Source organism: Aliiruegeria haliotis, from assembly GCF_003003255.1.
Classification (GTDB): domain Bacteria; phylum Pseudomonadota; class Alphaproteobacteria; order Rhodobacterales; family Rhodobacteraceae; genus Tropicimonas; species Tropicimonas haliotis.
In genome coordinates this window covers 226,224-281,935 of record NZ_PVTD01000003.1, presented here as the reverse complement: position 1 = coordinate 281,935, position 55,712 = coordinate 226,224, and the positions used below count along the sequence as shown (strand labels likewise).

Here is a 55,712-nt window from a genome sequence, read left to right as displayed (position 1 = left end):
TCCTTCAGATGTAAGAGTTTCAGGGGTCGCCAGCACTGGCGACCCTTTTCCTTTTGGGCGAATGACGCGGCGGTGCACGACCGGTGTCATTTGGGGATTGAAAGACCGGGCAGTTGACACGAGGGTTCGCCGGAACCGTGGTGCCACATCGCCTGCGTGTGAAATCTCCTGCCCGGAGCAGGTGAATCCGGGATCAGACTATGGATGTTCGTGCGATATTGATGGGGTTGGCCTTCGCGCTGATGTGGTCCTCGGCGTTTTCGTCCGCGCGGATCATTGTCAGTCACGCACCGCCGCTCGGTGTTTCCGCGGTCCGGTTCCTTCTGGCCGGTCTGATTGCCGTGGGGATCGCCCGCGCCCTCGGCCAGAACTGGCGACTTACCACGTCGCAGGCGCGAATGACGGTGATCTTCGGGATCTGCCAGAACGCCCTCTATCTCGGGTTGTTTTTTGTCGCGATGCAGACGGTCGAAGCGTCGCTCGCCGCGATCATAGCCTCCACCATGCCACTGATCGTTGCATTGGCAGGCGCTCTGTTTCTGGGCGAGCGGATCCCGGCAACAGGTATCGTGGGGTTGCTTGCCGGATTTCTGGGCGTGGCCATTGTCATGGGAAGCCGGGTGCAGGCGGGTGGCCTGGACCCATTCGGCATCGCTTACTGCGTCATTGGCGTTCTGGCGCTCGCCTTTGCGACGCTGGCTGTGAGGGGGGCGTCTTCGGGCGGGAACGTCCTGATGATTGTCGGGTTGCAGATGCTGGTCGGATCGGCTGTGCTGTTCCCGGCGTCTCTGCTGACCGAGGTTTGGGTGGTCGACTGGACCTGGCAACTCGTTGCGGCGTTCAGCTACACGGTGATCGTGCCCGGGCTGGTGGCCACGCTTGTTTGGTTTCTGCTGGTGCGCCGGATCGGCGCGGTCAAGGCCGCGACCTTTCACTTTCTGAACCCGTTCTTCGGCGTCGCAATTGCCGCGCTCCTGCTGGGCGAAACCCTCGGCCCCTGGGATGTCGTCGGCGTCGTGGTCATCATGTTCGGCATCCTGGCGGTGCAACTCTCCCGGCAGCCTGTCACAAATCCCACGCGGAAGTGAGACATCGGCGGGGTTTCGTGTGATGACACCTCCCCGATTTTGCGCAACTTCTGCGGTATGGATCTGATACTTGGATATGGCGCGGGGCTGCTGACCCTGATCAACCCATGTGTGTTGCCGGTCTTGCCGATCGTTCTGGCGACGGCACTGCAGGCGAGCAGATGGGGGCCGGTGGCGCTCGCGGCGGGCATGAGCCTGTCGTTCGTCGTACTTGGGCTGGGGCTCGCCACAATCGGTCAAAGCCTTGGGCTGGATGAGCAGATGGTCGGCAAGGTCGCCGCCGTGATGATGGTTGCCTTTGGTCTCGTGCTGCTCGTTCCGCGGTTTTCCGAGAGCTTCGCAACCGCCACGGCCGGGTTCGCGGGTACAGCCGACGCTCAGTTCGACGAAATCGACCGATCCTCGTTGTCCGGTCAGTTCTTCGGTGGCTTGCTGCTGGGCGCGGTCTGGAGCCCCTGCGTGGGGCCGACGCTCGGTGCGGCGATCTCGCTTGCCTTTTCCGGGGAGAGCCTCGTCTGGGCTGGCGCGATCATGGTGGCTTTCGCTGCCGGGGTCTCTACCATCATCCTTGCGCTGGGCTATGGCGCCCGGTCGGTGATCCAGAAACGCCAGGCCTGGATGCGGGCGGTCGCCACGCGTGGCCGCCCGATACTTGGCGGCGTGTTCGTGGCCGTGGGCCTCGCGCTGCTCTTCAATGTTCACCACATGGTCGAAGCCTGGGCGCTGGATGTCATGCCGATCTGGCTTCAGGACCTATCCGTTTCCCTCTAGTTCAAGGAGATTCCCATGGACCGTCGTTCCTTTCTGACCCTCGCGGTCGCGTCGGCTGTCGTGCCGCTTGCCTCCGGTGCTCAGGCTGCCTCGGTGGCTTACAAACCCGGTCTCGTGACCGAAAAGCTGAAGGCCGGCGAGACGGTGTTCCTCGATTTCAAGGCAAGCTGGTGTACGACCTGCAAGGCGCAGGAACGTGCCATACAGGCGTTGAAGGCGGAAAACCCGGCCTATGATCAGGCAATTACCTTCATCGATGTGGACTGGGACACCTATGGCAAATCCGACCTTGCCAAATCGCTCAAGATCCCGCGTCGGTCCACGCTGGTGGTCCTAAAGGGCGACAAGGAGCTCGGCCGGATCGTGGCAGACACGTCGAAGGGGTCCATCAAGGCACTTATGGACAAGGCGCTGACGGCAGCTTCGGCCTGATCCGTGGTGGCCGGGACGCCCCGGCCATTGCCTCAAATGGTCGGTCCGATCTTGCCGGGCAGACCCTCGCCAACCTGACCCCGGTGCATCAGGATGTGGTCGAGCAACACGCAGGCCATCATCGCCTCGCCAACGGGAACGGCGCGAATGCCGACGCAAGGGTCGTGCCTTCCCTTCGTGACGATCTCCGTGTTTTCGCCGGACTTGGATATGGTCTTGCGGGGTGTCAGGATCGATGACGTCGGTTTGACCGCGAAGCGCACCACCACATCCTGCCCGGTCGAAATCCCGCCGAGGATTCCACCGGAGTGGTTGGAGCTGTAGCAAGGTCCATCATCCCCCATGGAAATCTCGTCGGCATTCGCTTCCCCGGTCAGCATCGCGGCGGCCATGCCTTCACCGATCTCCACGCCCTTGACCGCGTTGATCGACATCATTGCGGCGGCAAGCTCGGTATCGAGTTTGCCATAGATCGGCGCACCGAGACCTGCTGGCACACCGGAGGCACGCAGTTCGATCATTCCGCCGACGGAGGAGCCGGATTTCCGGATGCTGTCCAGATAAGTGGACCAGTCATCGACCGCGCCGGCGTCCGGGATCCAGAACGCGTTGTTCTTGACCTCCGCCAGATCGAACCGGCTTCGGTCGATGGTCTGGGTTCCCATCTGGACCATGTAGCCAGTGATGGAAAGCTCGGGCGCGAGCTTGGCAAGTGCCTCCCGCGCAACGCCACCAGCGGCAACACGCGCGGCCGTTTCGCGTGCGGAGGAGCGCCCGCCGCCGCGATAGTCGCGAATCCCGTATTTTTGCCAATAAGTTATGTCGGCATGGCCGGGGCGGAACTTCTCCGCGATCTCGCCGTAGTCCTTCGACCGCTGGTCAGTATTGCGGATCATCAACTGGATCGGTGTGCCGGTCGAGACGCCCTCGAAGACGCCGGACAGGATTTCCACCTGGTCGGCTTCGCGACGTTGGGTCGTGAAGCGGCTGGTGCCCGGCTTGCGTTTGTCGAGCCAGATCTGTAGCGCCTCCGCCTCGATCGGAATGCCCGGCGGGCACCCATCGACAGTCGCGCCTAGTCCGGGACCGTGGCTTTCGCCCCAGGTGGTGACACGGAACAGGTGACCGAAGGTGTTCAGGCTCATGTGCGGGCACTCCTTTGAACCGGGTCTATCGGTTGCCCTGGCAAGGCTCAACATGGGAAAGCACGGATTGCGCCCGGTACACTTTCGGCCTGTGTCAGACGGGTGTTGCCTCGAAACCGACTTCGTCCAACGCTGTGCGGATTGCCTCTGGGGGCTGTGTGGTGGTGACGGACACGATGCGTGCCTCCAGGTCGCAGGTCACATCGGCGCTGGCGTCCAGCATCTTCAAGGCTGTCTCGATGGCGGCCGTGCAATGGCCGCAGCTCATCTCGGGTACGTTGAAACGCATCGGCTACTCCTGCTTTTCTTGACAGATGGGGGCTTCCTGCGCGGGAAGGTCAAGACAATTTCGCCGGTGTGCAAGCGGAGTTGTGCGTCATGCAACCGTGACAATCCGTGCGGCGGATCTCCTTGACCTTCCAGTTGGTGGAAGGTCTATATCTGCCGTCGAAAAGGCAGTTCCCGGAGAGCCCCATGGCGTCGCTTACCCTGTCCATCGATGGAATGTCCTGTGCATCCTGTGCCAGTCGCGTGGAGCGGACTTTGTCGCGCCTGCAAGGGGTGTCGGATGTCGCTGTCAATCTTGTTGGTGAAAGCGTTCGGTTGACCTACGAGGCTCCGGCCGGGATCGAGACGGTCATCAGGTCGCTGGAGCAAGCCGGGTATCCGGCTCGGAGTGCGGCGGTGACATTGCAGGTACAGGGCATGCACTGCGCTTCCTGTACCGGTCGGGTGGAGCGGGTCCTTGCCCGCGTTCCGGGCGTTCTGGACGCCTCGGCAAACCTGGCTGGAGAGACCGCACATGTCCGGTATCTGGAGGGGCAGGTGGGTGCTGAGCAACTGGCCGAGATCGTGTCCCGCGCGGGATTTCCTGCCGAACTGGACGCGGACGCGTATGGAGTGGCGGCAGCGGCGGATCGCAAGGACGCAGAGGCCGAGGACCTTCGGCGCCAGACCCTTGTCGCCGGTGCCCTGGCGCTGCCGGTATTCCTGCTCGAAATGGGTGGGCACATGGTGCCTGGGGTGCACAAGCTGATTGCAGAGACCATTGGCCACCAGTGGAGCTGGTATCTGCAGTTCGCGCTGACATCGCTTGTCCTTTTCGGACCCGGCCGCCGTTTCTACGCCAAGGGGTTCCCGGCGCTCCTGCGCGGCGCGCCTGACATGAACAGCCTCGTCGCGCTCGGCACAACAGCGGCGTATGGATTTTCCGTTGTGGCGACGTTCTTCCCCGAATGGCTGCCGGAGGGAACGCGTGCGGTCTACTTCGAGGCGGCGGCGGTCATCGTCGTTCTGATCCTTCTCGGCCGGTGGCTGGAGGCGCGGGCGAAGGGGCGCACGGGTCATGCGATTCGCAAGCTGATGGGGTTGCAGGCTCGTACCGCTCGGGTGCAACGCGACGATGGTTTTGAGTACATTCCGATCGAGCGAATTCTGGTCGGCGACACCATTCAGGTTCGCCCCGGAGAGCGGATCGCGGTGGATGGCGAGGTGCTTGAGGGCACCAGCCACGTTGATGAGAGCATGCTGACGGGCGAACCCATTCCGGTCGAAAAGGCGGAAGGCGACGCGATTGTGAGCGGTACGGTGAACGGCAGTGGTGCCCTGACATTCCGCGCCACGCGAGTCGGGCGTGACACCGTTCTCGCCCAGATCATCCGGATGGTCGAACAGGCTCAGGCGGCGAAGTTGCCGATCCAGGGATTGGTCGACCGGATCACGCTGTGGTTCGTTCCGGTGGTGCTGGGATTCGCGATGCTGACGGTCTTGGCCTGGCTTGTACTTGGTCCCACCCCGGCCCTGACGCACGCCCTGGTGGCTGGCGTCGCGGTTCTGATCATCGCCTGCCCCTGTGCCATGGGGCTTGCGACGCCGACCTCGATCATGGTCGGCACCGGCCGGGCGGCGGAGTTGGGGGTACTGTTTCGCAAGGGCGATGCCCTTCAGAGGTTGCAGGATGTGGGCGTGGTCGCGCTCGACAAAACAGGCACGATAACCGAGGGCAGACCAGTGCTCACGGACATGGTCGTTGCCGACGGGTGGAATCGTGCAGAGGTCCTGCGTCTGGTTGCAGCCGTTGAAGCGCGGTCCGAGCATCCGGTCGCCCGGGCGATCCTCGCCGCCCATGGCGGTGGCGATCTGCCGGCGGCGCAGGGGTTCGCGTCCGAAACGGGGTTCGGGGTCCGGGCTGATGTGGACAGTCATGCCGTTTCGGTTGGAGCAGAGCGGATGATGACGCAGGCCGGCATTTCATTTGATGCGCTTGCGGGCGTTGCCAAAGACTGGGCAGGCGACGGCAAGACAACGGTTTTCGTTGCCGTCGATGGACACCCGGTCGCCGTGGCAGCCGTGTCGGATCCCATCAAGAAGGGATCGCGCGATGCGGTCATTGCCTTGCATGACCTCGGCCTCAGCGTTGCGATGATCTCTGGTGACAGTCGCGCGGCGGCGAATGCGATCGCACGTGACCTCGGCATCGATCATGTCATTGCCGAGGTTCTTCCGGACGGAAAGGTCGCCGCAATCGATGCGCTGAGGCAAAACGGATCGGGCGTGGCGTTTGTCGGCGACGGTATCAACGATGCGCCGGCACTGGCCCGGTCGGATGTAGGCATCGCCATCGGAACCGGAACCGACGTGGCGATCGAGAGTGCGGACGTGGTGCTGATGACAGGCGATCTGCGCGGGGTCGTCAATGCCTTCGACATTTCCCAGCGGACGATGCGGAATATCCGTCAAAACCTGTTCTGGGCCTTTGGCTACAACACCGCTCTGATCCCTGTCGCGGCAGGCGTGCTCTACCCGGCTTTCGGCATGCAGTTGTCGCCAGCCCTAGCTGCCGGGGCGATGGCGCTCTCCTCGGTCTTCGTGCTCAGCAATGCGCTTCGGCTGCGCTATGTCAAACCGGCTGTCGCCACGGGGTCGCCAGCCGATGCCAAGATTCTCAAGAACGTGTCGCCCCAGGAGTTGGCCGCATGAACATCGGTGATGTTGCTCGCAGGACTGGATTGCCGGCCAAGACCATCCGCTACTACGAGGACATCGGCCTCGTTGCGCCGCGCCGGGGTGCGAATGGCTACCGGAGCTTCGGGGAGGCCGAGTTGCACAAGTTGGCGTTCCTGGGGCGTGCGCGGTCGCTTGGCTTCACGATCGAGGATTGCCGTGGCCTGCTTGAACTGTACGAGGACAAGTCCCGGGCGAGCGCGGATGTGAAATCGATTGCCCGTGAACACCTTGCCCGGATCGATGCGAAGATCTCGGAGTTGACGGAAATGCACCGCACCCTGTCGCACCTGGTACAGGAATGCGCTGGCGACGGACGTCCGGATTGCCCGATCTTGAACGACCTGGCCGCAGACGCTGGGTCACGCGACGAGCGCACAGACTGACTGCGGCAACCTGTTTACGGTAGACCTGACCCCCGGCGCTCCCTATCCTCACGGGACGGGTCCGCTGGCGAACGTTTCGTTTCACATCAAGGGCCTGCGCATGTGAACACGCGGGGCTGGCTGCCCCGGAGCGGAGGCCCATGGAAGCCCTTGGCCTGACCTTCGAGATGACCGTGGTTCTTGGGTTGCTTGGCCTGACCATGATCCTCTTCGTGACCGAAGTGGTGCGGGTAGATGTGGCTGCAATTCTCATTATGGTGCTGTTGGGCTGTCTGTCTGCCATTCCCGGCCTCGAAGGGCTCATCGATATTCACCAGCTTTTCAGCGGCTTCGCGTCCAATGCGGTGATCTCCATCATCGCGGTGATGATCATCGGTGCCGGGTTAGACCGGACAGGCGTCATGTCGACGGTTGCGGCCTGGATATCCCGCGTGGGCGGGGCGACCGAATCGCGGATCATTGCCCTGATTTCCGTGACGGTGGCGGTGATCTCCTCCTTCATGCAGAACGTCGGCGCGGCTGCCCTCTTTGTTCCGGTTGCATCCCGTGTGTCGGTGAGGACGGGTATTCCGATGTCACGCGTCCTGATGCCGATGGGCTTCTGCGCGATCCTCGGTGGCACCTTGACCCTCATCGGCTCCTCGCCACTTATTCTGCTCAATGACCTGATTGAAGGGATAAACCCCTCGCTTGCCCCCGAATCTCGTATGGAGCTTCTCTCTCTCTTTTCGGTGACTCCCATCGGGTTGGCTTTGGTGGCGACGGGCTTGCTGTATTTCGGGATACTGGGCCGCTTCATCCTTCCTTCCGGAACCTCGCGGCTGGACCGGTCAGGTGCTCAGGGCCAGTCGCTTCTGGAATACGTGAGCGCGACCTACGGGATCGACGGTGCCATTCACGAGATCATCGTGCCGGAGCACAGCCTGCTGGTCGGCGAAACGATAGACGATGTGCAGCGGGCGCTTCGGCTGCACATCATAGCCACGCAATTTCAGGGAAAAACATATCCCTCGCCGCCGCGCGATACAGCCATCGAAGCGCCTTCCCGTCTTGCCATCATCGCCGAGCCGGACGCGGTGGAGGAGTTCATCTATTGCTTCGGACTGGAGCAATCCCCCGTGCTCGCAGAATTCGCCGAGGACCTCGGTCCGGGGCGGGCCGGGATCGCAGAAGTGGTCATTCCGCCGGGATCGGACGTGATCGGGAAGTCCGTGAGAGACCTGTGGATGCGTAAGGTTTATGGGCTGTCACCGCTGGTGATGTACCGTGGCGGTGTCGCCTATACCCGCGAAACCGAGGATTTCGGCGAGCTTCCATTCGAGGCCGGCGACACCCTTGTTTGCCACACCTCATGGGACGCACTTATGCGGCTGGAGAACGACCGCGATTTCGTCGTTGTGACGCAGGACTACCCGCGGGAGGTTGAGCGCCCGCAAAAGGTCGGCTGGGCGGTGACCTTCTTCCTGCTCGCTCTGGGGTTGGTACTGTTCACGCATATGCAGCTGTCCCTCTGCCTGCTGGTCGGCGCGGTGGGGATGATTCTCAGCAAGGTCCTTTCCATAGACGAGGCCTACGACGCCGTCGGCTGGAGCACGGTGTTCCTTCTGGCCAGCCTCATCCCTCTCGGGCAGGCGGTGCAGACGACGGGAACCGCGGAATGGATCGCCCACCAGTTCCTTCTCGGCCTTGACGGGATGCCGACATGGGTCTTGCAAACATGCGTGGCTGTGCTCGCGACGGCCTTCACACTGGTGATGTCCAACGTTGGCGCGACCGTCTTGCTGGTGCCGCTGGCGGTGAATATCGCGCTGGGGGCAGGGGCGGATCCCGGGTTGTTCGCCCTGACGGTGGCAATCGCAACCTCGAACTCTTTCCTGATCCCGACCCACCAGGTCAACGCCCTGATCATGGGGCCCGGCGGCTATCGGGTGAAGGATTTCGTGCGCGCCGGTGGCATCATGACACTGCTGTTCATTCCGGTGTCGCTGACGGTGATGAACCTCACGTTCTAGGACCAGATCCCAAGAGCGTCATCATCCGGTCCAACTGTGCTGTCCGAGGATGCCCGCCAGCTTCCGAAATGCCTCTGCTGGCCCGTCGGGGGATGGCTCGGCAAGGAAGGCGTCCAGTGCCGGCCAGACCTGTATCGCCGCGTCCACCTCGGGGTCGCTGCCCGGAGAATAGAGCCCGGATTGGATCATGAGTTCTGCGCGGTCATATGCGCCAAGCCGTTGACGCGCCAGTTTGATCAGCATGTTCTCGGGGTCTGATGCTGCCCGCGGCAGGCTGCGGGAAACCGATCGCAGGAGGTCGATGGCCGGGTATCGGCCCCGTTCCGCGATCTGTCGGTCGAGCACGACATGGCCGTCAAGCACACCGCGCAGGATGTCGGCGATCGGTTCTTCCATGTCCGACCCGGCCACGAGGACGGTGAAAATCGCGGTGATGTCGCCACCGCTTTGCGCCGTGCCGGGACCGGCCCGTTCCGCCACTGTCATGATCTGGTGTGCCACCGAAGGGGGGAAGCCACGCAGCGATGAGGTCTCGCCTGCGGCAAGCGCGATTTCGCGATGGGCCTCCGCGAACCTAGTGACAGAGTCCGCCAGAAACAGGACATGCTGGCCCTGGTCTCGAAAGAACTCCGCAACGCTCATGGCGGACCAAAGCGCCCGCCGGCGGCTGAGCGGCGGTTGGTCCGACGTCGCGGCCACGACGACGGCCTTTTTGCGCCCTTCCTGCCCGAGGGTTTCCTCGACAAATTCGCGGACCTCACGTCCCCGCTCCCCGACGAGTGCGATGACGGTCACATCCGCATCGACCCCTTTTGTCAGGTTGGCAAGGAGCGTGGATTTACCGACGCCCGAGCCGGCAAAGACACCCAGTCGCTGCCCCCTGACCAGCGGCAACATCGTGTCGAAGACTGCAAGCCCCGTCGTCAGCCGTGCGCCGAGTGGGCCGCGTTCGGTGGCACGTGGTGGCGCGGCGCGGACCGGCCTCGGTGTAGCGCCCCGGGACAGGCCCATGCCATCGAGCGGCGCGCCGAACGGATCGATGATGCGGCCGACCCAGTGGCTGGCCGGCGCAATCGACGGTGCGCCCTGAAGCACGACGGGATCGCCGATCCGGATGCCGTCCCCGGAGCCGTCCGGCAGCACGATGGCGCCTTGGGCGGAAATGTCGATGACTTCACCCCGAAGGCGTCCGTCGCGCAGTTCCACCCGGACATGATCGCCAAGGGCCGCATCCCCGGCCAGTCCGCCGACGGTGAGCGTGCCGTGGCTTGCCTGCACGACCCGTCCAACGGGACGAACCGGTGACAGGTTTCGAATGTCGTTGGCGAGCGCGTCGATGCCTCTGTTCATGCTGACCTCCTGATCATCGCAAACAGTTTCTAAAGGAATCGGGGTTAAGCCGAGATTGAAGCCGGTGGGAGAAGCCCCGATGTTTGAAAAACTGGAGATATTCAGAATGGCCCAGGGCCTGTCGCAACATGCGGCAAGTCGGCAAGCCGTGGTTGCACGGAATATCGCTCACGCAGATACGCCCGGGTATCGGGCGCGCGACGTCGAGAGTTTTCAGGACGTCTGGGGAGCGCAGGGCGCCGCGTCTGACGGAATGCGCCGGAGCCGGGCCGGGCACGTACACGCCGCCGCCACAGATACGTCCATCCGGGAGATGGTTGTGCGATCGGATACGGCGGATCCCAACGGAAATACCGTCTCGCTAGAGACCGAGATCGTCAAATCCGCAGAGGTCCGTCAACAGCATGACATGGCACTTTCTGTCTATCGCAGCGGGATGAACGTGCTGCGGGCAAGTCTCGGTCGCGGGTAGGGCATCGGGATGAGTGATCTGATCAAGACCATGGCGGTTTCCGCGAGCGGAATGAAGGCCCAGGGCACCCGTCTTCGACATGTGTCGGAGAACATAGCGAACGCCGATACACCGGGGTACCGTCGCAAGCTGACTTCGTTCGAGACGGCAATGGCGGACCGGAACGGTGTCTCTCTGGTCAAACCGGGGCCGGTGCGCCTCGATCAGTCCGACCGTGAGAAGATCTTCGACCCAAGTCATCCGATGGCCGACGAAACAGGCCATTTCGACGGCTCCAACGTCGATCTCCTGATCGAGATCGCGGACGCTCGCCAGGCCCAGAGAAGCTACGAGGCGAACCTTAAAATGTTCGACCAGGCACGGCAGATGACCTCCAGCCTCTTCGAATTGCTTAGAAAATAACAGGAGACCAGAATGGATATCCGAGCAACGCAGGCCGAAGGTGCCTACCTTGCGGCCAAGCCGGCCCTTGCGCCCTCCGGGAGCGCATCCCGAACTGAAGATTCCGCTGCCGAGTTTGCAAAGGACTTCGCGGCAACGCTCCAGAAAGGGGAGGACACCGCGCGCGCCGCAATGGTGTCGCAGGCGGATCCTCATGCGCTGGTCATGGCGCTGAGCCAGACCGAACTGGCCGTGGAGGCGGCGGCAACTATCCGCGACAAGGTTGTTGAAGCCTACCAGGAAATCCTCCGGATGCCGGTGTAGCCATGGACGAGATCGTCTTCTTCGACACATTGAGGGAAGGGTTGTGGGTCGCCGTGACCGTTTCGCTGCCAATCCTGACCGCGGCCTTGCTGTCCGGTGTGACGGTGGGTCTGTTCCAGGCACTTACGTCGATTCAGGAGATGACCCTGACCTTCGTGCCGAAACTGCTGGCCATCGTCGTCGTGTTCTGGATGTCCATGGGGTTCATGCTCCAGACGCTCCTGTCCTTTTTCACCGGCCGAATCGTGCCGCTGGCGTCGGGGGGATAGGGCATGAGCAGCGGATACGTCACCCTGTCCCGGCAATCGGGTCTCATGCAGGAAATGCGCGCGATCGCCAACAACATCGCGAACCAGTCGACGAGCGGCTTCCGGCGCGAAGGCATAGTATTCTCGGAATACATCAGGCAGACGCCCGCCGCGTCCGGCAGTGTCTCGATGGCTGCCGCCAACACTCGGGTGATCGACCTCACGCAGGGCCAGCTTGAGCAAACCGGTGGAAGTCTCGATGTTGCCATCGAAGGTGAAGGCTTCTTCCTGTTGCAATCCGCCAATGGCGAGTTGCTGACCCGCTCCGGTGTGTTCCTTCCCGGGGACACTGGCGACCTCATGACGCCCGGCGGGAACATGGTGCTGGACGAAGGCGGCGCGCCGATCTTCATACCGCCCGACGCCCGTTCCATATCGATTGCCACCGACGGAACCATAAGTGCGGACGGTCGCCCCGTCGCCCGGCTCGGCGTGGTCCGGCCGACCGACCCGCTGCAACTACAGCGCGGAGAAGGCACGACATTTCACTCACCTTCCGGGGTTGAGCCGGTCGAAGATGCGGTGGTCATGCAGGGGTTTGTCGAAGCCTCCAACATCGACCCGGTGCTGGAGATCACACGCATGATCGAAGTTCAGCGCGCCTACGAACTGGGGCAAGCCTTCTCGGAGCGTGAGGGCAAGCGGCTATCGAACGTGATCGACACACTCACACGCTAATCTGGAGAATCCGATGCAAGCCTTGAAGATTGCAGCCACCGGCATGGCGGCCCAGCAGATGCGGGTTGATGTCATTTCCAACAACCTTGCCAACATGAGCACGACGGCCTTCAACGCCCGTCGCGCGGAGTTCGCCGATCTGCACTACCAGCAGGTATCCCGGCCTGGCACGATCAACGCCTCCGACGGAACGTTGCTGCCGACAGGTGTCCAGATCGGATTGGGCGTGCGCCCGCTTTCGGTGACGATCAACCCGCAGCAGGGAACCCTGTCGCAAACGGGTGGCGATCTGGACATTGCCATCGACGGTAGCGGCTATCTCGAAGTCACCCTTCCGTCCGGTGCATCCGCTTACACGCGGGACGGGGGGCTGAAACTGTCGCATGACGGTCTCATCGTGACGTCGGACGGTTTTGCCATCACCCCGGAAATCACCATCCCGGATGATGCAAGGGATTTGAGTATCAATGCGGATGGCGAAATCTACGCGTATTTCGACGGCGAGGTTGAGCCGGAGTTGCTTGGTCAGTTCACTCTTTCGGATTTTTCGAACGAAAAGGGGCTGGAGGCCATCGGGGGCAACCTTTTCCTGGAAACCGAAGCGTCCGGCCCGCCCGTGGTTGAAACGCCGGGTGTCGATGGGCTCGGTACCATTCGACAAGGCTACCTCGAAGACAGTTCGGTCGATGCCGTTCAGGAGATAACCCAACTGATCCAGGCGCAGCGAGGCTATGAGCTGAACTCGAAGGTGATTTCGGCCGCCGACCAGATGCTTGGCGCCACGACGCAGATTCGATGAACGCCTATGCATCACTTCTGATTGTGGCGGCCGGGCTGGCATCCGCGCCGTTGGCCGATGCCGAGACGCTGATTGCGAACAGAACGATCCGTAGTCGGACCGTGATCGATGCTGCTGACCTGATAGTGACGCAAACAGAGACACCGGGAGCGTTGGAACGTATCGAAGACGCCGCAGGTATGGAGGCGAAAGTCGTCCTCTACGCCGGACGTCCTGTCCGCGCGGATGATCTGCAGCGGCCGGCCGTCATCGAAAGAAACCAGATTGTCAGCCTCGTGTACCACGGGGCCGGCCTCTCCATTGCGACCGACGGGCGTTCTCTTGCCCGCGCCGCGATGGGTGACCTTGTGAGGGTCATGAATCTCTCGTCGCGCACAACCGTGACCGGAACTGTCGATGCCCCGGGCCGGGTCGTTGTCAAGAATACTCCTTGAAAAGAAACGGGACAGAACATGTGGAAAAACACCATTCTGCTGCTTGGTTTGCTGGCGATTGCGTCATGTGGTCGGGTCGCAGAGGTCGGGAAACGTCCTGAGTTCACGCCGAACTCGGGGAACTACGAACACCGTGCGATGTCCGTGATCCCGCTACCGGAGACTCTGGAAACGCCTCGTCCCACAGACACCGCATCGCTTTGGAGCAAGGATCGAAGCTCGCTGTTGGGGGATCGCCGTGCGGGTCAGCGAGGCGATATCCTGACAGTTGTCATCGAGATCGACGACAAGGCAGAGATCTCCAATTCGACCGAACGATCGCGCAGTTCCGACAACGAGATGGGTGTTTCGGCGTTCTTCGGGCTGCCGGAGAAGATCAACAAAAAGCTGCCCACCGGCGCCACCATGGATCCGGCAGTGTCCACGGAATCGTCCAGTTCGTCAGAAGGCGACGGGTCAGTTCAGCGCCGTGAGAAGCTCACCTTGCGGGTCGCCGCCACGATCGTCGAGGTCCTCCAGAACGGGATCCTGAAGATACAGGGCAGTCAGGAAGTTCGGGTGAACTTCGAGATTCGCGAGCTCCTCGTGACTGGCTATGTCCGGCCGGAAGACATTACCCGACAGAACGAGATCACCTACGACAAGATCGCTTCCGCCCGGATTTCATACGGTGGACGTGGGCAGATCACGGACGTCCAGCAGCCTCGCTATGGGCAGCAGGTTTCCGACATCATTCTTCCGTTCTGAGGTCCACGATGAAAAAGTTCCTGTTGCCGCTTCTCATCATTATTGCAGGTGGAGCATTGGGTGCTGGTGCTGGTGTCTTTTTGCGACCGGGCACAGCATCGGTGCAGCAAGGCCACACAGGGTCTGGCGGGGATCATATGTCGTCGGGTTCGATCAGCGCTGGCGGTGATGGAAGCCTTGGCCACGATGGAGGTTCGATGTCCCTGGCTTCGACCGACCCATTGGCAGGCGGCCATGGCGCGAAAGACGCGTTGGACACAGGAAACGGAAACACGGAGTTTGTGAAGCTCAACAACCAATTCATCGTTCCGGTCATCGAAGATGGCCGGGTGCGTTCCATGGTCGTCATGTCATTGGCGGTGGAGACCGCGACCGGTGCGAAGGAGCAAGTATACGAGCGGGAACCGGTGCTGAGGGACAAGTTTCTGCAGGTGCTGTTCGAGCATGCCAATGCAGGCAGGTTCGACGGGAATTTCACGTCGACACGGAACCTTGACCTGCTCCGCCGGTCGCTGCGCGAAGAGGCAAGGCTCCATTTTGGCAATCTTGTCGTTGGTGTTCTGGTGACGGATATCGCGCGCCAGGATGTTTGATCGGCTGCCTTCGGGCGAGGTCAGATCGCGTGGCTGTGGCCAGCCTTGTCCATTGCGTATACGTCGAACGCCTTCGCGATCATCCGGGCAAGCGGCCGACCCTCGATCGGGATGCTCAACCCAGCCTCGGACACCTCGACAAAGTCTTCGAAACGTTCCTTGACGCCGGCAAACGCCGCGTCGAGGAAACCGGGCTCTACACCAAAGGTATCGGTGATCTCCTGACGGTCGATCCGGAAGGAGCACATCAGGGTTTCGATCATTCGCGCACGCATCAGGTCCTGCCCCTGGAAGGTGTGGCCGCGACCGGTTGCCGGTCGGCCGTCGCGGATCGCCCTGGTGTAGTCTCCGGTTCCGGAGAGGTTCTGGGCATATCCCTGTGGGAAACGCGAAATCGCAGAGGCGCCCAATCCAACCAGAACTGGTGCCGGATCGACCGTGTAACCCTGAAAATTCCGGCGCAGAGACCCATCACGTGCGGCAACTGCCATCGAGTCGTCCTTGCGGGCGAAGTGATCGATGCCGATTTCGTCGTATCCATCCCAGAGGAAAAGACGGCGCGCCGTGTCGAAGAGTTTCAATCGCTCCTGCGGTGTCGGCAGGGCTTCGGAAGGTATGAGGGTCTGGCGCCGTGCCATCCAGGGAACATGGGCATACCCGTAGAGCGCCACGCGATCCGGCGACAGGGAAAGGAGCTTTTGCACGCTGTCGCTGATGCGTGCGCGGCTTTGATCAGGCAAGCCGTACAGAATATCGGTGTTGAGGCTGTCTACGCCGCGCGCCCGTATGCCATCCACTGCGGATTGCGTGACTTCGAAGCTCTGCTCTCGCCCAATGATCTTCTGGATCTCCGGGTCGAAATCCTGCACGCCGATAGACGCACGTGTCATTCCTGCTCGTGCCAGGGCATCCAGCCGGGGGTCGTCGATCTCGTTGGGGTCGATTTCCACCGAGAACTCGAACCCCTCGCCTGCCGGGATCGCGCGAAAGACCGAATCGGCCAGATCGGCGATCATGTCAGCGTCAAGGAGCGTGGGCGTGCCGCCGCCCCAGTGGAGCGCGGACAATTTGACGCCGCTGGGGAGCGATGCGGCGAAAAGGTCGATCTCTGCCTTCAGCGTTTCGAGGTAGGCGCCAACCGGCGAGAGGCTGGAGGTGCCCTGCGTGCGGCAGGCGCAGAACCAGCAGAGCCTTCTGCAGAAGGGAATATGAACATAGAGGGAGATTCGCGAGTCCGCGGGCAGGGCCCGTGTCCACTCGAGAAACTGCTCGTGACCGACGGCGTCGTTGAAGTGCGGCGCGGTCGGATAGCTGGTGTATCGAGGCACCCGGGCATCAAAAAGCCCCAGCCTCGCGAGTTGCGATACCGTTTCCATGCGCCTACGTTTAGGTGTAGGGCGCCGGGAGGACCTTGATTAAGATCAAGAAGCGCGCGCGGATGAAGATGCACGAAATAGAACTGAGCCATGTCGACTGTGCCGACTGCCCGATACGTCACCGGGCGGTCTGTTCCCGTTGTGAGACAGACGAGTTGGAGCAGCTCGAAGAGATCAAGTATTATCGGACGTTCGAGGCCGGGCAGACAATCGCCTGGACCGGGGACAAGCTTGATTTCGTGGCCACCATCGTGAGCGGAATCGCGACGTTGAGCCAGACCCTGGAAGATGGCCGGACGCAGATGGTTGGCCTTCTGCTCCCGTCGGACTTCATGGGTCGGCCGGGGCGTGAAATGGCGACATATGACGTGACCGCGACGACTGAAGTCGTCATGTGCTGCTTTCGCCGGCGTCCGTTCGAAGACCTCATGCGCAACACCCCCCATATCGCGCAGCGCCTTCTGGAGATGACGCTCGACGAGTTGGATGCAGCGCGCGAATGGATGCTGCTGCTCGGTCGGAAGACCGCGCGCGAGAAGATCGCCAGCCTTCTGGCGATTATCGCGCGGCGAGACGCCTCGCTGCGACACACCGGGAACAGTGACGTGTTGGAATTCGACCTTCCGCTCACGCGGGAGGCGATGGCCGACTACCTTGGCCTCACGCTTGAGACCGTCAGCCGGCAGGTTTCGGCCTTGAGGCGCGAAGGCGTGATCGAACTTGCGGGAAAACGCCACGTCAGCGTTCCCGATTTCGACAGGCTCATGCTGGAGACCGGTGACGACACCGATGGCGGCTTTCTGGTCTGAGACCTGCCGCAGCGCTGCCGTCTCACCGCGGTCCACCGGGCGCCGACCCCGACGGACACGCCGGGGTCTGGCAACCTGAGCTTCAGTGACTCATCAGGACCGGGACCTTTGCTGCTTCGAGCATGTCCCGAGTTGCGCCACCCATGATTGCCTCGCGGAAACGGGAGTGACCGTAGGCTCCCATGACGAGCAGGTCCGCCTGCTGGTCCGCGCAGTGACGGGCGAGGACATCTGCGGTGCGCGGCATCGTGGCCGCGATCACGGAGATCTCGGCCCGCACCCCATGCCGGGAGAGCATCTGCGAGAGCATTCCACCCGGATCCGACCGATCCGGGCCGTGCCGGGGCGGATCGATGATGACGATATTGGTCATCGCCGCTTGCTGCAGCATGGGCAGGGCCGCGCGCACCGCATCCAGCGCTTCGGCACTCTGATTCCACGCCACGACAACCTTGGACGGTTTGCGCGGCTCTACACCATGCGGCAGAACAAGCACGGGAACATTTCCGGCAAAAAGTGCCGCCTCCAGGACGGCTTCCTCCGCAACGCTTTTCTCCTCACCATACGGCTTGGGCAGGACGACGAGGTCGCTGAAGCGGGCCCGGTTCCCGACAAGGTTCTGGATGGTGCCGATCTGCGCAAGTGCGCTGTCGGTCGCCCAGCGGCAATCGCGGTTCGCCATGTGGGCGCGAACTGCGGTCTCGATTCTGTCCGCATCCTCGCGTGCGCGCTCCAGTGTAGCCTGTTCAATGAGGGCATTTGTGCCCGCATAGTAGTAGCCGGGCGTCGAGTGATCGACGCCGAGGGCGAGGATTTCCAGGTGAGCATCCTGGAGCTGGGCGATTCCAATCGCCCCCTCCAACGCGCTGTCCTCAAGCGCGCTATCGGTAATTACTGTGAGAATCGTCTTGTAAGCCACGGTTGTCACCTCCGTTAGACGCTATTGGCGACAGTGTATTTGCTGCTATGCAGCGACACCTTGACCTGTCTCAAGGGATGCCTGCGACGACATTGACCTAGATCAAAGCGGCATACCGCCGGTACCATCAGAAGCGGACAAAGTACACCAACGGGACAAGTCCGACTTGTTCCCAATTCATAACAAGGGACACACCATGTGGGATTACGCCAAGATCGTGGCGGCGGGACTCGTGGCGCTGTGCGCAGCAATTGCCGCGAACTACGCGCGCGACGCAGCCTATCTCGTACATGCGATCATCATCATGCTCGCGGCTGGCGTCGCGTTCGTCTGGAGCGTGCGACAGATCGATGAGGAAAAACCGGTCGCCGAGATCGCCACGGGCTATCTCGATGGCGTTGTGCGATACGGCGTCGTCGCGACGGCCTTCTGGGGCGTCATCGGCTTCATCGCGGGCACGTTCATCGCCTTTCAGCTCGCCTTTCCGGTTCTGAACTTCGAATGGGCCCAGCCCTACATGAACTTCGGCCGGCTTCGCCCGCTGCACACCTCGGCGGTAATCTTCGCATTTGGTGGCAACGCGCTGCTGGCGACGTCGTTCTACGTGGTGCAGCGGACCACTGCGGCCCGCCTCTGGGGCGGCAACCTCGCTTGGTTCGTGTTCTGGGGCTACAACCTGTTCATCGTGCTGGCGGCCACTGGCTACGTTCTTGGCGGTACCCAGTCCAAGGAATACGCCGAGCCCGAATGGTACGTGGACCTCTGGCTGACAATCGTCTGGGTGGCCTACCTGGCCGTGTTCCTCGGCACGCTGCTGAAGCGTCAGGAGAAACACATCTACGTGGCCAACTGGTTCTACCTGTCCTTCATCGTCACCGTCGCGATGCTGCACGTGGTCAACAACCTGACCATCCCGGTGTCGATCTTCGGCTCCAAGTCGGTGATCATCTGGGCCGGCGTCCAGGACGCGATGACCCAGTGGTGGTACGGACACAACGCGGTCGGCTTCTTCCTTACGGCCGGTTTCCTAGGCATGATGTACTACTTTGTGCCGAAGCAGGCGGAACGTCCGGTTTTCTCCTACAAGCTGTCGATCATCCACTTCTGGGCCCTGATCTTCCTTTATATCTGGGCCGGTCCGCACCACCTGCACTACACCGCGCTGCCCGATTGGGCCTCGACGCTCGGCATGGTCTTCTCGGTGATGCTGTGGATGCCGTCCTGGGGTGGCATGATCAACGGCCTGATGACGCTCTCCGGCGCCTGGGACAAGCTGCGCACCGACCCGATCATTCGCATGATGGTCGTCTCCGTCGGGTTTTACGGCATGTCCACCTTCGAAGGCCCGATGATGTCCATCAAGGCGGTGAACTCGCTCTCGCACTACACTGACTGGACCATCGGCCACGTGCACTCCGGTGCGCTCGGCTGGAACGGTATGATCACCTTTGGCGCGCTGTACTTCCTGGTGCCGAAGCTCTGGCAGCGCGAGCGTCTCTACTCGCTGTCGGCTGTCAACTGGCACTTCTGGCTCGCCACCATCGGTATCGTGCTCTACGCCGCATCGATGTGGGTGACCGGTATCATGGAAGGCCTGATGTGGCGTGAAGTCGACGCCAACGGTTTCCTCGTGAACTCGTTCGCAGACACCGTTGCCGCGAAGTTCCCGATGTATGTCGTGCGGGCACTTGGCGGTGTGCTCTACGTCGCCGGCGCCGTCATCATGGTCGTCAACCTCTGGCTCACCGCGACCCGCGGCGAGCCGAAGACGCAAGCCACCGCAGCCGCCGCTGCGCCGGCCGAATAAGGGAGGGAATGACAGATGGCCCTTATCGACAAACACAAGATCATCGAAACCAACGCCACGATCCTGCTGGCGCTCAGCTTCTTCGTTGTCACCATCGGTGGCATCGTTGAGATCGCTCCGCTTTTCTACCTGGAGAACACGATCGAGGATGTGGATGGGGTGAGGCCCTATTCACCGCTCGAGCTCCAGGGGCGCGAAGTCTACATCCGCGAAGGCTGCTACGTCTGCCACAGCCAGATGGTTCGCCCGATGCGGGACGAGGTGGAGCGCTACGGTCACTACTCGCTGGCGGCTGAATCGCAGTACGATCATCCGTTCCAATGGGGATCGAAGCGGACGGGGCCCGACCTTGCCCGCGTCGGTGGCCGCTATTCGGATGACTGGCATGTGGATCACCTGATCGATCCGCAGTCCGTGGTTCCGGAATCGGTGATGCCCAAGTACGGCTTCCTGATGGATCGCATGGTGTCCGACAAGTATATCGGCGACCTGATGGCGACCAACCGGATCGTGGGCGTGCCCTACACCGACGAGATGATCGAGAACGCCCAACTGGACTTCGCAGCCCAAGCCGACCCGGACAGCGACTACGACGCGCTGTTGGAGCGGTACCCGGGGGCACAGGTGCGCAACTTCGACGGCCAGCCCGGTATTTCCGAGATGGATGCGCTCGTTGCATACCTGCAGATGCTCGGCACGCTCGTCGATTTCTCGACCTTCACGCCAGTCGCAAATCGCTGAGGAGGCTGGGAGCTTGGATACATACTCCCTCATGCGAGAGTTCGCAGACAGCTGGATGTTGCTGTTTCTCGTGCTCTTCTTCCTTGGAGTGATCCTCTGGGTGTTCCGCCCGGGGGCCTCCAAGGAGCAACGCGATTCCGCAAATATTATTTTCCGCCACGAAAACTCGCCTGACGAGGACAAAGCGGAGATGAACCCGAAGGAGGTTCGGGAATGAGCAAACAACCCATCAAGAAAAAGAACGAGGTGGAAACCACCGGTCATAGCTGGGACGGGATTGAGGAACTCAACAATCCCATGCCCCGCTGGTGGCTCTGGTCCTTCTACGCATGCGTGATCTGGGGCCTGGGCTATACCGTCCTGTACCCTGCCTGGCCCCTCGTGGAAGGTGCCACAGCCGGGGTGCTGGGCAAGTCCACGCGCGCCGATGTGGCCGCCGAGATCGTGCGCTTCGAGGAAGCCAATGCCGGCATCAAGCAACAGCTTGTCGATACCGAGTTGGCGGAGATTGCCAACGATCCGGAGCTGATGAGCTACTCGATGAATGCCGGCGCGGCCGTGTTCCGCACCTGGTGTGCCCAGTGTCACGGCGCCGGCGCCCAGGGTGCACAGGCGGGCGGCTATCCTTCCTTGCTGGATGACAGCTGGCTCTGGGGCGGTACGATCGAGGATATCCACACCACGATCAGCGTCGGGATCCGCTATGAGGAGACCGATGAGGACTACATTCGCCAGGGCGAGATGTCGGCCTTCGGGCGCGATGAGCTTCTCAGCGACGAGGAGATCTGGCAGGCTGTCGCATATGTGCAGCAGATCTCCGGTCAGGAGCACGACAGTGCCCAGGCCGAAGCCGGCGCCGTGATCTACGAGGAAAACTGTTCCTCGTGCCACATGGAAGACGGGACCGGTGAAAAGTCACTGGGTGCGCCCAACCTGACCGACTCGATCTGGCTTTACGGCGGTGACGCCGACACGCTCTATGAGACCATATGGGCGGGTCGCGCAGGTCGCATGCCAGCTCGCGGCGGCGCCCCTGAGACGGCTGTCGACGAGGCACTCGTGCGCGCCGTTGCCACCTATGTCCACAGCCTCGGCGGCGGTGTCGCCTCCGAGTGATCCGGGTCTTCGGCAGGTACAGCCTGTCGAGCAGTAAAAACATCGCCCCGCGTCCCTAGCGACGCGGGGCGTTTTTCTGCTACGGCCGGGGGCACCCATTCCCGCATTGCATAGCAGCCTTGCCAGCAATAAGGCGTATTGCAAACTCGTTTTTGATCTGGATCAAGGCTTTGGTCCGGGCGCCGCACTAGACCAATATCAACGGTTGCGACGAGACGGCGCCAGCCACGAGGCCCACACCGCTCGCCACGCCGACATCTACATAGCGTTTCCAGAGGGTGTCCTCCCCTGGAAGATACGCCCCGGCACTCCGTCCTGTTCGCGCGTTTCCTAGGAGAGCCGGGGCGCCTTTCTGTCTGCATCCCCGATCACGGTCTGTTTACGGCACGCGACACGCGGGCGCAGGGCGAGAAACTCCCGGATTTGCTAGAACCAACAGGATGTCATGGATGTCCCAGTTCCATTGATGTATATCAAAGACGTCTTTTCTGGTCCCCCCGTAGAACGGGCCAACCGCGAACCCTCAGCCACCGGAGAGCTTCCGTGAGCGATACTGGCAGCCAACCCGAACAGCTATACGCCGCGCGGGAACCGATCTTTCCCCGCAAGGTCTACGGCCCGTTCCGTAACCTGAAATGGGGGATCATGATCGTGACCCTCGGTATCTACTACCTGACGCCGTGGATTCGCTGGGACCGTGGTCCAAACCTTCCCGACCAGGCCGTGCTGGTGGATATGGCCCATCGGAGGTTCTTCTTCTTCTGGATCGAGATCTGGCCACACGAGTTCTATTTCGTCGCCGGTCTGCTGATCATGGCCGGGCTCGGGTTGTTTCTGTTTACCTCGGCGCTCGGTCGGGTCTGGTGCGGGTATACCTGCCCGCAGACCGTCTGGACGGACCTTTTCATTCTCGTCGAACGATGGATCGAAGGGGATCGAAACGCTCGCCTGCGGTTGCATCGACAAAAGAAAATGGATGCCCGGAAGCTCCGGCTGCGGATAACGAAGTACCTTGTCTGGACGCTGATCGCCATCGCAACCGGTGGTGCATGGGTCTTCTACTTTACCGACGCGCCGACGCTTCTCGTTGACCTCTTCACGCTTCAGGCGCACCCGGCTGCCTATACTTCGGTCGCTGTGCTGACCTTCACGACCCTGGTATTTGGCGGTTTCATGCGGGAGCAGGTCTGCATCTATATGTGCCCCTGGCCCCGGATCCAGGCCGCGATGATGGACACCGACACGATCACCGTGGCCTATCGGGAGTGGCGCGGTGAGCCCCGCGGCAAGCAGCGGAAGGGCGAAGATGCACCTGAGATGGGTGATTGCATCAATTGCATGGCCTGCGTGAACGTTTGCCCGATGGGGATCGATATTCGCGACGGCCAGCAACTGGAGTGCATCACCTGTGCGCTTTGCATCGACGCATGTGACGACATCATGGACAAGATCGGCAAACCGCGCGGCTTGATCGACTACATGGCCCTGTCGGACGAGGAACGGGAGCGCAGCGGCGAAGCGCCCAAGTCGGTCTGGGCACATATATTCCGCATGCGGACCATCCTCTACACGTCGCTTTGGGCCGCGGTCGGAATCGGCCTGACGGTAATGCTCTTTGTGCGACCGGATATCTCCGCAACGGTGCATCCGGTGCGCCAGCCGCAGTTCGTGACCATGTCGGATGGCACCATTCGCAACACTTACGATTTTGGCCTGCGCAACAAGCATGGCGACGACCGTCGGTTCCGCGTGACCCTGGCGTCCGAAGCGCAGGACCTGCGCATTGCGGTCGAGGGAACGCCTTACGAGAGTTTCATGGTCCCCGCCGATACCACCGGCAAGCAACGTGTCTATGTGCTTGCGCCGGCAGGATCCGAGGCGGCCGTTTCCGACCGGACGGAGATCCGGTTCTGGGTCGAGGACTTGTCGAACGGGGAACGGGTTTATAAGGACTCTACGTTCGTGGGAACCGGAGCACGCTGACATGGCACTCACCGGCCGCAAGGTCTTTATCATCACCGCCAGCGCCTTTGGCGTCATCATGGCCGTAAACTTTACCATGGCCTACCTGGCCGTGGGCAGCTTCCCGGGGCTGGAAACCAAGAACAGCTACGTCGCCAGCCAGCAGTTCGACGCCGATCGCGCCGCGCAGGAAGCCCTCGGCTGGACGGTCGATGCGGACGTGATCGACGGCATTCTCACCATCGCCTTCACGGGCAGGAATGACCTGCCCGTCGAGGTCGGGTCGATGGAGGCCACGGTTGGACGCGCGACCCATGTCAGGGAAGATGTGGAGCCGGAGTTCGCCTATGATGACGGCACGTTTCGCGCGCCGGTGGACCTGAAGCCGGGGAACTGGAATATTCGGCTTGTGGCGACCGCGCCGGATGGAACCGCTTTTCGGCAGAGGGTCGTCCTGAAAGTCGAAGACTGATCCGGGATGACTGACAGCACCTATCCCGAAACGCCCAACGCCTCGGCCTGCCCGGCCTGTGACGTCACGCCCATGGCGCGGCGTCTGGTGGCGCGCGCGACGCTTGACGACGCGCCGGACCGTGGTGCCATCCTGCTGTCCCTTCCGGAGGTTCATTGCGCTCTGTGCATCACCACAGTCGAGCGGGCGCTTGATCGGCACCCCGGTGTCAATTCCGCCCGGGTCAACCTGACACTTAAGCGGGTCAGCGTGGAGGCGGAGCCGGACGTCACCGCGGAGGACCTGATCCCGACCCTCGCCGCCGTCGGCTACACCGCGCACGAGATGGACCCCTCGGCCCTTTCGGCGACCACGACCGACCGGCAGGGCCGCGAACTGCTGATGCGCCTTGCGGTGGCCGGCTTCGCGGCAATGAATGTCATGCTGTTGTCGGTGGCCGTCTGGTCGGGCGCGACGGATGCCACGCGTGACCTGTTCCACTGGATATCGGCGGCGATCACGATTCCGGCGATTGCCTTCTCTGGCCAACCCTTTTTCCGCAGTGCGTGGTCGGCGTTGCGGCATGGGCGGCTGAACATGGACGTGCCGATCACGCTGGCGATCCTGCTCGCGCTGGGCACCTCGCTCTATGAAACCGCGCATTCCGGCGAGCATGCCTATTTCGATGCAACCATCTCGCTCACGTTCTTTCTGCTGGCCGGCCGGTACCTGGACCATCGCACGCGGGCGATTGCACGCTCTGCGGCCGAGGAGCTTGCTGCGCTGGAAGTGCCGCGCGCGGATCGTCTGGTCGATGGACGAGAAGAAACTGTCGATGTTGCAACCCTCGTGCCGGGGGATGTGATCCTCGTGCGACCCGGAGGGCGGATGCCGGTGGACGGGGTGATCGCGGAGGGGACAAGTGAACTTGACCGGTCGCTTCTGACCGGTGAGACCCTTCCCGTCTTTGCGGAGCCCGGGCAGGAGGTCAGCGCGGGCGAAGTTAACCTGACCGGGCCCCTGTCGGTCCGCGTGACTGCCGCCGGGCAAGATTCCTCGCTCCATCGTATGGCCGATCTGGTCGCAATGGCTGAGAGCACAAAGAACCGGTACACCTCGCTCGCCGATCGCGCGGCGGGCCTCTACGCACCGGGGGTTCATATCCTTGCCGTCGTCGCTGCAGTGGGCTGGTATTTCTACACCTGGGATGTGCGGCTGGCGCTCAACATCGCGGCGGCCGTGCTGATCATCACCTGCCCATGTGCGCTCGGACTGGCGGTGCCCGCCGTGACGACTGCCGCCTCCGGGCGACTGTTCCGGAAGGGCATGCTGATCAAGGACGGCACCGCGCTTGAGCGTTTGGCCGAGGTGGACACCGTTGCCTTCGACAAGACCGGCACACTGACACTGGGCGCGCCGGAGCTGCTGGATGCCGACCGGATTGCTGCGGAGGACCTTGCCCTTGCCGCAGGTCTCTCGGGCGCCTCGTCGCATCCGCTGTCCCGTGCCCTCGCTGAGGCAGCCGGGCGGCTGGAGGTTTCCGCGGAGAAGGTGGAGGACTTGGTCGAAGTTCCCGGGTTCGGGACCGAAGGCCGCTGGATGGGCCTGCGTGTCCGGCTGGGTCGTGCCGCCTGGGTGGGCGCCGAGACTGGCACATCAACCGAGGCCTGGCTTGCGGTGGAGGGACAGACCCCGGTTCGATTCACCTTCACAGACCGCTTGCGCCCCGGGGCGCAGGACGCCGTTGACGGGTTGCGGGCCGCGGGGCTGGATGTCTGGCTGATCTCCGGCGATGCCGAACCGGCCGTGGCCGCCTTCGCCGACCGGCTGGGGATCTCCAATGTCGTCAGCGAAGCCCTGCCCGCAGAGAAAGCCCACCGGTTAGAGGCACTTTCTTCCGACGGTCGGCGTGTGTTGATGGTGGGCGACGGCCTGAATGACACGGCGGCGCTCACGGCGGCCCATGCCTCGATTTCGCCTGCAACGGCCCTCGACGCGGCGCGCGTTGCCTCCGATATCGTGTTGCTGGGCGAAGATATTGGCCCGATTGCCGATGCAGTGACCACGGCACGGTCGGCTGTCCGGCGGATCAAGGAAAACTTCAGGATCGCGACGCTCTACAATGTGATTGCTGTGCCGATTGCGATTGCCGGCCTGGCAACGCCGCTCGCGGCTGCGTTGGCCATGTCAGCCTCGTCCATCACCGTCTCTCTCAATTCCCTGCGATTGAGGTGAGCGAATGGAGGTGCTGTCGTTCCTGATCCCGATTTCGCTGTTTCTTGGCGGCATCGGGCTTGCTGCATTCTTCTGGACGATCAAGTCGGATCAGTATGACGATCCCGACGGCGACAGCCACAGGATCCTTTCAGACGAGTACGACGACCACCCGAAGGAGTAGACCGGCAGGGGAAGCGTCGGATTGCGGTCAGGCGTAGCCAACCGCAACCCGGGGCGATGCATCAGGACCCTGTCGGGCTGATCGGGGTACACTCCGTGCCGCGTGCCTCAAGGCGGCGGCAGGCGAGTGCTGCCTGATCCTCGCTGAGGCCGAGGAAGTTGGCTTCGAAACCACCCTTCTTCTGGGACACCTTGCGCAAGGCGCCGTCAAGCGTGGCCATTTCGGCGAGTGCGGTCTTCAGCAACACACGCTCTGCCTTGAAGCGCGACGTGTAGCGCCCGATGTTGATGCCCCAACGGCTGCCCCCCGAGGTCGACACGCGCGAGACGACCACACGTTCGGCGGCGGGCTGGGTTTGGGGCCTGGCTGCAGCAAAATCCAACTTGCGTGGGCGCGCCTTTGGCGCCGGGCTGTTGGCAATGCCGGCCGGGCTGGTTGCGACGTCCAAGTTGCTGTGACCGGTTCTGACTGCGGCCTTGACCGGGGTGACGGTGCCAGCGGCAATTGCAATAGCGGCCTCGATCCCGCTCTGCATGGCTGCGGTCTGCACCGCACCGACAGGAGTTGCCGCCGAACCCGGGACGCCGGGGCGGCGCAACGGCCGGAGGGAGTTCTTGACGGCACTGGAAACCCGGATGGTCTTCGCGCTTGATCCCACCTCGGCATAGCGCGGCGCGGCGGGCTTTTTGACGGCTGCGTGCCGTGGCGCGCGATCAAAGCCCATGTCCATCAACTCGGCCACGCGCTTGTTGCGGGCTGCGGAGGAGGAGGCCCCGAAGACCGTCGTGATGATGCGGACGTTTCCGCGCTCCGCGGAGGCCACCAGGTTGGAGCCTGCCGCGCGGGTGTAGCCGGTCTTGATCCCGTCGGCACCCTTGTAGGCGGCCAGAAACTTGCGGTTTGTGTTGGCGACGGTGCGGATCTTGGCGTCGGTCGAGCGTCGCGAAAACAGATTGTAGTACTCGGGATAGTCATAGAACAGCCGCCGGCCGAGGATCGTCATGTCGCGGGCCGTCGAAAGATGGCCCGATTCCGTCAGTCCATGGGCGTTCTTGAACGTCGTCCGGGTCATGCCGATCGCCTTGGCCGTGCGGTTCATCCGGCGGGCAAACTTCGCCTCACTGCCGGAAACCGCTTCTCCGATTGCGGTGGCGGCATCGTTGGCGGATTTCACCGACGCAGCGCGGATCAGGTAGCGGAACTCGATGGTCTGCCCAGCCCTGAGGCCGAGTTTGGACGGCACCTCGTTTGCGGCCTTCTTCGAAATGCGCACCTTGGTATCGAGCCCGATCTCACCCTTTCGCACGGCTTCGAACGCCACGTACAGGGTCATCATCTTGGTCAGCGACGCGGGGTGCAGTCGGGTGTCGGCATTGCGGGAATGCAGCACCTCCCCCGTGCGGGCGTCCATGACCATGGCCGCGTACTGCGCAGCGCTTGCGCGCAGGCTGGTCCCGAACAGGATGCCAAAAAACAGCAACAGAAATACGGATAGTGCGAGCGCATTGCGCCCCCGAATGCTCGTCGTCATCGCGATGATGCCTCTATCTGCCTCGTCCCGCCCTGTTTTCAGGGTCAGGTTATTGTGTTTGGGAATCAGCCTAGCACGCTGATCGATTTCGGAAAAGTGTTCGATTTCAAGCAACTTTGCGGTGACATTCACGCAACAGCGCAACATCTCGGGGGCGTGCCCCCTCGGTGCCACAACATTCAGCCGATCTCGCCAACCAGTTCTGCAAGCTGGCCGAGGTTGTCGAGGACCCGGAACCGGTCATGTCCTTCCGGAGCTTCGGCGTGTTCGAGCGCCCAGGCGAGGTCAAAGGGGACATGCACACCCCAGGCGCCGGCCTCAATGGCGGGCAACACGTCCGACTTCATGGAGTTGCCGACCATCATCGAGCGTTCCGACCCGTCGCCATGTTCGGCGAAGATGCGGCGGTAGATATCCGGCGTCTTCTCCGAAACGATCTCAACAGCGTCGAAATGGTCCCGGAGCGATGATTCCGAGAGCTTGCGCTCCTGATCGAGCAGGTCGCCCTTGGTGACAAGAACCACGCGGTGATGCGACTTGGCCATGGCCACGACGGCGTCTCGGGCATGGGGGAGCAATTCGATCGGATGGCGCAGCATGTCGCGCCCCATGTCCAGGATCTCCCGGATCACGTGGGCTGGAACCTTCTCCTCGGTGACCTCGATGGCGGTCTCGACCATCGACAAAACGAATCCCTTTATGCCGTACCCATAGTGCCCGATATTCCGTTTCTCGGCTGACAGTAGCCGCTCATCCAGGTGATCCCGCTCGGTGTAGGCGCTCAGGAGGTCGGCGAATCGGTCCTGTGTCAGCGTGAAGAACCGCTCGTTGTGCCAGAGCGTGTCATCGGCATCGAAAGCAATTGTCGTCAGTTTCATTGGCCGTCACGGTGTTGCATGGGACTGGCCCCTTTTCAGAGGCCGTCCTCCACCTATATAAACCGTCTCAACGCCGCAAATCCCAATCGACCCCGGAGCGACTGGTACATTGACCCGCTTCCAACACCTCGTGATGTCCGACAAGGACGACGACCAGACCGACGGCGATGCCGGCCTGGCGGTCAAGACGCGCACGCGAACGCAGCGCCCGCCGCTTTACAAGGTGTTGTTGCTGAACGACGACTACACACCGATGGAGTTTGTCGTTCACATTCTGGAACGTTTCTTCGGGCTGACCCACGCGCAGGCATTCGAAATCATGCTCGTCGTCCACAAGAAGGGCGTCGCTGTTGTCGGTGTCTTCAGTCACGAAGTGGCCGAAACAAAGGTGGCGCAGGTCATGGATTTTGCGCGGCGTCATCAACACCCTCTGCAATGCACGATGGAGAAGGAGTAGCGCCTGGTCGCCGCTCCACTCTGCGCCGGAGGAGACCGGCGCCTTGGGCGTGTTCGAATTCTGCCTGAGAAGCGAAGGTGAGTTTCCGCGTGACCCCATCGGCCCAAACCGCTACACCCCCGCCCCATGTCCGATAGCCGCCTGACCCTCGCCCTCCGCAACCAATCCGTACACCTGCCGCAGACGGGGCGGATTGCCGTGCTGCGCCCGCGCGCGGACAGCGACCTTTCGGGGCTGCCGCGTGAGCGCGTGGATGTCGTGCAGGGGAATCGAGCGGCATATGACAGTTGGGAACAGCGTGGGTATTCGGTATCGACCGCGATCCCCGAGGACTTTGCCGCAGCGGTGGTGATCCTTCCGCGGGCCAAGGCAGAAGCGCGGGCATTGCTTGCACGGGCGACTGCACATGGTGGGCCGGTTATTGTCGACGGCAACAAGACCGACGGGGTCGATTCCATCCTGCGTGACGCAAAGAAACGCGCGGAGGTTTCCGCGCCCTACTCGAAAGCGCACGGCAAGGTATTTCAGGTTCAGGCGACGCCGGGCATCTTCGCGGACTGGGATCTTCCTCCATTGACGCAACTGGAAAACGGTTGGGTCACGGCACCGGGCATGTTCTCGGCCGACGGTCCGGATCCGGCGTCGGTTGCCTTGGCCGGGGCATTGCCGGACAAACTGCCCGGGCGGGTATGCGACCTGGGGGCCGGGTGGGGATATCTCGCCTTTCATGTTCTGGAACGCAAGGGCGTGACCGAATGTGTGCTCGTCGAGGCCGAGCACGCCGCTTCGGAGGCTGCACGTCGCAACATAGGCGAGGACGACCGCGCACGATTCCTGTGGGAAGATGCGACCACCTGGTCGAGTGCGCAGGGCTTCGACCACGTCGTCATGAACCCACCGTTCCACACCGGACGCGCCGCCGAGCCGGCGCTGGGAGCCGCCTTCATCGCAACCGCAGCGCGCGTGCTTGCATCGCATGGCACGCTCTGGCTCGTGGCCAACCGGCACCTGCCATACGAAGCGCCTCTGAAGGAGGCTTTTCGCGAGCTGCGCGAACTGCAAGGCTCGCCGGGTTTCAAGCTCTACGCGGCGCGTCGGCCCAAAGGGCAATCCGTCACGCGCACCCGCCGCTGAATTCGACTACTATCCCCGTCATCCCAGAACAGGCAGAGACCTACCGGTAATCCCATGACATTTTCGATCGCTGGAAAGACCGCCATCGTGACCGGCGCCGCCAACGGCGTCGGGCTCGCCATTGCCCGCCATTTTGTTGACCAGGGCGCGAACGTCATGTTCGCCGACATTGACGAATCCCGCCTGTGCGACGAGTTGGGAGAGGCGAAGGGCGACGGCGACGCGGGCAATGCCCGGGCCTTTGCCGGTGATCTGCGTGAGAAGCTCACCATTGCCAACCTCCTGTCCGCGACACTCGACGCCTTCGAACGGGTGGATATCCTCGTCAATGCCTGCCGGCAGATGCTCCCGTCCGACCCGCTGGATCCAGAGGACGACGCCGTGGAAGTGTTGTTGCAGCAGAACCTGATGACAGCGCTGCGCCTCAGCCAATCGGTGGGTAAACGCATGATCAAGCAGGCCGAAAAGGAGGGGGATTCGGATTCGCCCGCCATCGGTTCGATCATCAACCTGTCCTCGATCGCGGCACGCAGGACTCACCCGCAATTGCTGGGCTACTCGGTGTCGACCGCCGCGCTGGACCAGATGACCCGGTCGCTGGCTGTCAGCCTCGCGCCGCATCGCATCCGGGTGAACGGCGTGTCGTTCGGCTCTGTCCTGTCGTCCAGCCTCAAGGGTGCGTTGAAGGAAAACGCGGATTTCCGGGCGGAGATCCGGGACCACACCCCGATGAAGCGGATTGCGAAACCCGGCGAGGTCGCGGAGGCGGCGCAATTCCTCGCCTCTGACGCTGCGGCTTTCATGACCGGTCAGATCCTGACGGTCGATGGCGGGCGTACGCTGCTCGACCCGGTGACCGCGCCGGCCCACTGAGGCCGGGTGGCACGTCAGTTCGGGTAGCGCAGGTCGCATTGCCCGATGCGTTGGTTGGTCTCCTTGACCAACTTCGCGCGGGTTTGCTTCAACTCCGCAAGCTTGCGTTTCTCCGCCGTCCTGTCGATTGCCACCGGCTTGTCGCGGTAGCGGGTCTCCGGGCGGGAGCAGTAGTTCCAGGCAAGCCCCGGTGACCCGTAGCGATACCGTCCGCTGCCAACGCAGACGTCGACCCGGCTTGCGGTATAGGGCTCTCGCGTCACCCCGTAGCCACGCTGCAGGTTCCCCTGCGTTTCGATGATCAACCGGTCGATTACAGCGAGATCCTTCGTCGCGGATTTCAGACAAGTCTCTCGCGGGGTCGTGCAGGCAACCAGTGCAACAGGCAGGGCGAGTAGGAGAATCAGTCGTGTCATGCCTGTGAGCCTATATCGAACCGGAGGATTTTGCAGCCTTTCCATGGGGGTGGCTTGGTGGGATCAAACCTGCTAGCGCAGGGGTTCCAGCGAGGAGATTTGCCATGACCGAGCCCTTCGATGACCGCAAAGCCCGTGCCTCCGGTTGGTTCAGGGAGTTGCGCGACCGGATCGTTGCCGCGTTCGAGGACCTGGAGGACTCACAGTCAGAGGGCCCGTTTGCCGCCGCCCCGGCCGGCCGGTTCGAGGTGCGGGAAACAAAGCGGGCCTCCGATGACGGCAGCGATGCCGGCGGCGGCCTGATGAGTGTGATGCGCGGGGGAAGGGTGTTCGAAAAGGTCGGCGTCAACGTCTCCACCGTACATGGAACGTTGGGTGCCGCCGCACAGAAGGCGATGGCCGCACGGGGCGTGCCGGGAATGGACGACGACCCGACATTCTGGGCGTCCGGGATCAGCCTCGTGGCGCATATGCAGAACCCGCATACGCCGGCGGTTCACATGAATACCCGGATGTTCTGGACCCCGCATGCATGGTGGTTCGGCGGTGGCGCCGACCTCAATCCCTGCATCGAGTACGCCGAGGACACGGCTGATTTCCATGCCCAGATGAAGGCGGCCTGTGACGCACATGGCGCCGACTATTACGACCGGTTCAAGGCATGGGCGGATGAATACTTCTTTGTCCCGCACCGGGGCAGGGCGCGGGGCGTCGGCGGGATCTTCTATGACGATCTCAACACCGGCGCGTGGGATGCGGATTTTGCCTTCACACGCTCGGTTGGTGAGGCATTTCTGCCGGCATTCGTGCCAGTGACCGAGCGTCGCCGTGCCACACCATGGACACCGGACGACAAGGAAACCCAACTGATCCATCGCGGGCTTTATGCCGAGTACAACCTTGTCTACGACCGCGGCACGAAGTTCGGGCTGGCCACCGGACACGATGCGAACGCGGTGTTGATGTCGCTGCCGCCGGAGGCGAAGTGGCCCTGAACGTGGGCTGAGGCCGTCGATCAACACCCAAACCTTGAGCACGGAGTCCGGCAATCGGAGGCCAGGTGCTACTGTGGGGTGGACGACGGCTGAACCCGTCGCGGGCCAACTGCGCGCACCGGATGCGACATCCCCTCACCTCAGGTAGGTGAGTTGCGTTCGATCACAAGAAGGCGGGTGGCCAGCATTGCCGCGAAACTGACACCGATCGCGACCGGGTCCGGCGCAATGGTCGCCAGTCCGAGATAGAGCGCGCCACCGGCAAGGGAAATCGTGGCGTAGAGGTCCCGCCGCAGGATGGTCGGCGTTTCGTTGCAGAGCATGTCGCGGATCATCCCTCCGACGGTTCCCGTAATGCAGCCGATGATCACTGCGATAACCGGCGTAGTGGCCGCCTGGTTCGCGACACCAATCCCGACAAGTGTGAAGAGAGCGAGCCCGATAGCGTCGAAACGAAGGAGCAGGCGTTCGCGTCGGCCATTGCCAGATGCCATGCGGGTGGCCAGCCAGTAGGTTCCGAGCGCGGTCGGGATGGTCGTCGCGATATAGGTGAGATCGGTGATCCAGAAGACCGGTGTGCGCCCGATCAACAGGTCGCGCACAGTGCCGCCGCCGAGCGCTGTGGTCATCGCAAGGACCGTCGCCCCGAAGGCGTCGAACTCATGCCGTACGGCCTGAATTGCGGCAGAGGCGGCCATGGTCGCGGTCGCGAGGATGGTCAGCAGTACGGTCAGAGCGGCGAATGTCATCGGGGCAGTGTGGCTGTCGTGCCGTTGGCGTCAAGCTGTCGGGGCAGGGGCTACTCTGCGGGGCTGACCTCAACCCTGTTCCCGTACTCCGGATACGCCCATTCCCGCGGGCATGCAGTCACCGAACTGGTATGCCAAGGCCACGTCGAAAAAGTCCGCTACACCAATGGCCGGTCGGGAGTGGGGCGGACGTGGCTCTGACCTGATCGGGGGGCAACAGGACGCGGCTCAACCGCCCCTCACGGTTTCAATCATGAGCGAAACGTTGTCCGGGTCGGCATCCGGTGTGATGCCGTGGCCGAGGTTGAAGATATGCGGGCCCTTCGAGAAAGCCTCGACGATATGCCGGGTTTCGTCCACCAGCGCCTGTCCGCCAGTCACCATGTGTGATGAGGCGAGGTTGCCCTGGACGCAGCCATCGACCTGCACATTCTCGGCGCCCCATTCGGGGCTGACGGAGTTGTCGAGGGCGACACAATCGGCCCCGGTTGCCTTGGCGAAACCGACATAGGCCTCGCCCGCCTCCCGTGGGAAGGCGATGATCGGCACGCCCGGGTGACGGGACTTCAGCTCTGCAATGATGCGTTTCGTGGGTTCAAGAGCGTACTTGGTAAAGGCCTCTCCTTTGAGTGAGCCAGCCCAGCTGTCGAAGAGTTTCAGGGTTTCGGCGCCGGCCTCGACCTGGCAGGAGAGATACTCGATTGTGGCTTCGGTCAGACGGTCGAGCAGCGCTTCGAACAGGGCGGTGTTGCCTTCCCGCAATGCGTGGGCGGGGCCCTGGTCAGGCGTCCCACGGCCAGCAATCATGTAGGTGGCGACGGTCCATGGCGCTCCCGCGAAACCAATCAGCGCAGTCTCGGAGGGAAGCTCACGGGAGAGGATTCGCAGCGTTTCATAGACCGGGGCGAGGTGGTCGTGGATATCGTCCTTGCCCTTGAGCTTCCCGAAGTCGGCCTCGGAGGTGATGGTGGAAAGGCGCGGCCCTTCCCCGGTGACAAACCAGAGGTCCGCTCCCAGCGCGTCCGGGATCAACAGGATATCGGCGAACAGGATCGCCGCGTCGAAGCCGTATCGCCGGATCGGCTGTAGCGTCACTTCAGCGGCGAGGTCCGGATTGTAGCAAAGGGAAAGAAAGTCCCCGGCCTGCGCACGCGTTGCGCGATACTCCGGCAAGTAGCGGCCCGCCTGGCGCATCATCCAGATCGGCGGGATGGCTTGGGTTTCACCCGCCAGCGCGCGCAGCAGTTTCTTGCCTTCGGCCATGTTTCTCTCCCCATTGCGGTGCCCTGTTGGGTGCGGTCTCTGCGTCAGGAAGTCAAGGCGGCGAGGTGTTGTCTCCGAGCGGGGCGGCAATTAAGCACTGTGGCTATGAATGATGCGCTTCCAACCCCCGCCTCGCCCCTGAAAATCGGCACCCGTGGCTCGCCGCTTGCCATGGCGCAGGCGCGTGAGACCCGCGCTCGACTTGGTGCAGCCTTCGACTTGCCTATGGAGGCGTTCGAGATCGTCGTGATCAGAACCACCGGAGACGACCGGGCATTGATCGCCGCCGACAAGCCGCTGAAGGACCTGGGAGGGAAGGGGCTCTTTACCAAGGAGATCGAGGAGGATCTGCTGGCAGGGCGAATCGACATCGCGGTCCACTCGATGAAGGATATGCCGGTGGCGCAGCCCTCGGGACTTGTCCTCGATTGCTACCTTCCGCGCGAAGATGTTCGGGACGCTTTCGTGACACTGGATGGCGCCCCGTTCGGTGCGCTGCGCGAGGGCGCCGTTGTCGGCACATCTTCCCTGCGACGTCGTGCCCAGCTTTTGTTCCGGCGTCCCGATCTCAAGGTGGTCGAGTTCCGTGGCAATGTTCAAACCAGAATGCAGAAGCTTGGCGACAGCGTGGCAGACGCCACATTCCTGGCCTGTGCTGGCCTGAAACGCCTTGGCCTGGAGGTTGCCCATGCGCCGATCGAGCCAGATGAGATGCTGCCCGCCGTTGCGCAAGGAGCCATTGGAATCGAACGGCGGGACAGTGACACCAAAACCGCCGCAATGCTGGAGGCCATTCATCATGGTCCGACCGGTCAAAGGCTCGCGGCTGAACGATCATTCCTCGCGGCGCTTGATGGCTCCTGCGAAACGCCGATCGCGGGGCTTGCCGAGTTGGACGGCGGGGAAGTCCGGTTTCGGGGCGAGGTTCTTCGCCCGGATGGAAGCGAATGCCTTTCTGAGACAACCCATGGCGCGATCGCAGATGGCGCTGAGATTGGACGCGCAATGGCGCTGAGCTTGCTTGAGCGCGCCGGACCCGGGTTTTTCGACTGGCGGCAGTAGTATCCTTGGGATGGCCGCTTTAGGTATCTGGAGTCACGTCGCGGGTTTCGGAAACCATGAACCATGCGAACGGGAGAACCGGGTTGAAGGAGCTCGTGGAGGATCCCGCAGCAGGTCGGGTGGAGTTGGATTGCGATAGTCGATCTGAATCAGTCTAGTATCTTGACGGAACAAGTCCCGAGATGCGGTGGCAACATTTTGAGTGGCCCAAACACGTTGCCAGTTCGAGATGCGGTTCCTTTTGGGTTGCGGGGCAGAAAGTGGTGACGCGACAGCGAGGTCAAGTCCAAGTAAACAGTTCAGGACCCGCACCTGTGGATGCTGCGACACCGCCGCGGCGGCAAGGCATTGCGCCCGGTCATGATGCGGTAAGAGAGCCGCCCGGGCACTCCAAAGCAGATTGAATTACTCCGAAGCGAACCGACTGTGTTCTATCAATTGGCCCCACAAACCCGCTCTGGATCAAGCACAGGAAACTGCTTCCAACTATCGCGCCTGTTTGAAGGGCTTATTGCATATCTGCAAAATTCGCGAAGTAGGCTGGACTACTCTCTACTCCAGTTGGGCATTTCTGTTTGCCTTTGGATTGGTTGGAAGGTCGCGGTTAGGCCGTAGAGAACGGAAATAGTGCACTTGAAAGTGGGCAGCTTGGCGATCGGTGCTATCTACCACGAGAGCTGATTCAGCCGTTTCAAAAAAAAATTGCACCCACCGAACTGCAGAGGTCTGCCTGCAAGCCTTGAGAAGTCTCGTTTCTAGTCGTTTGAAGTGAACTCGCTCCATTGCCGTTGTATGATCCGCGCCAAACTTTCGTTGCAAGTGTTGTTTCACAGCTTCAAACCGCTTCGGAAATAGCTTGTTTGCGGGACCGCGATTCCAGCACGGCGGGAGGGCGGATACGGCTCCACAGACTGCCCTTGTGCCGTGGCATTCGTGGGGATCGAATGCCACTTCGGCAATGATCTCGCCGATTTTGCTATCCGGGGGGCGGTCGAGAGGACCGGGCAGCGTTGGAGGATCGGACACTTTGCTGCCCGCGACCTGGCAGCCTGAGCAGCCAGGGGTTCTAGTTGGGTTGGAGGCGGAATTTGAGATTGCCGTACCTACTGGAACCATGCCCGCGCGCGCACTCGAGGGCCTTCCATACCCACTGCAATCTCCGCCTACGAATTGCCCAAAAGGGTACAGGTGAAACCCATCCCTTTCGAGCCGCGATCCGGGGGGGCACGATCAGATTTTGACAGATGTGCATTGCCACAATTGGGCCACGGTACCATTTCTAGCCGTCATCTACACTCGGTGCGTCACTGCGGCGCCAAGTTCTCGAGTCCGGCAAACCACTGCAGGTTTACGGCGAAGCCGATCGATGCAACGTGTTCCCTGTTGTGCACCAGCAAAACTAGCGCCCGTTTTGCTGCACCATGGAGGTGCCTTGTCGGCCGAAATCTAGAAATCCGTCCAATCGTCGTCGTCACTGGCAGGTTGGAGTTGTGAAATATCCTGCCCGACGGCGATCGAAACTGGTGGTGTCGGTGAACCGCTTGAGCTTGGGGCGGCAACGGGCACTTCAGCCGCTGGCTCGCTTCGCGGTCTTCGAACGATTCCACGGGATAGAGTGAAGCTACTCCCGCTTCGCTCGATCATCTCGGATTGGCTCTGAAGTGATGCAACTGCGGCAGTGGTTTCTTCGAACATTGCAGCGTTCTGTTGCGTTACCTGATCGAGGCGATTTACCGCTGTCGATATCTCCGTGAGGCTGGTGGCCTGCTGGGTGGATGTCTCGGCGATAGAGGCGACGAGTTCGTTGAGCGTGGCGACCATTCCCCCGATCTCTTCAAGCGCTTGGCCGGAGTCGTTTACAAGCGAGACGCCGCTGTCCACCTGCTGCGAGGAGGTTGCGATAAGTTGGGAGATCTCGCGTGCGGAATCGGAGGATCTTTGGGCCAATGCACGGACTTCTGATGCCACCACCGAAAACCCGCGCCCAGCCTCGCCCGCCCGAGCAGCTTCGACACCGGCATTCAATGCCAGAAGATTGGTCTGGAAGGCGATGTCGTCGATGACGCTGGTAATCCGTGAGATTTTCTCCGAACTTGAAGCAATCTCGCTCATTGCACCGATTGTTCGTTGAACAACCTCGCGCCCCGCTTCCGCCTTCTCGCGCGCCCGGGAGACCGTGGTGGCGGCATCCCGTGCGCCTTCGCTTGAATGCTCGACAGAGGCGGTAAGCTCGGTGATGGCTGCAGCCGTTTCTTCCAGGGACGCGGCTTGAGATTCAGTGCGTCGGCTCAGGTCGGAGGCTGCCGTCTCCAGCGTATCGCTTTCATTGCGGATCGCCGCAGATCCTTCGACGATCGATCCCAACAGGTCTTCAACTTTCTCCACCGCATTGTTGAAGTCACGGCGAAGCGTCTCGTAGTTCTCGGGGAATGCGGTGTCGATACGTACTGTCAGGTCGCCCTGGGCCATCGCGCTCAGAGCATCGGACAGGCTGTTGACCACGCCTTCTTGCCTGGCCTGCGCTTCCTCACGTTCCACCTCGTTTTTCTTGCGCAACTCCTCCTGCTCTTCACGCTGGCGCTCTTCGGTTTCCCTCTGCCGTTCTGCGTCTCTCGCCTGCTGCTCCTCCAGTGCGAGTTTCTGTGCGAGCGTTTCCTCTCGTTCCCGCGCCAGTTCAGCCTCCTTTTCCGCACGTTCATTCTTGAGCCGTTCGCTCTCGACGAGTCCTTCCCGGAACGCGTCGATAGACCTTGCCATCTGCCCGATTTCGCTCTTTCCGTCGGTAAAGGGCACTGGCGACGCCAGATTGCCGGCCTGCATTTCTTGCATCCGAACGACAATTGCTGTGATCGGTTTGGTGACACTGCGAACCAGGAGCGTTGAGGCAACGATCAGGACCAGAATGCCTGCCCCGAGTACATAGATGCTGATGAGGCGCAACTGGGACAGCTCGGCTCGAATATCTCCCGTGTAGGATCCGGTGCCGATGATCCAGTTCCAGTTGTCGTAGTTTGTCACAAAGCCGAGCTTGGCCTCGGGAGTGTCCGAGCCCGGTTTTGTGAAGAAGTACTCAAGCATCCCGGAACCGTCTTTCAATGCGATTTCCCGCAGTTCCTTGTAAACCTTCAGTCCCTCGGCGTCTTCGTAATCGGCCTGATTTGTCCCTACCAAATCAGGGAGAAATGGGTGAGCAACGATATTCAGATCGTGGTCGAAGACGTAGAAGTAGCCCGCCTCACCATACCTCAGTTCCGTCAGGATGCGCTGCCCTTCCGATCGTGCTTCCTGTTGGGTCAGGATGCCGTCGCGGACCTGCGCATCGAGGTCACCCAGAACGCCCACGGCAGTCTCCACAACGTCGCTCAGGTGGTGTTCCCGGGTCGCGTAGGCGTTGTCCAGGGCGAGAGAAAGCAGCGTCTGGGCAAGAATGGCCGTGAGGACCGTTGCCAGTACCACAATCGCATAAAATCGGGTGGAGAGGCGGGATAGGCTTTTTTGCAGCATGGTGCAGGTATCCGGAATTGCCATGAGTCCAAAGCCAGATACCGACTGTCGTCTAACGTGCGGTTAAGATGGGATCGCGCGTTGCGGCCAGGGTGCCGGCTCCGCCAATGGGGTGGTCAACGGATGCTTTGGTGGAGGTCCAGAAATTCAGTTTGCTTAGTGGGAATGAATTTCAATGGCGCATGGAGATGGACGATACGGCACGCGGGGTCATACGTGGGTCGCGCCGAATTGGTTTTCGGGAATTGCCGGCGGCTCGCGGCGACCTGGTCGGTCGGGTCCAACTGGCAGCATGTCTGCCGCGCCCGAGTCGTGCCCCAATGCTGACCATTTGTTCGTATACCCGGTGTTGAGAGGTTGGCGCTCGGGTGAGGGATCGCTCGGTGCACTTGAAGAATGGTTGGATGAATGACTGGAACCGGTTTCCCGAATGCATTCTTGGCGGCACTTGCCGGCCTGGCCACGCTGATGGCTGTGCCTGACCGGGCAGGTGCCGCCACGGTTACGTACGACTACGTTCTGACAATCAGGAAGATCAAGGGACAGGCGCAAGACTCACCTTTCCTGGCGTCCGACAGGGTGCAAGTCATCGGGAGCTTCGCGCTTGATCCAGACGTCGCTGATACCAAGCCGGGCAATGCGAGTATCGGACTCTACAACAAGGGGGTGCTTTCGAGTGCCTTTGGGTTCGCCTGGAGCGGCGGGTCCTATGCGAGTGGCGTCCCGGGCAAGGAGAGGTTCAGGTCGCAGATCCGAAACCAGGACGGGGCCAAAGCGAAGGACCGCTACCAGTTTCAAGACAAGTCAACCTACGGTGCTCTTGGCGACTATAGCTTCAACTTCCTGCGGATCACGCTGCTCGACAAGGCGAAGACGGGTGTCTTCACCAACGACAGTATGCCGGATGAAATCGACCCGGGTCTCTTCAGCAAAAAGAGCTTCGTTCTGCAGTTCAGGAACGGTGCGGACAGGTTGACCTACCGGGGTCAGTTGACCGCGATGACCGCGAAGCCGACGAGCGGGGGCGCGGGCGGTCAGGTGTCCTCTGTCCCGGGACCGCCCGGTCTTCTGACACTGACGAGTGCGCTCGGGCTCGGTGGCCTCGCATTCCGCCGACGCAAGCGCCGTATGCCCACTGCTTGACCTGACTCCGACAGACAGGCTCGGATTTCAGCCGAGGACAGCAGCGATGGCGCGGGCGGATGGTGCCACGATGCCCGGCGTCAGGCCGGCCATATTGATACGTCCGTCCCCGACCATGTAAACCGCGTGTTGCTCCCGAAGTTGCAGAACCTGTTCCGGGGTAGCGCCGATCCGGGAGAACATGCCCTGATGGGCAGTCAGGAAATCGAAACGCTCCGAGCCGGTCTCGGATCGGAGCTGTACGGCAAGCGACTGCCGCATGGACAGGATGCGTGATCGCATATCACCCAGCTCAGCCTCCCAGTCGCCACGCAGACCGGCATCGCCCAGGATTGTCGTGACCACAGCCGCCCCGTGATCCGGCGGAAAGGCATAGGTTTGGCGATTGAGCCATGCGAGCCTGCCCTGAATCGCGTCTCGAACAGTGGGGCCGTCGCACAGAGCGAGCACAAGGCCGACGCGGTCCCGGTAGAGGCCGAAGTTCTTCGAACCGGACAGGGTGATCAGCGCCTCCGGCAATCGCTGCGCCAATGCCCGCAACCCCTCAACATCCGCATCAAGCCCCATGCCGAAGCCCTGATAGGCAAGGTCGATCATCGGGACGGCTCCGCGCCGCGCCAGAAGGTCGGCCAGTTCCACCCATTGCGATACGCTCAGGTCCGCGCCGGTCGGATTGTGGCAACAGCCGTGCAACAGCACGACATCACCCTCCGCAACCGCATCGAGGTCCGCCATCATGCCCTCGGCATCCGCACCACCGGTGGCCGGATCGTAGTAGCGGTACGGGCGCCAGGGCATCTTCAGCGTGTCGAGGATGGACTCGTGGTTGGGCCAGGTTGGGGCGCTGGTGTGCACCACGGCACCGGGCCGCACAAGACGGATCAACTCGAAGGCCTGCCGGACCGCGCCGGTGCCGCCTGGGGTGGCAAGCGCGGCGATCCGATCGGCGGGTACCGTATTGCCAAGCACCAGCGTCCGCATCGCCGCGTGGAAGTGCGGATCGCCCGCGAGCCCGACGTAGCCCTTGGTGGTCTGTTCGTCCAGAAGCCGCGCCTCGGCGGCCTTCACGGCGCGGAGCACGGGAGTTGTTCCAGCCTCTGACCGGTAGACGCCCACGCCGAGGTCAATCTTGTCAGGGCGGGGATCGGCCGCGAACTCGGCCATGACCCGGAGGATCTTGTCGGGTTCGGGGGGGATGTGGGTTTCGAACATCGGACCTCAGGAGGGAATGCGGCTGACGTCGAGGGGGCGTTTCAGAACCCGCGTGAACTCCTGCTGGCGAACAGGTTCGAAGCCGCAGCGTTGGTAGGTACCGAGTGCGCGCGGGTGATCCAGAGAGCAGGTGTTCACCGTGAGTTTCTCGACGCCGGGGAATTCCCAGGCCGTCAGGATGGCACTTTCGAGCAGGAACCGCCCGAGCCCGCGACCGACCGCCTGTGGCACAAGGCCGAAATAGACGATGTCGCAGATCCCCGCCTCCCGGTAGTCCAGAAGGAAGAACCCGTGGGGCCAGCCGCTCCGCATCAGCGTATAGAGTGCAGTGTTCGGGTCCTTGAGCCAGGCTTCGAGTTCCTCTTCCGGCCGCTCGAACATGTCCTCCCAGGCATAGTGCCGTCCGACCGCATCGTAGAGTCCGAGAAAGAACCAGGCCGGCGGCTCGTCAGCCTTGAGCAGCGCGGCCGGTTTGCCCACCGGCAAGGGCGGATGCGGGAACGTCGGACGGCGCGTCATCTCCAGCCAGGTGACGGTATAGCGGATTTCAGTTCCTGCGGGCGTTATGGTCATCCGGTTTCCACCTTCAGGTCGGGATAGGCGCCCCATTCCGCCCAGGATCCGTCATAGAGGGCGTTTCGTGTGTGGCCGAGCCGGGCGAGCGCCAGCGTGATCACTGCGGCGGTCACGCCGGAACCGCAGGTCGTGATCGCGGGCTTGTCCAGGTTCACGGTCGCCTGCTCGAAAGTCTTGCGGAGGTCCTCCGGCGACTTCATCGTGCCATCCGCATTCAGCAAGGTGCCGTACGGCACGTTGATGGAGCCGGGTATGTGGCCCGACCGCAGGCCTTCGCGGGGTTCGGGCACCTCACCGCGGAACCGCTCCGGACTGCGCGCGTCGAGGATCTGCCAGTCGCCGAGCTTGGCGGCATGGGCCACTTGAGTGACGTCCTTCACCATGTGAGATTGCCGCCGCACGGTGATATGCCGGTCGCGCATGCTCGGGGGGTGATCCTCAAGCGGACGGCCCTCGGCCTTCCAACGGGGCAGACCACCGTCGAGAACCGCGATGTCGGAATGCCCCATCAGCCGGAACAACCACCAGACCCGCGCGGCCGAAAACAGGCCGGCACCGTCGTACACCACGACCTGGTGCCCGTCGCCCACACCCAACCGGCGCATACGGCTGATGAACTTCTCCGGCGGCGGAACCATATGCGGCAGATCGGAGCGGTGATCCGAGATCTCGTCGATATCGAAGAAACGGGCGCCGGGGATATGCTCTGCATTGTACTCGGCGCGCGGGTCGCGCCCGGCGCTCGGCAGGTACCAGGAGGCGTCCAGAATTCGCAGATCCGGATTGGTCATGTGGGCGGCCAACCAGTCGGTGCTCACCAATGTCCTGGGATCACTGTGGTCCATCATTCCCTCCGTCGACCTGTCTGGTCAGAAAGTGCTAGTGCCGTATGGGCTTGGACGCAAGAGCAAGGCGCCCGTGCGGCAGGCATCCCCGGCGCTCGCATGCACGGCGTGCACTCCAGATCATCTGCGCGGAACGAACGGTCGTCGGTGCCGGGGTGCCAACAGGCCGGACGGGAGCGGGTGGCGGCTCGATCATCGACATGCACCGCGACCACTGCGTGTGTCGCCCGGTGCGTGACATGCCCATTGCGCGACGCCGCGCGCCATGTCCGCTATTGCCGTTTGGTCACTCGCCGTGTCTGAGCAGTCTTTGCTTCTGACGGTTCCAATCACGTTTGGCCTCGGTCGCGCGCTTGTCCTGGGTCTTCTTGCCCTTCGCGATACCGATCTTCAGCTTCGCGATACCCTTGTGGTTGAAGTACAGCACTAGCGGTACCAGCGTCATTCCCTTCCGCTGGGTGTCGTTCCACAGCCGGGAAAGCTCCTTGCGGGAGACCAGCAACTTGCGCCGCCGTCGTTCCTCATGTCCGAACATGGCGCGGTCGTAGGGCGCAATGTAGCTGTTTACCAGCCACAACTCGCCATTTTCCACCGCCGCGTAGCTCTCGGCGATATTCGCTGACGTCGTGCGCAGGCTCTTCACTTCCGAGCCAGTGAGCGCGATACCGCATTCGAGGTCATCCTCGATCGCGTAGTCATACCGTGCCCGCCGGTTCTCGGCGATCACTTTGTAGTTCGGATTGTCTTTGGGCTTTGCCATGGGGGCGGGATATAGGCTTTTGGCGGGCAAGTTCCAAGGGCCATGCGACCTGCCGCCCGCGCCGCGACGCTGCCATCGGTTTGCCTTTGCCATGGCGCTGCCGCATCATGGGCGCCTGCAACAGGATGGACAGGATGCGCTTCACACTCATCGACCCAAGTCACCCGTTCTACGCACCGTTGTGGCGGCGCGTCGTGATCGTCGTCGTGACGCTGGGCTGGGCCGCGGTGGAATTTGCGACCGGAAACCTGACATGGGGCATTCTGGTCGGGGCGCTCGGCGCCTATTGTCTGTTCAAGCTGATCCTGACCTTCGATCCTGCGGGTGCCGGGGACAGCGACTGACACCGGAGTCGGGGTGACGAAGGCCGTTCAAAGCCCTCGTCGTTGCGCCTCCCGCGATGGGCCGCACCCCGGTGGCGTCAGTCGAGCAGGCCCGCGTGGGTCATCGCCGCACGAATGGCCTTTTTCGTGCCGTCGGTCAGCCCGACAAGTGGCAGGCGCACCTCTTCGGAGCACTTTCCGAGCAGGGACAGGCCGTATTTCGCGCCGACAAGTCCCGGTTCGATGAAGATCGCCGTGTGCAGTGGCATCAGCAGATCCTGGTATTCCAGCGCCTTCGTGTAGTCGCCCGCCAAGGTCGCCGCCTGGAACTCCGCGCAGAGCTTCGGCGCAACGTTCGCTGTGACCGAGATGCAGCCGATCCCGCCATGTGCATTGAACCCGAGCGCAGTGGCATCCTCACCCGAAAGCTGGATGAAATCCTTGCCACAGGTCTGCCGCTGAAGGCTGACCCGGGTAATGTCGCCGGTCGCATCCTTGACGCCGGCAATCCTCGGCAGTTCGGCCAGCCGCCCCATCGTGTCGGGGGCCATGTCCACAACCGAGCGTCCGGGGATATTGTAAATGATGATCGGCAGCGAGCTGGCATCGTGGATCGCCTTGAAGTGCTGGTACAGCCCTTCCTGCGTCGGCTTGTTGTAGTAGGGCGTGACGACCAGCGCCGCGTCCGCACCGACGGCCTCCGCGTGACGGATCAGGCCGATCCCCTCGGCGGTGTTGTTGGAACCCGCGCCCGCGACCACGGGCACGCGCCCGGCCGCGGCCTTCACGACCTGTTCGACCACGTCGCCGTGCTCTGCGTGGCTCAGGGTCGGGCTCTCGCCGGTGGTTCCGACGGGCACGAACCCGTTGGAGCCCATCTCGATATGCCATTCCACCAGCGAATCGAGGGTCTCATGATCCAGTTTGCCGTCTTTGAACGGAGTCACCAGAGCGGGAAGTGAGCCTTTGATCATTGTTTTCCTCCGATTCCCGCGCCGGCGGCGCGTCTGGGGCGGGCACTATGCCCTGAGTCTACCTGTCAAAACGCGGCGGACCCTACAGACAGGATCCCCGCTTGCCAAGTTTGTGAGTTGCGATGGGGAATGGTTCGTCTAGTGTTTCGGCGCGTCGTCCCCGATTTGTCGAACCAGGTGTCCTGTGCGGATCGTTTTCACTGTCCTTTTCCTGTGGCTGATACCCTTCGGGCTCGCCGCCGATACCACGCCCCAGGCGAAAGCGCTCGGCGAGGCAATCTCGCAGATGCGCGAAGGCAACTGGCGCGGTGCGATCGTGGCCGCCGGACCCGCTGGCGAAGAGGGACGCGACATCATCGAGTGGTTCCGACTGCGTCAGGGCGGGCAGGCAGAGTTCGACGCCTATCGCGATTTCCTGTCCCGCCGCGCGGACTGGCCCGGGCTGGCACTGTTGCGGACCCGGGGCGAGGGCTCGATCCCGGAGGACGCCGACCCGAATGAGGTTCTGGCCTATTTCGGCGGCGATCTGCCGCAGACTGGCACCGGTGTTCTGCGCCTGGTGCAGGCGCATCGGGCGTTGGGCCAGTCCGGCGATGCAGAGGCGCTTGCGGTCATGGCGTGGCGCACCCGCACGCTGTCGATCGAGAGCGAATCCGCCCTTCTTGCCCTCTATCCGAAGCTGCTGTCGCAGCACCACGAGGCACGGCTGAACGATCTTCTCTGGCGTGGCAGGACGACCACTGCGCGGCGAATGATGGGGCGTGTCTCCGAAGGGTGGCAGGCGCTGGCAGCCGCACGCATGACATTGGCCGCGCGCGAGCCGGGGGTGGACGCACGGATCGAGGCGGTCCCAGAGGCGTTGCGCGAAGACGCCGGACTTGCCTACGAACGGTTCATATGGCGTGCGCGCAAGGGGCGAAGGGACGATGCCATCGCGCTGATGCGGGAACGCTCGACCAGCCCCGAGGCACTCGGGCGTCCGGAGAAATGGGCGAACCGGCGCCGGATCTACGCACGCCAACTCATGCAGGAAGGACAGGCAGAGGATGCATATGCGCTCGCAAGCCGTCACTTCCTTGTTGAGGGATCCAGCTTCGCTGATCTGGAATGGTTGTCGGGGTTCCTCGCGCTCCGGTTCCTGAACGACCCCGAGCTGGCGCTATGGCATTTCGACCGGTTCACCGGTGCCGTGGCGACACCGATTAGCCTCGGGCGGTCGGGCTACTGGCGTGGCCGCGCTCTGGAGGCGATGGGAGACGGCGAGGGGGCGCAGGCCGCCTACGAAGTCGGGGCGAAACACCAGACCAGCTTCTATGGCCTTCTCGCGGCGGAGGCCGGCGGCTACGCGATGGATCCGACCCTGACCGGGCGGGAAGTGTTCCCGGCGCTGGAGGAGAGCCCGCTGAAGGACAGTTCCGTGCTTGTGGCCGGCCTGCTGCTTCTCGATGCCGGAGAACTCAGCGAGGCGGAGCGATTCCTGACCCATCTGGTCGAAGAACTTGATCGCGATCAGGCGGGCACGCTGGGCGCGCTCATGCTGCAACTGAAACAGCCGCACCTTGCCCTGATGATCGCCAAGCGGGCGGCGCGTGGGGGCGTCGTGCTGCCGGCGGCGTATTTCCCGACCAGTCCACTCATGGACCGCGATCTGCCAGTGCCGAAGGAACTGGCGCTGGCGATTGCCCGGCGGGAGAGCGAGTTTGATCCCGTGGTGGTGAGCCCGGCAGGTGCGCGCGGGCTCATGCAATTGATGCCGGGCACGGCAAAGGACGTGTCGGCAGAACTGGGGATCTCCTATGACCGTGATGGCCTGACCGGTGATCCGGAATACAACGTGACCCTCGGGTCGACCTATCTCGCGGGACTGATCGAGGTCTTTGGACCGGCTCCGGTGCTGGTATCGGTCGGGTACAATGCCGGGCCGGGGCGGTCGCTGGACTGGACCGCGGCGCGAGGCGACCCGCGTTCCAAGGCTGTGGATGTCATCGACTGGATCGAACTCATCCCGTTCCGCGAAACCCGGAACTACGTGATGCGTGTTTCGGAATCGATCCTGGTCTATCGCGCCCGGCTGACCGGGGAGACGGGAGACGTTTCGGTCGTGGATTTCCTGCGAAACGGATAGATCCGGGGACAGTCGCCCGGAACTTGTCCCACCGCGCCGAAGGCGCGGCCCGGCCCAACTGCGATCAAGCGTCCCTTGGGCGCGCTGCATCGCGGGCGGGAGCCCCCACCTGCCCCGTTGCTTCCATCGCCCCCGTCGGTAAGCGTCTTCAGCCGTGTGCCCGGGCGCGCAGCGCGGTGAAAAGCCCCGCCGAGATGACGATTGCGCCACCAACCAGAACATTCGTTTCCAGGGCTTCGCCGAAGATGACGACACCGAAGAACGTGGCAAAGACCAGCTGGAAATAGGCGAAGGGCTGCACCGCGCTGGCTTCCGCGACCTCGTAGCAGCGGATCAGCAACCAGTGGCCGAAGGCACCGGAGACGCAAAGCGCCGCCATCCAACCCCAATCCGGGGCAGTCATCGGTTCCCAGTACCACCCGCCAATGGCCGTCATCGCCACCGCACCGACAGTCCCGGTCCAGAAGAAACTCGTGGCGGAGGTGTCTTTTCGCGCCGCCAGCCGGGTCAACAGCCCATAGAGTGCGAACAGGCAGGCGGCGGCCAGCGGGACCAGCGCATAGGGGGAGAAGACGGCGACACCGGGCTGCAAGATGACCAGCACGCCGATGAACCCCACCATGATGGCCAGCACCCGGCGCCAGCCAACCTTCTCGCCGAGGATCGGCCCGGACAGCGCTGCCACGATGAGCGGATAGCTGGCAAAGATGGCGTGGCTCTCGACCAGCCCCAGCAGCACAAACGCGGAGACCATGACCAGAATTTCCAGCGTCAGCAGCAACCCGCGAATGATCTGCAACGCCGGTTGACTTGTCGCCGCCGCGGCACGGATCGAACCGGCCTGTCGCGCGCTGACCGTCAGAACGAAGGCGGCAAAGAACCAGTAGCGGATCATGACCACCATGTAGACATTGTATTCGCCGGCAAGGTGTCTGGAGATCCCGTCCTGTACCGCGAAGACGAAGCAGGTCGCGATCATCAGGATGATGCCGAGGCGCGCGCTTTGTCCGACCTGATTCATCCGGTTTTCCTTCCCGTGGACATGTGGCGCTTGCGGCCGAAACCCGGCGGACGTTCGACAACGAAACCGGCCGCTCCGAGTGCCCGCCGAACCGCGCCGGCAGCGGTATAGGTGGCGAATGTGCCGCCCGGCACGGTATGTGCGCCGACTTCCGCAAGCAGTGTCTCTTCCCAGAGTTCGGGGTTCTTGGCCGGGGCAAAGCCGTCGAGGAACCAGGCGTCTGCCGCCCCCTCCCAACGCGGCAGCGTCTCGCGGGCATCACCCACTATCATTTGCGCCTCGACCGGACCAATCTGTACGGCAAAGCCGTCCAGCGCCCAGGCAGAGAGCAGATCCTCCACGTGGGGCACCTTGTCGGCAAAGGGTGCAAGCGCCTTGCGCAACGCGTCCCTGGAAAGTGGGAACGCTTCGAAACCAGTGTATTTCAGGGTGCTGCAGCCCACCTCCTTGGCACAGGCCGCGAGCGCCAGCAGGTTCAGCCCGGTACCGACACCAAGTTCCGCCACGTGAAAACCGGCAGCCAGCCGAGCGGGAAGGTCGTTGCCCGCGAGAAAGACATGGCGGGTTTCGGCCAGCCCATCCTCCAGCGAGTAATATGGATCTTCGAACCGGGTCGAAACCGGCACGTCACCGTCCCGCCAGGTTACCGCAACCCTCTGGCTCCCGTCGCCCACTTGCCCTAGACCTCCATGGAATCGCGCGGAGATTGGGCGAAAGGGGCGACCTTGGCAAGGATCGACGTGACTGTACGCGGCGGGGGTATCTTCGGATTGGCCTGCGCCTGGGAAATGTGCCGCCGCGGCGCCAATGTGCGCTTGATCGAGCGCGAACGTATCGGCGCGGGGTCGTCGGGCGGGCTTGTCGGCGCTTTGGCACCCCATGTGCCCGAGAACTGGAACCCGAAAAAGGCGTTCCAGTTCGAGAGCCTGATCATGGCGGAGCGATTCTGGGCCGAGGTGGCAGCAGTGTCCGGCAGGGATCCGGGATATCTGCGTAGCGGACGGTTGCAGCCGATTCTCGACGATGCGGCGCTGGACCGGTCTGAGGCACGCGGGCGCGAGGCAGCGGAGCTTTGGCAAGGCAAGGCGATCTGGTCCGTGGTGCCGGCTGCGGATTATGCCGACTGGTTGCTGCCCGGTCCCACCGGCAAGCTGATCCACGAGACGCTGTCGGCGCGGCTGCATCCCCGGCAGGCGGCCGCGGCACTGGTTGCCGCCATCGAGGCCCGTGGCGGCGAGGTCGTGTTTGGCGATGCCGAGGACGAAGGCAGTGTCGTCTGGGCGATCGGCCACCGGGGGCTGGAGGAGCTCAGCGTGGCTTTGGGAAAGACGATCGGAGCACCGATCAAGGGTCAGGCCGCCTGCTTCAAGCTGGATCGGGCGGAGATGCCGCAGCTCCTGGCCGATTCAGTCCACGTGATCCCGCATGTAGACGGCACGGTGGCCATCGGCTCCACGACAGAGCGTGAGTTCGACGCGCCGGACACGACCGATGCCAGACTCGACGAGGTGATCGACCGGGCGCGGGCCGTTTGCCCGGCCCTCCGGGACGCACCGGTGATCGACCGGTGGGCGGGGCTTCGTCCACGCTCGCGAAGTCGTGCGCCCATGCTGGGGCAATGGCCGGGCAGACCGGGACATTTCGTGGCAAATGGAGGGTTCAAGATCGGCTTCGGCATGGCGCCGAAGGTGGCCGAGGTCATGGCGGACCTTGTGCTGGAGGGGCGCGATGGCATCCCGTCCGGGTTCCGGGTCGAGGACAACCTCTGAGCCACTAGCTGCCCAGCCGCGTGCACGTCGGAATTGCCGGATCAGCTCAGGCGTGTGGCCGCTGTCCACCAGTCCGGGTGATTCTGCCGAAGGCTTCGGGCGGCGCTCTCCGCTTCCTCAGGAGTAGAAAAAAGCGCGAAGCAAGTGGCCCCCGATCCGGACATGCGGGCGAGTTGGCAGCCGGGCAAAGCAGAGAGAGCAGTCAGCGTCTCGGTGATCTGCGGCGCCAGCTTCCGGGCCGGCGGTTCGAGGTCGTTGCGCTGTGTTGCCAGCCATTCCGCGATTTCACCCGGCGTGGTGAACTGCGGGATGTCCGGCATCGGTGCGTTGTCCCTGCGCGCGAGGGCTTTGAAAACCGACGGTGTCGGAACCTCGATGCCCGGATTCGCGAGGACGGCGGGAAGTGGTGGCAAGGGGGGCACCGGGGCAAGCCTCTCCCCTATCCCGGACATCCGCACAGCGCGACCCTCAAGGCAAACAGGAACGTCTGCGCCAAGCGCCAGCACGTCACGACCATCGGGCAGGGGGGCGCCGGTCAGGGCATGCAGCGCGCGCAGGGTTGCCGCGGCATCCGCCGAGCCACCGCCAATCCCGGAGGCGGCAGGCAGACGCTTGGTCAGTGTGAGCGCGGCATTCGCGCCGGGCATGAGGCGCGCTGCCTTCAGCACCAGATTGCCATCATCCACCGGGACGCCAGCGCGGCGCGGGCCGTCCACCGCCAGGGATGTGTCGGGCGCGTCCTCTGCGGAGATCGTATCTCCGACATCCGCGAAAACCACGAGGCTGTCCAGCAGGTGGTATCCGTCGGGGCGCTGTCCTGTGACGTGTAGCGTCAGGTTGATCTTGGCCGGGGCGAAGGCCTCAACCGTCGTCGTTGGCGACATGAAGCGGCTCCGCCCCTTCTTCCTCCAGCACGAGGTCCAGCCCGACGTCGAGCTTTCGGCGAATGCGCTCCGCCTCCTCCGGTTCCGGGTCGAAGGACAGTGCACGGTGCCACTGGAACTCGGCTTCGATTCTTCGGCCGACAGCCCAGTAGGCATCGCCGAGGTGATCGTTGACAATCGGGTCCACCGCCATGAGTTCGGCAGCGCGCTCCAGATGGATGACGGCCTCGTCATATTTTCCCATGCGATACAGGACCCACCCCAGACTGTCGGTGATGTAGCCCGAGCCGGGCTGGGCGGCGACGGCCTCCTCGATCATCGCAAGCGCCTCGTCGAGGTTGGTCTGCATCTCGACGTAAGAATAGCCGAGGTAATTGAGCACCTGTGGCTGGCCGGGATTGAGCTCCAGCGCCTTGAGAAAATCGGGTTCGGCCTCATCCCAGCGTTTCATGCGCTCATGGGTGATCCCACGGGTGTAGTAAACGATCCATTGCGCAGGGTCCGGCTCGTCGAAAAGCGCAATGGCGGCGTCATAGGCCTTGGAGGCTTCCTCGTAGCGTTCCTCGCCGCGCAGCATGTCGCCAAGGGTGATCTGCACGATCGGCATGTCGCCATGGGTTTCCGCGAGCTGTTCCAGCACTTCGACCGCGGCCTCGTTCTTGCCGGCGGCGCGAAGAGCGGCGGAGCGGCCGATCTCCGCCACGTGGAAGCCCGCATTGTCGCGCGGGACACGGTTGTAGGCTTCGGTGGCGAGGTCGTATTGCTCCTGCGCCTCCAGAAGGCCGGCCCCGAGGAGAATTGCATCGACATGGTCGGGGCGCAGGTATTCGGACACCCGCGCGTAGAGCAACGTGTAGCTGTCGGCGGCCTCACCCTCCAACGCACCCGCCACGGTGTAGAAGACTTCCGCCAGCCCGTCCTGAACACTACCGATCTGGCTGAAGGGGATTTTCTCGCCCGCCTGGAGCCGCGTGACAAGCTCTTCGAGACCCGGGTCGAGGTCCGAGCCCCAGCCTGCCGCGATCAGGTCCAGCGCATGATCGTTGCGATCAAGTTGGCTCAGGACCTGCGAATGGGCGATGGCGCCCCGACGCGTCAGGCGCAGTGGCGCGCCGCCCTCGCCTGAGAACAGCGCCTCGGCGGCTTCGAAATCGCCGGCGAGGGATAGCGCGAGGGCCTTGTGGTAGAGTCCGAAGGCCATCAGCCCTGTGTCGGAGGATGCCTTGTCGAAGGCCGCCATGGCCTCGTCCACTCGGCCAAGCCCCATAAGGCACCAGGCCTCCACGAGGGAGTCGACCAACGGACCGACAGACAGCTTCGTCCCGAGAGCATCGAGGACCGCCTGATACTGTTCCTCCTTCAGATCCCCTCCCATGAGGACCATGTTGGAAATCTGGCTGGTGAGGCCGGTGGCCTGCATCTGCCGCGCGATGGGCACGGCCATCTCAATCTCGCCGAGCGCGGCATAGGCCACGAGCGCGCTTTCCTGAAGCATGGGATTGCGCCGGTCACGCATGAGGGCGCGGGTGTAATAGTCGGCAGCGGCCCGGAAGTCGCTGTGGTAGCTGGCGTGGCGCGCCGCCAGGTAGGCACCGGAGAAGCCCCGCCCGGGATCGTCCTGTGCAGGGACGGGGGTGGCGAGGGCAAGGCCGATGGCCGTGGCCAGCGTCAGGCGAAGGGAATGGATACGGGGCAAGTGCTCGGCCTCATCATCAACTGCTGACGGATACCGTAGCTCTGGCACGGGGGCGAAACAATAGACGCCGCTGAAGATCCCCGGCCCAAGGTGGCCCGGTTGACGTGAACGTGAGCGGGAAATTGCAGGTCGGGCAGCGAGAACACACCTGTGAACCGGACGGAACACCGGGGCAAAGTGGCCTGGCCCAAAGAAAAACGGCCCGGGGACATGGCCCGGGCCGTGGTCGGTGTTGGTCCCGATCACATGTTCGGGTAGTTCGGCCCGTCGCCGCCCTGCGGGACGGTCCAAGTGATGTTCCCGGTCGGATCCTTGATGTCACAGGTCTTGCAGTGGACGCAGTTGGAGAAGTTGATGACGAACCGCGGTGCGGCCCCGTCGTCCTCGACAAACTCGTAGACCCCGGCGGGGCAATAGCGCGAGGATATGCCGGCGTAGCGGCCAAGGTCTTCGCGCACGGCCAGTTCTTCGTTGGCCAGCTTCAGGTGGCAGGGCTGGCTTTCCTCATGGCTGGTCATGGAAAAGCTCACGTTGGTCAGCCGGTCGAAGGAGAGTTTTCCATCCGGCTTCGGGTACTCGATCGGCTGGCATTCGCGTACGTCTTTCGTCGATTGCGCGTCGGTCTTGCCATGTTTCATCGTGCCGAAGGGATTCCAGCCGGTTTTGGAGCCCAGCCACATGTCGAGCCCGCCAAAGGCGAGGCCGCCCAACAGTCCGAACTTTGACCAGAGCGGCTTCACGTTGCGGACTGGCTTGAGATCCTTGCCGACGGGGCCGGTGCGCAGGCCCTCGTTGTAGTCCGTCAGCTCGTCGCTGGCGCGCCCGGCCTTGATCGCGGCATGGGCGGCTTCGGCGGCTTCCTTGCCGGAGTGCATCGCGTTGTGGATGCCCTTGATCCGAGGCACGTTGATCAGGCCGGAGGAACAGCCGAGCAGCGCGCCGCCGGGGAAACAGCTCTTCGGGATCGACTGGTAGCCACCCTCCGAGATCGCACGGGCGCCATAGGCCACACGCTTGCCACCCTCCAGCAATTCCTTGAGCATCGGGTGATGCTTGAACCGCTGGAACTCCATGTAGGGGAAGAGGGTTGGGTTGGCATAGTTCAGGTGTACAACGAAACCGACACAGACCTGGTTGTTCTCCATGTGATAGATGAAGGAACCGCCCCCTGCGTTCGAACCGAGCGGCCAGCCCATCGTATGCGTGACCGTGCCTTCGCGGTGCTTTGCGGGGTCGATCTCCCAGATCTCCTTCATCCCGAGGCCGAACTTGGGAACATCGCACTCCTTGTCGAGCTCGTACCTGGCGATCAACTCCTTCGCCAGCGACCCGCGCACCCCTTCGGAGATGAAGACATACTTGCCGTTCAGCACCATGCCGGGCTCGTACCCCGGGCCGGGCGTGCCATCGGGGTTCCGGCCGAACTCGCCGGCCACCACACCCTTGACCTCGCCAGTCTCGCCATAGACCAGCTCGGAGCAGGCCATGCCCGGAAAGATCTCAACACCCAACGCTTCGGCCTGCTCGGCCATCCAGCGGCAGACGTTGGCGAGAGAGACGATGTAGCAGTGATGGTTGTTCATCAGCGGCGGCATCATCATGTTGGGCAGCCGGATCTGGCCGCCCTCGCCGAGCATGTAGAATTCGTCCTTCTTCACCTTCGTGGTGATCGGGGCGCCCTTGTCCTTCCAGTCCGGGATCAGCGCGTCGAGCCCCGCGGGATCCATGACGGCCCCCGAGACGATATGGGCGCCCACTTCGGACCCTTTTTCAAGTACGACCACATCGAGATCCGGGTCGAGCTGTTTCAGACGGATTGCCGCCGACAGCCCTGAGGGGCCTGCACCCACGACGACAACATCGTAGTCCATCGCTTCGCGTTCGATATCGCTCATTGCTTTTCCCGATTCTGGCTCTGTGCGGAACAATATGTAGCTGCGGCACTGCCTAACGGACACAAAAGTACGTCGTCAATTGTAACGCAGCATCACAATGACGCAGTGCGCTATCGCACCACCCTCAGGCGCTGGCGCATCCGCGTCCGGGGGCAGCGCGTTGCACCAATCAATCACCTTGCGGATCATGATTTCCCCGAACACATCATTTCCGTGAGGCGCGTCCTTCGGATTCCTGTGCCGATACTCCATTTTCATGCAACCGTCTGTGTCCAGGCAAATAGGAGGCACACCAACGCCACGAGCCTTCAAAAGCGCCTTCACCTCCGTTAAGTAGATTCGGAATACACGTTGTGCCTGTTCGGCGCCAAGCGCACGGACGCACTCATGCTCGGGAAACGGAACGGGAGCGGACACCCGGGGAACAACACGTAGCACCTCCATAGGTTTCGAGACGGAACACGGTTGTCTCTGGGAAACTCCGGGCGGCTGTGCGCGGTCGGCGTGCATGGTGGTTTCTCGGCGAGGTTGCTTTGTTGGCCGGGCAATCGGGTCGACAATCCGGCCAATGACCTGCCAGCTTTCAGTTTGCCAAACACCGGAGCCCGGCAAGATGGATTGAAGCGGGCGCCGCAAACCCCTTGACTTTGCCTTGCCCGCTTGGGTTAAGGGCCTTCAACTCTCATCCCGACATTCCAGATCGTGCAGAGACCAAAATGGAAAAGATACCTATGACTCGCGCGGGTTTCACCGCGCTGGACGCCGAGCTCAAGAAGCTGAAGACCGAGGACCGCCCTGCCATCATCAAGGCGATTGCGGAGGCCCGCGAACACGGTGACCTGTCCGAGAACGCAGAGTACCATTCCGCTCGGGAGAAGCAGAGCTTCATCGAGGGGCGCATCAAGGAATTGGAGGGGTACATTTCCCTCGCCAACGTGATCGACCCCGCGTCGCTCTCGGGGTCGATCAAGTTCGGCGCGACCGTAACAATCGTCGACGAGGACAGCGACGAAGAGAAGACCTACCAGATCGTGGGTGAGCCCGAGGCCGACCTCGAAAGGGGCTTGTTGAACATCAAGTCGCCCATTGCGCGGGCACTGATCGGCAAGGAAGAGGGCGACAGTA

General features: G+C 62.7%; 56 protein-coding genes (1 of these 56 only partly in view). 34 read left to right on the top strand and 22 right to left on the bottom strand.

All coding sequences use genetic code 11. The annotated features are described in order from the left end of the window. Positions 1-200 precede the first annotated feature (200 nt). Genes CLV78_RS10595 through CLV78_RS10585 form a run of 3 tightly spaced genes read left to right on the top strand, consistent with a single transcriptional unit; the run spans position 201 to position 2,291 of the window. A complete protein-coding gene (locus CLV78_RS10595; RefSeq protein ID WP_106204776.1) occupies positions 201-1,088 on the top strand; it encodes a DMT family transporter in 888 nt (295 codons plus the stop codon). A gap of 57 nt (positions 1,089-1,145) precedes the next feature. Further along, the gene (locus CLV78_RS10590) at positions 1,146-1,859 is read left to right on the top strand and encodes a cytochrome c biogenesis CcdA family protein (protein ID WP_106204775.1); all 714 of its coding nucleotides are present in this window, start codon (positions 1,146-1,148) and stop codon (positions 1,857-1,859) included. 15 nt (positions 1,860-1,874) lie between these two features. Continuing rightward, positions 1,875-2,291, top strand: a complete 417-nt coding sequence (locus tag CLV78_RS10585) for a thioredoxin family protein (RefSeq protein ID WP_106204774.1) — start codon at positions 1,875-1,877, stop codon at positions 2,289-2,291. A gap of 32 nt (positions 2,292-2,323) precedes the next feature. Here the strand turns inward: CLV78_RS10585 and aroC are convergent, their stop codons facing one another. Continuing rightward, entirely contained in the window at positions 2,324-3,436 is a 1,113-nt protein-coding gene (gene aroC / locus CLV78_RS10580) for a chorismate synthase (protein ID WP_106204773.1), read from the bottom strand. 94 nt (positions 3,437-3,530) lie between these two features. Continuing rightward, a complete protein-coding gene (locus CLV78_RS10575) occupies positions 3,531-3,725 on the bottom strand; it encodes a heavy-metal-associated domain-containing protein (protein ID WP_106204772.1) in 195 nt (64 codons plus the stop codon). Positions 3,726-3,910: 185 nt separating this feature from the next. Here CLV78_RS10575 and CLV78_RS10570 point away from each other — a divergent pair, with 185 nt between their 5' ends. From CLV78_RS10570 to CLV78_RS10560, 3 genes are all read left to right on the top strand, one after another. After that, positions 3,911-6,415 carry a heavy metal translocating P-type ATPase gene (locus tag CLV78_RS10570; protein WP_106204771.1) on the top strand — a complete coding sequence of 835 codons (2,505 nt, stop codon included), beginning with the start codon at positions 3,911-3,913 and terminating at the stop codon, positions 6,413-6,415. Further along, positions 6,412-6,825 carry a Cu(I)-responsive transcriptional regulator gene (gene cueR / locus CLV78_RS10565; protein ID WP_106204770.1) on the top strand — a complete coding sequence of 138 codons (414 nt, stop codon included), beginning with the start codon at positions 6,412-6,414 and terminating at the stop codon, positions 6,823-6,825. Before CLV78_RS10570 ends, cueR begins: the two co-directional genes overlap by 4 nt. Before the next feature lie 140 nt (positions 6,826-6,965). Continuing rightward, a complete protein-coding gene (locus CLV78_RS10560) occupies positions 6,966-8,837 on the top strand; it encodes an SLC13 family permease (protein ID WP_106204769.1) in 1,872 nt (623 codons plus the stop codon). A gap of 21 nt (positions 8,838-8,858) precedes the next feature. Here CLV78_RS10560 and CLV78_RS10555 read toward each other — a convergent pair whose 3' ends face one another. Next, entirely contained in the window at positions 8,859-10,187 is a 1,329-nt protein-coding gene (locus CLV78_RS10555; protein ID WP_106204768.1) for a FliI/YscN family ATPase, read from the bottom strand. A 79-nt stretch (positions 10,188-10,266) separates the two neighbouring features. Here CLV78_RS10555 and CLV78_RS10550 point away from each other — a divergent pair, with 79 nt between their 5' ends. The 9 genes from CLV78_RS10550 to CLV78_RS10510 are packed head-to-tail and all read left to right on the top strand — an operon-like array spanning position 10,267 to position 14,923. After that, positions 10,267-10,659, top strand: a complete 393-nt coding sequence (locus tag CLV78_RS10550; protein WP_211300977.1) for a FlgB family protein — start codon at positions 10,267-10,269, stop codon at positions 10,657-10,659. A 9-nt stretch (positions 10,660-10,668) separates the two neighbouring features. Further along, the gene (flgC, locus tag CLV78_RS10545; RefSeq protein ID WP_106204766.1) at positions 10,669-11,061 is read left to right on the top strand and encodes a flagellar basal body rod protein FlgC; all 393 of its coding nucleotides are present in this window, start codon (positions 10,669-10,671) and stop codon (positions 11,059-11,061) included. A gap of 12 nt (positions 11,062-11,073) precedes the next feature. Beyond that, positions 11,074-11,364 carry a flagellar hook-basal body complex protein FliE gene (gene fliE, locus CLV78_RS10540; RefSeq protein ID WP_106204765.1) on the top strand — a complete coding sequence of 97 codons (291 nt, stop codon included), beginning with the start codon at positions 11,074-11,076 and terminating at the stop codon, positions 11,362-11,364. 2 nt (positions 11,365-11,366) lie between these two features. Next, on the top strand, positions 11,367-11,633 hold the full coding sequence (locus tag CLV78_RS10535; protein WP_106204764.1) for a flagellar biosynthetic protein FliQ: 267 nt from the start codon (positions 11,367-11,369) through the stop codon (positions 11,631-11,633). Positions 11,634-11,636: 3 nt separating this feature from the next. Beyond that, positions 11,637-12,350, top strand: a complete 714-nt coding sequence (locus CLV78_RS10530; protein WP_106204763.1) for a flagellar hook-basal body complex protein — start codon at positions 11,637-11,639, stop codon at positions 12,348-12,350. Positions 12,351-12,363: 13 nt separating this feature from the next. Further along, a complete protein-coding gene (flgG, locus tag CLV78_RS10525) occupies positions 12,364-13,149 on the top strand; it encodes a flagellar basal-body rod protein FlgG (RefSeq protein ID WP_106204762.1) in 786 nt (261 codons plus the stop codon). Further along, complete coding sequence (flgA, locus tag CLV78_RS10520) at positions 13,146-13,583, top strand: flagellar basal body P-ring formation chaperone FlgA (protein ID WP_106204761.1); 438 nt, start codon at positions 13,146-13,148, stop codon at positions 13,581-13,583. Before flgG ends, flgA begins: the two co-directional genes overlap by 4 nt. Before the next feature lie 18 nt (positions 13,584-13,601). Beyond that, positions 13,602-14,330: a flagellar basal body L-ring protein FlgH gene (gene flgH, locus CLV78_RS10515; RefSeq protein ID WP_106204760.1), complete on the top strand. Its 729-nt coding sequence runs from the start codon at positions 13,602-13,604 to the stop codon at positions 14,328-14,330. An 8-nt stretch (positions 14,331-14,338) separates the two neighbouring features. After that, positions 14,339-14,923, top strand: coding sequence for a flagellar basal body-associated FliL family protein (locus CLV78_RS10510; protein WP_106204759.1), 585 nt, complete (start codon positions 14,339-14,341; stop codon positions 14,921-14,923). 20 nt (positions 14,924-14,943) lie between these two features. On the opposite strand, the gene hemN is transcribed toward CLV78_RS10510, so the two are convergent. Further along, positions 14,944-16,299 (bottom strand): oxygen-independent coproporphyrinogen III oxidase, encoded by a 1,356-nt coding sequence (gene hemN / locus CLV78_RS10505; RefSeq protein WP_106204758.1) that lies wholly within the window; start codon positions 16,297-16,299, stop codon positions 14,944-14,946. A gap of 62 nt (positions 16,300-16,361) precedes the next feature. On the opposite strand from hemN, the gene fnrL reads away from it, so the two are divergent. After that, a complete protein-coding gene (gene fnrL, locus CLV78_RS10500) occupies positions 16,362-17,108 on the top strand; it encodes a transcriptional regulator FnrL (RefSeq protein WP_106204757.1) in 747 nt (248 codons plus the stop codon). 82 nt (positions 17,109-17,190) lie between these two features. Here the strand turns inward: fnrL and CLV78_RS10495 are convergent, their stop codons facing one another. Continuing rightward, positions 17,191-18,027: a universal stress protein gene (locus tag CLV78_RS10495; protein ID WP_106204756.1), complete on the bottom strand. Its 837-nt coding sequence runs from the start codon at positions 18,025-18,027 to the stop codon at positions 17,191-17,193. A gap of 196 nt (positions 18,028-18,223) precedes the next feature. On the opposite strand from CLV78_RS10495, the gene ccoN reads away from it, so the two are divergent. The 8 genes from ccoN (at position 18,224) to ccoS (ending at position 26,502) form a co-directional block, all read left to right on the top strand. Beyond that, the gene (gene ccoN, locus CLV78_RS10490; protein ID WP_106204755.1) at positions 18,224-19,834 is read left to right on the top strand and encodes a cytochrome-c oxidase, cbb3-type subunit I; all 1,611 of its coding nucleotides are present in this window, start codon (positions 18,224-18,226) and stop codon (positions 19,832-19,834) included. Between the two features lie 15 nt (positions 19,835-19,849). Continuing rightward, positions 19,850-20,575, top strand: coding sequence for a cytochrome-c oxidase, cbb3-type subunit II (gene ccoO, locus CLV78_RS10485; protein ID WP_106204754.1), 726 nt, complete (start codon positions 19,850-19,852; stop codon positions 20,573-20,575). Between the two features lie 13 nt (positions 20,576-20,588). Next, complete coding sequence (locus tag CLV78_RS10480; RefSeq protein WP_106204753.1) at positions 20,589-20,792, top strand: cbb3-type cytochrome c oxidase subunit 3; 204 nt, start codon at positions 20,589-20,591, stop codon at positions 20,790-20,792. Next, entirely contained in the window at positions 20,789-21,691 is a 903-nt protein-coding gene (ccoP, locus tag CLV78_RS10475) for a cytochrome-c oxidase, cbb3-type subunit III (protein ID WP_106204752.1), read from the top strand. Before CLV78_RS10480 ends, ccoP begins: the two co-directional genes overlap by 4 nt. A gap of 543 nt (positions 21,692-22,234) precedes the next feature. Further along, positions 22,235-23,674 (top strand): cytochrome c oxidase accessory protein CcoG, encoded by a 1,440-nt coding sequence (gene ccoG / locus CLV78_RS10470; protein WP_106204751.1) that lies wholly within the window; start codon positions 22,235-22,237, stop codon positions 23,672-23,674. Between the two features lies 1 nt (position 23,675). Beyond that, on the top strand, positions 23,676-24,125 hold the full coding sequence (locus CLV78_RS10465; protein ID WP_106204750.1) for a FixH family protein: 450 nt from the start codon (positions 23,676-23,678) through the stop codon (positions 24,123-24,125). A 6-nt stretch (positions 24,126-24,131) separates the two neighbouring features. Then, positions 24,132-26,339: a heavy metal translocating P-type ATPase gene (locus CLV78_RS10460; protein WP_425427934.1), complete on the top strand. Its 2,208-nt coding sequence runs from the start codon at positions 24,132-24,134 to the stop codon at positions 26,337-26,339. A 4-nt stretch (positions 26,340-26,343) separates the two neighbouring features. Continuing rightward, entirely contained in the window at positions 26,344-26,502 is a 159-nt protein-coding gene (gene ccoS / locus CLV78_RS10455) for a cbb3-type cytochrome oxidase assembly protein CcoS (RefSeq protein WP_106204749.1), read from the top strand. A 61-nt stretch (positions 26,503-26,563) separates the two neighbouring features. Here the strand turns inward: ccoS and CLV78_RS10450 are convergent, their stop codons facing one another. Then, positions 26,564-28,033, bottom strand: coding sequence for a D-alanyl-D-alanine carboxypeptidase family protein (locus tag CLV78_RS10450; RefSeq protein ID WP_106204904.1), 1,470 nt, complete (start codon positions 28,031-28,033; stop codon positions 26,564-26,566). A 179-nt stretch (positions 28,034-28,212) separates the two neighbouring features. After that, entirely contained in the window at positions 28,213-28,911 is a 699-nt protein-coding gene (locus CLV78_RS10445; RefSeq protein WP_106204748.1) for an HAD family hydrolase, read from the bottom strand. Positions 28,912-29,044: 133 nt separating this feature from the next. Between CLV78_RS10445 and clpS the strand changes: the two genes are divergently transcribed. The 3 genes from clpS (at position 29,045) to CLV78_RS10430 (ending at position 31,375) form a co-directional block, all read left to right on the top strand. Next, positions 29,045-29,368: an ATP-dependent Clp protease adapter ClpS gene (gene clpS, locus CLV78_RS10440; protein WP_106204747.1), complete on the top strand. Its 324-nt coding sequence runs from the start codon at positions 29,045-29,047 to the stop codon at positions 29,366-29,368. Positions 29,369-29,494: 126 nt separating this feature from the next. Continuing rightward, positions 29,495-30,502, top strand: coding sequence for a class I SAM-dependent methyltransferase (locus tag CLV78_RS10435; RefSeq protein ID WP_106204746.1), 1,008 nt, complete (start codon positions 29,495-29,497; stop codon positions 30,500-30,502). Between the two features lie 54 nt (positions 30,503-30,556). Further along, complete coding sequence (locus CLV78_RS10430) at positions 30,557-31,375, top strand: SDR family NAD(P)-dependent oxidoreductase (protein WP_106204745.1); 819 nt, start codon at positions 30,557-30,559, stop codon at positions 31,373-31,375. 14 nt (positions 31,376-31,389) lie between these two features. Here CLV78_RS10430 and CLV78_RS10425 read toward each other — a convergent pair whose 3' ends face one another. After that, positions 31,390-31,791 (bottom strand): hypothetical protein, encoded by a 402-nt coding sequence (locus CLV78_RS10425; RefSeq protein WP_106204744.1) that lies wholly within the window; start codon positions 31,789-31,791, stop codon positions 31,390-31,392. 104 nt (positions 31,792-31,895) lie between these two features. On the opposite strand from CLV78_RS10425, the gene hemF reads away from it, so the two are divergent. Continuing rightward, positions 31,896-32,786, top strand: coding sequence for an oxygen-dependent coproporphyrinogen oxidase (gene hemF / locus CLV78_RS10420; RefSeq protein WP_106204743.1), 891 nt, complete (start codon positions 31,896-31,898; stop codon positions 32,784-32,786). Between the two features lie 140 nt (positions 32,787-32,926). On the opposite strand, the gene CLV78_RS10415 is transcribed toward hemF, so the two are convergent. Next, on the bottom strand, positions 32,927-33,535 hold the full coding sequence (locus CLV78_RS10415) for a trimeric intracellular cation channel family protein (protein ID WP_106204742.1): 609 nt from the start codon (positions 33,533-33,535) through the stop codon (positions 32,927-32,929). A 228-nt stretch (positions 33,536-33,763) separates the two neighbouring features. Beyond that, entirely contained in the window at positions 33,764-34,798 is a 1,035-nt protein-coding gene (gene hemE, locus CLV78_RS10410) for a uroporphyrinogen decarboxylase (RefSeq protein ID WP_106204741.1), read from the bottom strand. A 105-nt stretch (positions 34,799-34,903) separates the two neighbouring features. On the opposite strand from hemE, the gene hemC reads away from it, so the two are divergent. Next, positions 34,904-35,860: a hydroxymethylbilane synthase gene (gene hemC / locus CLV78_RS10405; RefSeq protein ID WP_106204740.1), complete on the top strand. Its 957-nt coding sequence runs from the start codon at positions 34,904-34,906 to the stop codon at positions 35,858-35,860. A 1,446-nt stretch (positions 35,861-37,306) separates the two neighbouring features. On the opposite strand, the gene CLV78_RS10400 is transcribed toward hemC, so the two are convergent. After that, positions 37,307-39,364 (bottom strand): methyl-accepting chemotaxis protein, encoded by a 2,058-nt coding sequence (locus tag CLV78_RS10400; RefSeq protein ID WP_245924948.1) that lies wholly within the window; start codon positions 39,362-39,364, stop codon positions 37,307-37,309. Positions 39,365-39,772: 408 nt separating this feature from the next. On the opposite strand from CLV78_RS10400, the gene CLV78_RS10395 reads away from it, so the two are divergent. Then, entirely contained in the window at positions 39,773-40,507 is a 735-nt protein-coding gene (locus CLV78_RS10395) for a hypothetical protein (RefSeq protein WP_106204738.1), read from the top strand. A gap of 27 nt (positions 40,508-40,534) precedes the next feature. Here the strand turns inward: CLV78_RS10395 and CLV78_RS10390 are convergent, their stop codons facing one another. The 4 genes from CLV78_RS10390 to smpB form a co-directional block, all read right to left on the bottom strand. Beyond that, positions 40,535-41,719, bottom strand: a complete 1,185-nt coding sequence (locus tag CLV78_RS10390) for an amino acid aminotransferase (protein ID WP_106204737.1) — start codon at positions 41,717-41,719, stop codon at positions 40,535-40,537. 6 nt (positions 41,720-41,725) lie between these two features. Beyond that, positions 41,726-42,292, bottom strand: a complete 567-nt coding sequence (locus tag CLV78_RS10385; RefSeq protein WP_158263503.1) for a GNAT family N-acetyltransferase — start codon at positions 42,290-42,292, stop codon at positions 41,726-41,728. Further along, positions 42,289-43,143 carry a 3-mercaptopyruvate sulfurtransferase gene (gene sseA, locus CLV78_RS10380; protein ID WP_425427932.1) on the bottom strand — a complete coding sequence of 285 codons (855 nt, stop codon included), beginning with the start codon at positions 43,141-43,143 and terminating at the stop codon, positions 42,289-42,291. Before sseA ends, CLV78_RS10385 begins: the two co-directional genes overlap by 4 nt. Before the next feature lie 283 nt (positions 43,144-43,426). Further along, the gene (gene smpB, locus CLV78_RS10375; protein ID WP_106204734.1) at positions 43,427-43,900 is read right to left on the bottom strand and encodes an SsrA-binding protein SmpB; all 474 of its coding nucleotides are present in this window, start codon (positions 43,898-43,900) and stop codon (positions 43,427-43,429) included. A gap of 134 nt (positions 43,901-44,034) precedes the next feature. On the opposite strand from smpB, the gene CLV78_RS10370 reads away from it, so the two are divergent. Then, positions 44,035-44,244 (top strand): hypothetical protein, encoded by a 210-nt coding sequence (locus CLV78_RS10370; RefSeq protein WP_106204733.1) that lies wholly within the window; start codon positions 44,035-44,037, stop codon positions 44,242-44,244. A gap of 77 nt (positions 44,245-44,321) precedes the next feature. Here the strand turns inward: CLV78_RS10370 and dapA are convergent, their stop codons facing one another. Continuing rightward, positions 44,322-45,197, bottom strand: a complete 876-nt coding sequence (gene dapA / locus CLV78_RS10365; protein ID WP_106204732.1) for a 4-hydroxy-tetrahydrodipicolinate synthase — start codon at positions 45,195-45,197, stop codon at positions 44,322-44,324. Positions 45,198-45,381: 184 nt separating this feature from the next. Between dapA and CLV78_RS10360 the strand changes: the two genes are divergently transcribed. Beyond that, positions 45,382-47,322, top strand: a complete 1,941-nt coding sequence (locus CLV78_RS10360) for a lytic transglycosylase domain-containing protein (protein WP_245924945.1) — start codon at positions 45,382-45,384, stop codon at positions 47,320-47,322. A gap of 148 nt (positions 47,323-47,470) precedes the next feature. Here the strand turns inward: CLV78_RS10360 and CLV78_RS10355 are convergent, their stop codons facing one another. Both CLV78_RS10355 and mnmC2 read right to left on the bottom strand, forming a co-directional pair. Then, complete coding sequence (locus CLV78_RS10355) at positions 47,471-48,343, bottom strand: DMT family transporter (RefSeq protein ID WP_106204730.1); 873 nt, start codon at positions 48,341-48,343, stop codon at positions 47,471-47,473. Further along, positions 48,340-49,017, bottom strand: coding sequence for a tRNA (5-methylaminomethyl-2-thiouridine)(34)-methyltransferase MnmC2 (gene mnmC2 / locus CLV78_RS10350; protein ID WP_106204729.1), 678 nt, complete (start codon positions 49,015-49,017; stop codon positions 48,340-48,342). Before mnmC2 ends, CLV78_RS10355 begins: the two co-directional genes overlap by 4 nt. A gap of 51 nt (positions 49,018-49,068) precedes the next feature. Between mnmC2 and CLV78_RS10345 the strand changes: the two genes are divergently transcribed. Beyond that, positions 49,069-50,112: an NAD(P)/FAD-dependent oxidoreductase gene (locus CLV78_RS10345; RefSeq protein ID WP_106204728.1), complete on the top strand. Its 1,044-nt coding sequence runs from the start codon at positions 49,069-49,071 to the stop codon at positions 50,110-50,112. A 41-nt stretch (positions 50,113-50,153) separates the two neighbouring features. Here CLV78_RS10345 and CLV78_RS10340 read toward each other — a convergent pair whose 3' ends face one another. The 4 genes from CLV78_RS10340 to CLV78_RS23635 all read right to left on the bottom strand — a co-directional run bounded on the left by CLV78_RS10340 (position 50,154) and on the right by CLV78_RS23635 (position 54,845). Next, positions 50,154-50,996, bottom strand: coding sequence for a 4-(cytidine 5'-diphospho)-2-C-methyl-D-erythritol kinase (locus CLV78_RS10340; RefSeq protein ID WP_106204727.1), 843 nt, complete (start codon positions 50,994-50,996; stop codon positions 50,154-50,156). Further along, the gene (locus CLV78_RS10335) at positions 50,974-52,692 is read right to left on the bottom strand and encodes a tetratricopeptide repeat protein (protein ID WP_245924943.1); all 1,719 of its coding nucleotides are present in this window, start codon (positions 52,690-52,692) and stop codon (positions 50,974-50,976) included. The genes CLV78_RS10340 and CLV78_RS10335 overlap by 23 nt, the downstream gene beginning before the upstream one ends. Before the next feature lie 242 nt (positions 52,693-52,934). Further along, entirely contained in the window at positions 52,935-54,587 is a 1,653-nt protein-coding gene (locus CLV78_RS10330) for an electron transfer flavoprotein-ubiquinone oxidoreductase (protein WP_106204726.1), read from the bottom strand. A 75-nt stretch (positions 54,588-54,662) separates the two neighbouring features. Beyond that, positions 54,663-54,845 (bottom strand): hypothetical protein, encoded by a 183-nt coding sequence (locus CLV78_RS23635; protein ID WP_146136675.1) that lies wholly within the window; start codon positions 54,843-54,845, stop codon positions 54,663-54,665. 458 nt (positions 54,846-55,303) lie between these two features. Between CLV78_RS23635 and greA the strand changes: the two genes are divergently transcribed. Next, positions 55,304-55,712 carry the 5' portion of a transcription elongation factor GreA gene (gene greA / locus CLV78_RS10320; RefSeq protein ID WP_106204724.1) on the top strand. Its footprint extends 62 nt past the window's final position, so only the first 409 of its 471 coding nucleotides appear in the window; its start codon is at positions 55,304-55,306; its stop codon lies off the right edge, out of view.

Bases quoted from the DNA above. Each gene is read 5' to 3' on its own strand.
- hemE (WP_106204741.1), bottom strand. From the start codon at position 34,798: ATGGCCGAAGGCAAGAAACTGCTGCGCGCGCTGGCGGGTGAAACCCAA.
- flgG (WP_106204762.1), top strand. From the start codon at position 12,364: ATGCAAGCCTTGAAGATTGCAGCCACCGGCATGGCGGCCCAGCAGATG.
- CLV78_RS10450 (WP_106204904.1), bottom strand. From the start codon at position 28,033: ATGACGACGAGCATTCGGGGGCGCAATGCGCTCGCACTATCCGTATTT.
- CLV78_RS10510 (WP_106204759.1), top strand. From the start codon at position 14,339: ATGAAAAAGTTCCTGTTGCCGCTTCTCATCATTATTGCAGGTGGAGCA.
- CLV78_RS10340 (WP_106204727.1), bottom strand. From the start codon at position 50,996: ATGTCGCCAACGACGACGGTTGAGGCCTTCGCCCCGGCCAAGATCAAC.
- CLV78_RS10535 (WP_106204764.1), top strand. From the start codon at position 11,367: ATGGACGAGATCGTCTTCTTCGACACATTGAGGGAAGGGTTGTGGGTC.
- CLV78_RS10465 (WP_106204750.1), top strand. From the start codon at position 23,676: ATGGCACTCACCGGCCGCAAGGTCTTTATCATCACCGCCAGCGCCTTT.
- ccoN (WP_106204755.1), top strand. From the start codon at position 18,224: ATGTGGGATTACGCCAAGATCGTGGCGGCGGGACTCGTGGCGCTGTGC.
- CLV78_RS23635 (WP_146136675.1), bottom strand. From the start codon at position 54,845: ATGAAAATGGAGTATCGGCACAGGAATCCGAAGGACGCGCCTCACGGA.
- CLV78_RS10595 (WP_106204776.1), top strand. From the start codon at position 201: ATGGATGTTCGTGCGATATTGATGGGGTTGGCCTTCGCGCTGATGTGG.
- cueR (WP_106204770.1), top strand. From the start codon at position 6,412: ATGAACATCGGTGATGTTGCTCGCAGGACTGGATTGCCGGCCAAGACC.
- CLV78_RS10400 (WP_245924948.1), bottom strand. From the start codon at position 39,364: ATGCTGCAAAAAAGCCTATCCCGCCTCTCCACCCGATTTTATGCGATT.
- CLV78_RS10530 (WP_106204763.1), top strand. From the start codon at position 11,637: ATGAGCAGCGGATACGTCACCCTGTCCCGGCAATCGGGTCTCATGCAG.
- flgC (WP_106204766.1), top strand. From the start codon at position 10,669: ATGAGTGATCTGATCAAGACCATGGCGGTTTCCGCGAGCGGAATGAAG.
- smpB (WP_106204734.1), bottom strand. From the start codon at position 43,900: ATGGCAAAGCCCAAAGACAATCCGAACTACAAAGTGATCGCCGAGAAC.
- hemF (WP_106204743.1), top strand. From the start codon at position 31,896: ATGACCGAGCCCTTCGATGACCGCAAAGCCCGTGCCTCCGGTTGGTTC.
- CLV78_RS10460 (WP_425427934.1), top strand. From the start codon at position 24,132: ATGACTGACAGCACCTATCCCGAAACGCCCAACGCCTCGGCCTGCCCG.
- CLV78_RS10590 (WP_106204775.1), top strand. From the start codon at position 1,146: ATGGATCTGATACTTGGATATGGCGCGGGGCTGCTGACCCTGATCAAC.
- hemN (WP_106204758.1), bottom strand. From the start codon at position 16,299: ATGGAAACGGTATCGCAACTCGCGAGGCTGGGGCTTTTTGATGCCCGG.
- CLV78_RS10435 (WP_106204746.1), top strand. From the start codon at position 29,495: ATGTCCGATAGCCGCCTGACCCTCGCCCTCCGCAACCAATCCGTACAC.
- CLV78_RS10550 (WP_211300977.1), top strand. From the start codon at position 10,267: ATGTTTGAAAAACTGGAGATATTCAGAATGGCCCAGGGCCTGTCGCAA.
- fnrL (WP_106204757.1), top strand. From the start codon at position 16,362: ATGAAGATGCACGAAATAGAACTGAGCCATGTCGACTGTGCCGACTGC.
- CLV78_RS10570 (WP_106204771.1), top strand. From the start codon at position 3,911: ATGGCGTCGCTTACCCTGTCCATCGATGGAATGTCCTGTGCATCCTGT.
- CLV78_RS10585 (WP_106204774.1), top strand. From the start codon at position 1,875: ATGGACCGTCGTTCCTTTCTGACCCTCGCGGTCGCGTCGGCTGTCGTG.
- flgH (WP_106204760.1), top strand. From the start codon at position 13,602: ATGTGGAAAAACACCATTCTGCTGCTTGGTTTGCTGGCGATTGCGTCA.
- sseA (WP_425427932.1), bottom strand. From the start codon at position 43,143: ATGATGGACCACAGTGATCCCAGGACATTGGTGAGCACCGACTGGTTG.
- CLV78_RS10575 (WP_106204772.1), bottom strand. From the start codon at position 3,725: ATGCGTTTCAACGTACCCGAGATGAGCTGCGGCCATTGCACGGCCGCC.
- flgA (WP_106204761.1), top strand. From the start codon at position 13,146: ATGAACGCCTATGCATCACTTCTGATTGTGGCGGCCGGGCTGGCATCC.
- CLV78_RS10445 (WP_106204748.1), bottom strand. From the start codon at position 28,911: ATGAAACTGACGACAATTGCTTTCGATGCCGATGACACGCTCTGGCAC.
- CLV78_RS10370 (WP_106204733.1), top strand. From the start codon at position 44,035: ATGCGCTTCACACTCATCGACCCAAGTCACCCGTTCTACGCACCGTTG.
- CLV78_RS10395 (WP_106204738.1), top strand. From the start codon at position 39,773: ATGACTGGAACCGGTTTCCCGAATGCATTCTTGGCGGCACTTGCCGGC.
- CLV78_RS10560 (WP_106204769.1), top strand. From the start codon at position 6,966: ATGGAAGCCCTTGGCCTGACCTTCGAGATGACCGTGGTTCTTGGGTTG.
- ccoO (WP_106204754.1), top strand. From the start codon at position 19,850: ATGGCCCTTATCGACAAACACAAGATCATCGAAACCAACGCCACGATC.
- CLV78_RS10390 (WP_106204737.1), bottom strand. From the start codon at position 41,719: ATGTTCGAAACCCACATCCCCCCCGAACCCGACAAGATCCTCCGGGTC.
- CLV78_RS10330 (WP_106204726.1), bottom strand. From the start codon at position 54,587: ATGAGCGATATCGAACGCGAAGCGATGGACTACGATGTTGTCGTCGTG.
- hemC (WP_106204740.1), top strand. From the start codon at position 34,904: ATGAATGATGCGCTTCCAACCCCCGCCTCGCCCCTGAAAATCGGCACC.
- dapA (WP_106204732.1), bottom strand. From the start codon at position 45,197: ATGATCAAAGGCTCACTTCCCGCTCTGGTGACTCCGTTCAAAGACGGC.
- CLV78_RS10385 (WP_158263503.1), bottom strand. From the start codon at position 42,292: ATGACCATAACGCCCGCAGGAACTGAAATCCGCTATACCGTCACCTGG.
- aroC (WP_106204773.1), bottom strand. From the start codon at position 3,436: ATGAGCCTGAACACCTTCGGTCACCTGTTCCGTGTCACCACCTGGGGC.
- CLV78_RS10425 (WP_106204744.1), bottom strand. From the start codon at position 31,791: ATGACACGACTGATTCTCCTACTCGCCCTGCCTGTTGCACTGGTTGCC.
- clpS (WP_106204747.1), top strand. From the start codon at position 29,045: ATGTCCGACAAGGACGACGACCAGACCGACGGCGATGCCGGCCTGGCG.
- CLV78_RS10430 (WP_106204745.1), top strand. From the start codon at position 30,557: ATGACATTTTCGATCGCTGGAAAGACCGCCATCGTGACCGGCGCCGCC.
- ccoS (WP_106204749.1), top strand. From the start codon at position 26,344: ATGGAGGTGCTGTCGTTCCTGATCCCGATTTCGCTGTTTCTTGGCGGC.
- CLV78_RS10555 (WP_106204768.1), bottom strand. From the start codon at position 10,187: ATGAACAGAGGCATCGACGCGCTCGCCAACGACATTCGAAACCTGTCA.
- CLV78_RS10415 (WP_106204742.1), bottom strand. From the start codon at position 33,535: ATGACATTCGCCGCTCTGACCGTACTGCTGACCATCCTCGCGACCGCG.
- CLV78_RS10355 (WP_106204730.1), bottom strand. From the start codon at position 48,343: ATGAATCAGGTCGGACAAAGCGCGCGCCTCGGCATCATCCTGATGATC.
- fliE (WP_106204765.1), top strand. From the start codon at position 11,074: ATGGATATCCGAGCAACGCAGGCCGAAGGTGCCTACCTTGCGGCCAAG.
- ccoP (WP_106204752.1), top strand. From the start codon at position 20,789: ATGAGCAAACAACCCATCAAGAAAAAGAACGAGGTGGAAACCACCGGT.